This is a genomic window from Bacillus sp. RB3 (assembly GCF_030164735.1).
Classification (GTDB): Bacteria; Bacillota; Bacilli; order Bacillales; family Bacillaceae_G; genus Bacillus_A; species Bacillus_A cereus.
Window position 1 is genome coordinate 230687 of record NZ_JASNGE010000001.1, and the last position, 57671, is coordinate 288357.

Genomic DNA, 57671 nt, shown 5'->3' on the forward strand with positions numbered 1-57671 from the left:
TGCAAACCCAAGTGAAGGGAAAACCACAACGACAGCTAATATGGCAGTTGTGTTTGCCCAACAAGGAAAGAAAGTATTATTAATTGATGCTGATATGCGTAAGCCGGCGATGCATCAAATGTTCCAAGTAGATAATATTTTTGGACTCACGAATGTATTAACACATAGTGAACGTTTAGAAAAATGTGTGCAAACAACATTAGTTGATAATCTACACTTTTTAGCTTGTGGTCCAATTCCACCAAATCCAGCAGAGTTGTTAGGTTCAAAATCAATGAAAGAACTTCTTGGACAAGCATACAGTATGTATGATCTGGTTATTTTTGACATGCCGCCAATTTTAGCTGTTACCGACGCACAAATTATGGCAAATGTATGTGATGCTTCTATTCTTGTTGTTCGTAGTGAATCAACAGAGAAAGAAACAGCAGTAAAAGCAAAAGGATTATTAGAGTCTGCAAAAGGTAAATTGTTAGGTGTCGTTCTAAACGATCGTGAACGTGAACAAGGCTTATATTATTATTACGGTGCAAACTAATTTTAAAGTGAGATATGGTAAAAACATATCTCCTTTTTCCCCTTGAATATGAGATATCTCATATTCAAGGGGAAAAAGATTTTTATATGAGAGAGGGAGGATGAAACAAATGATAGATTTACATTGTCACATTTTACCTGGTATCGATGACGGTGCACAGACAGTAACAGATAGTTTAGCAATGGCACAACAAGCCGTAGCAGAAGGAATACATACAATTGTCGCAACGCCGCACCATCAAAATGGCAAATATGTAAATGAACGTACCTCAATTATCCATCACGTAAAACAACTAAATGATGAACTACAACAAAATAATATTCCACTTATTATTTTGCCGGGACAAGAAGTCAGGTTATATGGTGACTTATTAGAAGACTATGAAACTGGTAAAATCGTTACTTTAAATGAAACAAATAAATATATATTCATTGAATTTCCATCGAATCACGTACCACGTTATGCTGAACAATTATTATACGAATTACGTGTAAAGGGAATGATTCCAATTATTGTTCATCCAGAACGTAATGCCGAGTTAATCGAGCGGCCAGATAAGTTATATAACCTTGTAAATAAAGGGGCATTAACACAAGTGACAGCAGGTAGTTTGCTTGGAAAATTTGGAAAGAAAATCAAAAAATTCTCACTACAGCTTGTAGAACATAATTTAACACATATGGTCGCTTCAGATGCACATAACACGACATCAAGGGGGTTTCATTTAGCGGAAAGCTATGAATTAATTGAGAAAGAATTCGGAATGAATGTTATGAGTGATTTGAAGGAAAATCCGTACTTAATAATTAGCGGGAAGGCAATTTACAAAGAAGATCCAGAACAAATTCGTCGTAAAAAATTGTTCGGTATTTTTTAAATAAAGAATTGGTGATGTCTCCTAACCGTTATCAACGGGGGCACTCGGTCGTGCTGTGGGTAGAAATTTTTATTTCGAACCTACCTTAGACGCTTGTCGTCGGGAGTATGACGTGAGGGTGGGTTAGATGCCCATAATTTATTTCTAATAGAAACTCTACCTATGGAGTTATAAACAAGACTCTATAGGTAGGGTTTTTGTTATTGCTACATATAAATAAAAGGATGCAGGGGGACTAAAATTGAAAAAAGTAAGAAAAGCAATTATTCCAGCAGCTGGTCTTGGGACAAGATTTTTACCAGCAACAAAAGCGATGCCGAAAGAAATGTTACCGATCGTTGACAAGCCGACAATTCAATACATAGTAGAAGAAGCGATAGAATCAGGAATTGAAGATATTATTATTGTTACTGGAAAAGGTAAACGTGCCATTGAAGATCATTTTGATCATTCCTTTGAATTAGAGCAAAGCTTACTTGAAAAAGGGAAACATGAGATGCTAGAAAAAGTACAAGCTTCTTCAAAAATTAATATTCATTACATAAGACAAAAGGAACCAAAAGGGCTGGGACACGCAGTATGGTGTGCACGTAAATTTATTGGGAATGAACCATTTGCTGTATTACTTGGTGATGATATTGTCCAAGCAGAAACACCGTGTTTACGTCAATTAATGGATCAATATGAAGGTACACAGTCATCAGTTATTGGTGTACAAACAGTACCTGAAAACGAAACACATCGTTACGGTATTATCGATCCAATTGAACAAAGCGATCGTCGTTATCAAGTACGTCAATTTGTGGAGAAGCCAGCCCAAGGAACTGCCCCATCAAATTTAGCAATTATGGGTCGTTACGTATTAACGCCAGAAATCTTTATGTTCCTTGAAAATCAACAAACAGGTGCGGGTGGAGAAATCCAATTAACAGATGCAATTCAACGATTAAATGAAGTTCAACGTGTATTTGCTTATGACTTTGAGGGTACGCGTTACGATGTTGGGGAGAAGTTTGGATTTATTAAGACGACGATTGAGATGGCACTGCAAAATGAAGAATTAAATGTAGAGTTAATGAAGTATATGAAGGAACTTGTAAAAAAGGAAGAGGTACATTCATAAGAGAATGTCCTTTTTTATTATGAGTAAGATAAGAATTATATAAAGAAGGGAACAGGTATATTGAGTTATCGAAGACGGCTCTCATTATTAATTTTATTAGATTCATTTATAGTACTCACTGCCGTGTATTTAAGTTATTGGTTTATACATCCAAATGTATTGAATAAGATTCCTATGACAGTAGTTATTAGTTCTATTACATTATTATGTAGTCATCATGTTTTTGCTGCTATTTATAAGCTTTATAATAAGGCATGGGAATATGCAAGTATTGGAGAGCTAAAGCAAATATTTAAGGCAATTACGCTATCAATTTTAGTAACAGCAATTGTTCAACAAATTATTAATCACGATATTTATGTTCGAATTTTAGCAATCGCATGGATGTTACATTTATTATTAATTGGTGGTTCTCGCTTCGTATGGCGTATGTTCCGTGATACATATATTTCGAAGGCAACTAATAAAAAACGAACATTAATTATTGGTGCAGGTTCAGCAGGAACAATGGTGGTTCGTCAATTACAACATAATAAAGAAGCAGATTTGTATCCAATTGCGTTTGTTGATGATGATAGAAATAAGCAAAAATTGGAGATTTATAATGTGCCGGTTATTGGTACAACAAATCATATTCAAGAAATTGTGGAAGATAATGATATAGAACATATCATTATTGCAATCCCTTCATTAAATAGAGGGCAAATAAATGAGATTTTTGAGAAGTGTAGAAAAACGAAGGCGAAAACGCAAATTGTGCCGATGTTAGAAGACTTATTAGATGGAAAAGTGTCTGTAAATGAATTTCGTGATGTGCAAGTGGAAGATTTACTAGGGAGAGAGCCTGTTCAATTAGATGATAAGGGAATAGGTGAGAAGATTAAAGATAAGACGGTTTTAATAACGGGTGCTGGGGGCTCTATTGGATCAGAGATTTGCCGTCAGATTTTAAAATATAAACCAGCAAAAATGGTTCTTTTAGGACATGGAGAGAATAGTATTTATCATATCGAGATGGAATTGAGAACTAAGTATAAAGAGCAAGCAGAATTTGTAACAGAAATTGCTGACATACAAGATCGAAATAAAATATTTGAAATAATGAAAAAACACAAACCTTTTGTTGTATACCATGCAGCTGCACATAAACACGTTCCATTGATGGAAAGAAATCCTGAAGAAGCTGTAAAAAATAATATAATTGGTACCAAAAATGTTGCAGAAGCCGCAGATACATTTGGAATAAATACATTTGTCATGGTTTCAACAGATAAAGCGGTAAACCCAACAAATGTAATGGGAGCAACAAAACGTGTTGCAGAAATGGTTGTTCAACACATGGCTATGATCAGTCAAACAAGATTTGTTGCTGTTAGGTTTGGAAATGTATTAGGTAGTCGCGGAAGTGTAATTCCATTGTTTAAAAAACAAATTCAAAGTGGGGGACCAGTTACAGTTACCCACCCAGATATTACCCGTTACTTTATGACCATTCCAGAGGCATCACGACTTGTAATCCAAGCAGGATCTTTGGCAAGAGGTGGAGAGCTATTTGTATTAGATATGGGAGAACCTGTTAAAATTGCAGATTTGGCAAAGAATTTAATTCAGCTTTCGGGTTATTCTATTGAGGAAATTGGAATTGAATATAGTGGACTAAGACCGGGAGAGAAGATGTACGAAGAGTTGTTAAATGATAATGAAATTCATAAGGAACAAGTATTTCCTAAAATCCATATAGGAAAGGCTGTTTTAAAAGATTTTGAATCCATTCAACAATTTATAAATGAGTTTGAGCAGATGAGTCAAGAGAGTATTAGGAAAACCTTATTAGATTTTGCGAATAATAAAGTTGAAGTGAATAGCTAAATTTAAAATATTGAGTATAACAAGAGGCTTTTGCTGGATGTTTAAGATCAGCTAGCTAGTTTTAAAACGAAAATTAATAAGTAAAGTGAGGAAGCTTAAATGATTAATAATACAATAAGAAATATCCCGTTTTCTCCACCAGACATTACAGAAGTAGAGATAGAAGAAGTAATAAAAGCGATGAAGTCGGGGTGGATTACAACAGGTCCTAGAACAAAGGAACTTGAAAAGAAAATAGCTGAATATGTTGGGACAAATAAAGCGGTTTGCTTAAACTCAGCTACGGCTGCTATGGAGTTAACACTTCGAATTTTAGGTGTAGGACCCGGAGATGAGGTTATTACTTCAGCTTATACTTATACAGCTTCTGCATCAATTATAGAGCACGTAGGGGCAAAAATTGTTTTAGTTGATACAGCTCCTGATTCTTTTGAAATGGATTATGAAAAGCTTGCTGATGCAATTACTGAAAAGACTAAGGTAATTATTCCAGTTGATATTGCGGGTAAAATGTGTGATTACGATACAATATATAGCATAGTAGAAAGTAAAAAAGATTTATTCAAACCTAATAATAAAACTCAAGAGTTATTTGAAAGAATAATTGTAATGACTGATGCAGCGCATGCATTTGGTGCTGAACGAAAAGGAAAGAGATGTGGACAAGTTGCTGATTTTACTTGCTATTCTTTCCATGCTGTGAAGAATTTAACAACGGCAGAAGGTGGGGGCGTTGTATGGCGCAATGATTTAGGTTTAGACGATGAGTGGGTATATCAACAATTTATGTTATACAGCCTTCATGGACAATCTAAGGATGCCTTAGCAAAGACTCAAAAAGGCGCATGGGAGTATGATATTGTTTACCCAGCTTATAAATGTAATATGACAGATATAATGGCAGCAATTGGATTAGTCCAGTTGGATAGATATGAATCTCTTATGGGTAGACGTAGAGAGATTATTGAAATGTATGACAAAGAATTGTTGCCATATGGAATTCAAAGTCTGAAACATTATGGGGATGATTTCTCTTCATCGGGACATCTTTATTTAGCAAGAATACCTGGGATTGAAGAGTCTGAAAGAAATAAAATTATTATTGAGTTAGCCGAGATGGGAATTGCAAGCAATGTACATTATAAACCATTGCCTATGTTTACAGCGTATAAAAACTTAGGATTTGATATAAAGAATTATCCTAATGCATTTAATATGTATAAAAATGAAATCACGTTACCTTTGCATACAAGATTAACAAATGAAGAGGTAAAATATATTACTGATACTTTTAAAGAGATTTTAAACAATAGATAAGGAGAACTATAAATATATGAAAAAAAGAGTTCTAATTCTAGGAGTTGCAGCAGTTCAGATGGATGCAATCTTGGAACTGAAAAAAGTGGGATATGAAACTTATGCTTGTGCAATGGCTAAAGATGGACCAGGAGCAGATGTAGCAGATCACTTTGCCGAAATAAATATTTTAGATTCAGAGGCAATTATTGATTATATCGAGAAAAACCAAATTTCTGTTGTTTACTCTACAGGTTCAGACTTAGCTATGCCGATAGCATCTTTAATCAGTGAAAAATTAGAAATGCCACATTTTGTATCAGAAAAAACAGCACGTATATGTAATAATAAGGACTTAATGAGAAAAACTTTGGGGAACGACTTTGAAGGAAATGTAAAATTTCAGGTTGTAAAAAGTGAAGATGATGAATTAAAAATGGAATTTCCTTTTATCTTAAAACCAGCTGATTCACAAGGGCAAAGAGGGGTGAAATTAGTTCAAAATCGAGGGGAATATGTAGAAAGCTATAAGGCTGCTACAGAATATTCTCGTTCAGGATTAGTAATATTAGAGCAATATATTTCTGGTCCAGAGCTTTCTGTAAATGGTTATCTAGTAAATGGAAAAGTAAAGTATTTAGTTGCGTCCGATAGAGAAACTTGGCCTGAATATACAGGATTAATTCATAAACACATTGTCCCAACTGTAAACCTTACTTCTAATACTACTAGTTTATTAAATGGCATAATAGAAGCTGCATGTGCCAAATTGGAAATAAAAAATGGCCCTGTTTATGCACAAATGAAATTGGAAGAGGGAATGCCATATATTATTGAAATAACCCCTCGTTTAGATGGGTGCCATATGTGGAATTTACTATCTTATTATAATGAAGTTAATTTAATGAAGCTAACATTTGAGCACTTATTAAATGGGGATACTTCTGAATTGGAGAATGTCAAAAAAAATCCAAATGATAAATATATTTTGGAATTTATCTGTCAAAAACCAAATACCGCAGCAGATTATGTGGCATTTGAAAACCAAATAGAAAATTCCTTAGATAGTTTTAATTATTACAAACAAGGAGATAATATCCGTCCAGTAAATGGTAAAAATGATAAAATTGGATATTTTATTTATAAAGATTAAATAAAGCCATTGAATAATTTGAGAGTAGTGCTGGTTAGGATTAAAAACAAATTACGGAGAGAGAGACTAAGATGAAAATAGCTGTTACTGGTGGAACGGGTTTTCTAGGTCAATACGTTGTTGAAAGTATTAAAAATGATGGGAATACTCCTATCATTTTAACAAGAAGTATTGGTAATAAAGCGATAAATGATTACGAATACAGAGTTTCGGATTATACTTTGGAAGACTTGATAAATCAATTAAATGATGTAGATGCAGTGGTGCATCTTGCAGCCACAAGAGGTAGCCAAGGGAAGATATCTGAGTTTCATGATAATGAAATTCTAACACAAAATTTATACGATGCATGCTATGAAAATAATATTAGTAATATTGTGTATGCATCTACAATATCGGCCTACTCTGATGAAACGTCCCTACCGTGGAATGAGAAGGAGTTACCGTTACCTGATTTAATGTACGGTGTTAGTAAGTTGGCTTGTGAGCATATTGGAAATATTTATTCTAGAAAAAAAGGGCTTTGTATTAAAAACTTGAGGTTCGCCCATTTATATGGGTTTAATGAAAAAAATAATTATATGATTAATAGATTTTTCAGACAAGCATTTCATGGTGAACAATTAACTTTACATGCTAATAGTGTTGCAAAAAGAGAGTTTCTATATGCAAAAGATGCAGCAAAATCTGTAATTTATGCATTAAAACAAGAGAAGCTTTCAGGTACTTTTAATATAGGTAGCGGGGATGCTTTAACAAATTATGAAGTTGCAAATACAATTAATAATGCGTTTGGAAACAAAGATAATTTATTAGTGAAAGATCCTAATGCTAATGAAGGAATACATTCTTCTTATATGGATAGTAGGAAAGCAAAGGAATTACTAGATTTTTCAACAGATTATAATTTTGCTACAGCTGTAGAAGAAATACATTTATTAATGCGGGGGTTGGATGATGTACCGTTATGGTATTAAACGCGTTTTTGATATAATAGGTTCTCTATTATTACTTCCTTTTTTACTACTAATCATAATACCGGTAGCTATTATGATTAAATTAGAAGATAAAGGACCAATCTTCTATAATGCGCCTAGATTAGGAAAAGGAATGAGAGAATTTCCTATGTATAAGTTTCGTTCGATGAAAGTAAATGCACCGGATATTCGTAATGAAGATGGTAGTACATTTAATTCTGATAACGATCCAAGGGTAACAAAAATTGGTGATATTTTAAGGAAGACAAGTATAGATGAACTTCCACAACTACTTAATGTACTAAAAGGTGATATGAGTTTTGTAGGTCCAAGACCAAGTCCATTAGGAAATAAGGATATTTATCCAAAAGAATTCTTTAAAAAGTTTGATGTCCGACCTGGTATTACAGGTTATAATCAAGCGGTCTTAAGAAATAATTCTACAATGGAGCAACGTGTGAAAAATGATGTGTATTATGTAGAAAATGTATCGTTTATGTTGGATCTAAAGGTTATATTCTTAACGGCAGCCTCTGTAATAAAATCAAAAAATATAAATAGAAATAACGATGAAAAACAAAAGGTGGGAAATTAGTGAATAATTGTTTGATACTCTTGACCAATTATTACCCTTTTCATAAAGGTGAGGAATATTTGGAATCAGAAATAGAGTACCTATCTAAGAGTTATAAAAAGATTTATATTATTTCCACTATGGTATCTAATGAGATGCAACAGACTAGGACTGTCCCTGAAAATGTTGTAATTTTACCAATAGGAATAAAACATTCCATTGTAGGAAAATCCAAAATGGTATTAAGACAATTCAGTACTATTAATAAAGATAAATTAAAAACAAAAATGATTAAAGCGGATTCTAAAGGGAAACTGTCGCATAAATTATATTGTTATTATTTTGAAAGTCGTGCAATGGATGTATATGATCGAGTGGAGCATCAATTGAATGAGTATGATTTTGAGCAGTATGATTCAGTTACAGTATATAGTTATTGGTTATACATAACTGCAAGAGTTGCTGTAGAATTAAAGCATAAATATTTTAAAGAAAGAAATCCATATACAATTTCGCGCGCACATAGATATGACCTATATGAAGATGCGGCGCCTTTGAAATATTTACCGGAGAGAGACTATTTATTAAAGTCTCTTGATGCAGTATATCCTTGTTCGCAAGATGGAGTAGATACCTTAAATCAAACATATCCCGCATATAAGGATAAGGTAAGTGTAGAAAGATTGGGAACAATCTCAACTAATGTACTTAGTAATACTATGAACGATAAGTTATATATTGTGAGCTGTTCTGTAGTGCGCAAGGTAAAACGAATTGATTTACTAATAGAAGCATTAGTGAAGTTAGAAGAGAAGAATATCCCATATGTCTGGACTCATATTGGTGGAGGCCCAGAGTTTGAACGTATAAAAAAATTAGCAAAAAGTAAGCTTAATATGAAACAAGTTAAATTTACTGGATTCGTTAAAAATCAAGAGGTTTTAGATTGGTATAAAGAAAATCCTGCAACTGTTTTTGTTAATTTATCTGCATCCGAAGGAGTACCTGTAGCAATCATGGAAGCAATATCTATGGGGCTTCCAGTTATCGCTACGGATGTTGGTGGTACAAGAGAAATTGTTGAAAATGGAAAAAATGGATACCTATTAGATAAAGATTGTACAGTTTCACAAATTGTTGAATCGCTTAACGAATTCCACATAATGGATAATGAGTCGTATAAGAAAATGTGCGATAATGCATTAGATATTTGGAAGGAAAGAAGTAATGCTGAGGTTCTTTATTCTGAATTTGTAAATCAGCTAGTTACATGTACAAATGAAGTCTCCTAGTTAATAATTAGGAGACTTTTGTATTGGGAAGAACATTAATCGTAACAGAAAAATGACTTCAAAAAAACATATTATAAAAATAACGTAGACTAATTGGAAAGGAGGAGTAAGATGTTAATTTCTCTTATCATTCCAGTATATAATGCTGAAAAATTTTTACCGAGATGTTTAGATAGTGTTAAAAATCAGACTTATAATGATTTAGAAATTATACTAGTGAATGATGGATCTACAGATTATAGTGGGTTAATTTGTGATGAATATGCCCAAAAAGATAAACGATTTACTGTTATTCATAAGGAAAATGGAGGGGTCTCTTCAGCCAGGAATATTGGATTAGATGTAGCTAGTGGTAAATATATTGGTTTTGTTGATCCGGATGATTGGATTGAAACTAATATGTTTGAAAATTTATATCACTTAATAGAAAAGAATAAGGCAGATATTGTAGCTTGTGGATACATCAGAGAAACTGTGGATGGTATTATCCTAAATAAAAATATTGAATCAGATGTCAAAATATTAAATAAGGAAGAAGCCTTAAATACAATTCTTAATCCAAATGGATTTAGGGGGTTTTTATGGAATAAACTTTTTTCTGTAGATGTATTGAATAAAGACTTTAAAATGTATTTCGATGAAAATATTCATTTTTGTGAAGATTTGTTGTTTTGCTGTCAGGCTGTCTCGAATTCAAGGAACATTGTATATGATTCTACTCCATATTATCATTATATCATTCATAGTAATAATGCATCTCAATCACAATTTAGTCTCAAAAAATTAACTGCTCTAACAGCGTTAATAAATATTATAAATTTATTGAACACTAAAGAAGGGGTAGAGATAGAAGAGTATAAAAATTATTATATGCATATGAATATTAGTTTATTAATGAATGGTATGCAAGAAGAAAGGCTTGAAAAAGAAAATTATAAGGAGTTAAAGGGGAATTTATATAGATTTAAGATTAGTGATTTAACTAATAAATTTGTGAAGTTATCTTGTATAATTACTAGATTGAATATTAATCTATATTATTTTATTTGGAAAAAGACGAAAAAATTAAAATAATAAATAGGTGAAAATCTGTATTGAATATTATGAGATTTAAGCAAGGGATTTCTAAGTATTATTTTTTATAGAAACGCTTTTATCTTTTCTAATATTTATTGTAAATCGTTCTCGTTAAGTCATGATTCAACCTGTTTAATAAAAAATAAAGACTATTTTTTACTATATAACTGGTTGTGAAATTCAATCCTTGTATTAATTAAAAAAGAAATTTGAGATGTTAAAAAATCTCTCTAGAAACAGTGAAGTTATTTAAGGGTACAGGAAAATGAATTGTCAGTTTATATATGTTATTGTATAGAATTAAAGAGGTAGTTAGATGAACAGTACAGTTAAAAAATTTGCTCGTAATTTTTCGTATACATTTATTGCTAATATTTTATCTATAGTTATTTCCACGGTGTTGCTTTTAGTTGTACCTAGATTTATTGGTGTTAGTGATTATGGCTATTGGCAGTTGTATATCTTTTATTCTTCGTATATATCCTATATGTCCTTAGGTTTGACAGATGGTGCTTATTTAAGGTATGGAGGATGGGAATATAATAATTTATATAAACCTGTTTTCGTATCGCAGTATTGGTTTTTAGTTGCTTTTGATGTTGTTGTGAATTTTTTAATTTTCTTATTTTATAGCTCAATCTCTACGGATACAAGTAAAACGATAGTTGTCGCATTAACATGTTTGACAGGTGTATTGGTAGTTCCTCGTTCATTATTAACTTTTATGCTACAAGCAACTAATCGGATTAAAGAGTATGCTATCATTCTAATTCTAGAACGTATAGTTTATTTTATTTTAGTTATAATCTTTTTAATGAATGGTATTAAGCAATTTGAATATCTTATTTTTGCTGATATCGTTGGGAAGATCTGTTCAATAGTGTATTCGTTATTTTCATGTAAAGAATTGGTGTTTGGGAAAATGGATTCTATAAAAATAAGTATTAAAGAAATATGGATTAATATTTCTGTGGGAAGCAAATTATTATTTGCTAATTTTGCAAGTATGCTTATTATTGGTATTGTCCGGTTTGCTATTGAAGGTAATTGGAGTATTGAAACATTCGGAAAGGTATCATTAACATTAAGTATAGCCAATATGCTTATGCTATTTATTAATGCAATAGCAGTAATTTTATTTCCTACTCTACGCCGTACATCGAAGGAGAAACTCCCGGATATTTACAAAACAATGAGGATTTCTATTACAGTACCATTAGTAGGGCTTTTAACTTTTTATTATCCAGCAAAATCAATTCTATCCGTTTGGTTACCTCAGTATGCGGAAAGTTTAACTTACATGGCATTGCTATTTCCAATGTGTCTTTATGAAAGTAAAATGCTTTTACTAATTAATACGTATTTAAAAACTCTACGTAAAGAAAAGTGGATGCTAATAATTAATTTAATCACCGTGGGTTTGAGTTTAGTATTAACATTCATAAGTGTATATCTATTAAATAGTTTAAATTTAGCGATCTTATGCATTATATTTTTGTTGGCATTTAGATGTATTATTGCTGAATTATATTTAGCGAAGGTTTTAAATCTTAGGGTTAAGAAAGATATTTTATTAGAATTATTTATGACAATAGTATTTATTAGTGTATCCTGGTATTTAAGTGCTTTATGGGCAGCTGCTATTTATGTAACAGCTTATATTGGCTATATAGTACTTAAGTGGAATGATATACTTTACATACTAAAAAATATAAAAAGAATTTTTAAGGATAGATAATAACTAGAGTTTAAAAAGAAAAATTAAAAATAGTGAATCTATGTAAGTTATAAAAAAGAAGAATCTATATTTGTAGGGAGTAATTAGATAAGAAATAAAAAAAGTTAAATATGGACATTTGAAATAGTAGATGTTATGTATATTTACATGAAATTGAGAGAATTAAGAATTGATTAGTTTTATACTAACATTTATTAAAAACTTGAGAGGTTGTTTATGAATATCCTAATTAGATATGTTTTGTTAATAGGTGCATTACTATTTTTTTTAATAGGTTTAATATTTCAAGAACCTAATGTGTTATTAATAGCAACATTAACTATTTTTTTTCATAATGTGTTTTATGCACTTAGGAAATTTTATGAAAGAAGTATATTCTTATGCTTTAATCTAACATTTTTCACTTTCTTGATAGGAAGAATGGTCGTCACTGAAATTTTTGGTTACAATGTAAATTTGTTAGGGATTTTTGGACTGGCTTTTGAAGATAAAAGTATTATAAATATTACTTTAATTTGTTTGTTTTTAAGTCTATTTGCTATTTTTATTGGATATGCAGTCATTCAAAAGGCTGATTTGAGTTTTCTAAAGAAGAAGAAGGAACTTAGTGTAGGGTACCTTTACTCGTTTAGATTATTTAGTCTATTGTTTTTTTATTTTTGTATGATATTTCGATTAATTTATGTTTATGAAATGAAGCAGACAGCTGCCACAGAGGGATATTACGAAAGTTTTATGACGTTTACATCTTCACTACCAACTGTTTTGATTACAATTGGAAATATGTATGATGTAGCCTTTTTTGCTTATTTAGCAACTAATCCTTCTAAAAGAAAAAGCTTTTTCCCAGTATTGTTGTATATAGGTGAAGGATTGTTTGCTGCTTTAGCAGGTAGAAGATCAATTTTTATTTTAAATTTATTAATAGTATTTATTTATTATTGTATGAGAAGTGTTCAGAAGACAGGGAAACAACCTGAACAAGAAAAGAAGTGGTTAGGGAAATTTGAATGGACTTTAGGCGGAATTGCAGTCCCAATACTATTAGCTTTTATGACCTTTATAGGTAATTTAAGAGCTGATTTTAGTGCGGGAGGAAAGGCGAAAAATGTCGGTAATTCCATTTTAGAGTTTTTCTATTCTCAGGGAATTAGTGCGAATCTAATTGGATATACAAAGTTGTACGAAGATCAAATACCCAAAGACAAATATTTTACTTTCGGACCTTTAATGGAGTTTATTAATAATAAAATTATACGGCCACTAAATGGGCTACCTGAGTATTTTGGACAAACGGCTGATAGGGCAATTAATGGTAACTTATTCGCTCATACCCTTACTTATATAATTATGCCTAGTGCGTATTTATTAGGATATGGATATGGGTCATCTTTTGTTGCTGAAATGTATAATGATTTTTCCTTTATAGGTGTATTTATAGGAAGTATTATATACGGTATAATACTGTATCTATTCTATTACATGCTGCAAAACTCAAATTTTATAGTGGTGATTTTCACATTAATGATGACTAGATCGATTTTATTTGCCCCTAGAGGAGCTGCGTTATCGTTTATAGTTTCATCATTCTCAATGCCAAAAATATTTGCCGTAGTTTTCATTATCATTGGATCCATACTGCTACATTCTATTTTTGGGAAAAGACATGTGATTAGGCAGTTGAATGGTATCAGTAAATAATTTTTGAACTCTGGGAATAAATTAAGGAAGATAGACTGCTGGATTTGGTGTATCTAGTTGGATCATGTATAAAATGTATTGCATGTGATTCAGAATGACCGTATTGATAACTAAATAAAAAAATGTTACGTGAAAAGGTTACGTTAAAAAGAATGGACAGATAAGTTGAAAGAAGGGTAAATAATGAAAAAGAAAATCCTATTTTGGATATTAGGAATTGTAGGAATATTAATTATAGGTGGAGGAGCTTATGCCTATAGTATATACTCTTCTGTCTCAAAAACATTAGATGAAGTTCATAAGCCATTGAAACGCGATAAAGATTCTAAAGGTACTGAAGAAGTGAAAATTAGCAAATCTGAACCCGTTTCAATTTTATTATTAGGGGTAGATGAGCGAGGGAATGAAAAAGGTAGATCTGATTCTTTAATACTTATTACATTAAACCCTAAAAATAACTCTATGAAGACAGTAAGTATTCCGCGTGATACATATACTGAAATTGTTGGAAAAGGAAAGAGTGATAAAATTAACCATGCCTACGCATTTGGTGGGGTAGACATGTCTGTAGCGACAGTAGAAAAATTCTTGAATGTTCCTATTAATTATTATATTGAAGTGAATATGGCAGGATTTAAGGATATTGTGGATGCAGTTGGTGGGGTAGATGTTAATAATGATTTAGAATTTAAACAAGACAAGCATCATTTTGCTAAAGGAAATATTCATTTAACAGGTGATGAGGCACTATCATTCACACGTATGCGCTATGAAGACCCACGCGGTGACTTCGGACGTCAAATGCGTCAGCGTCAAGTGATGCAAGCTGTTATTAAGAAAGGCGCTACTTTCTCTTCTTTAACAAGTTATGGTGATGTGTTAACAGCAATTCAAAAAAATGTGAAGACAAACTTAACGCAAGATCAAATGTTTGATATGCAAAAGAATTATAAAAATTGTCTGGAAAACAGTGAAGATATTCAAATCCCAGGTGACGGTCACAAAGCCGCTGATGGTATTTGGTACTACTATGTCCCAGAGGCAGCAAAACAAGATTTAACGAATAAGTTAAGAGCGCATCTTGAAGTGACCAAGTAGTATGTAATAACCCAACTCCTTTGGAAGGAGTTGGGTTTATTTTTGCATGGATTTATATTAGTATTATATATTGTGAGATTAATAGATGAGGTGAATCGATGAATAAGAAAGCAGTACTTGTCCTTGTTATTTTTGTATTGTTTGTTGCTTCGATTGTGAGCGGTAAATTGTACTGGAATAAGAAGATTGCGAATGCAACAGGACAAACGAGTGAAGTAACGAAAACAAAGGATGAAGTGAAAGATAGCGGAGTGAAGAAAGAAGAGAAAAAGGAAGAGAAAAAACAAGATACAAAGTCATCTTTTAATGAAGCATATGCGAAGAACTTGCCAGATGCAGTGAAAGAGAAGTTAAAGAAAGCTGCTGAGGATAAAAAGGCAGTAAATCTTGTTATCGTTGGTGATGAAGCTTCTTCAGCTGAAAAGGGTGCTTGGGCAGCTAAGTTAACGGCTAATTTAGAAACTGCTTACGGTAAAGGTTTATGGAATGTGACTGTAAAGGAATATAAGGGTGAAAGCACAGAAGAGTTAATTAAGAATAAACGTGATAAAGAGATTGCAAAAGAGAATCCAGATGTGATTTTATTTGAACCACCATTTATTACTGATAACGGTAAAACTGGTAATGGAAACTCTGTCGCGAATACACAGAAGTTCGTTCAAGCACTTTCTACTAGTGCAAAGGGTGCTACGATTATGATTCAACCATCAAATCCAGTGTATGGTGCGAAAAATTATCCGAAATCGATTGAAGCATTAAAACAATTTGCGATGCAAAATAATTATACATATATTGATCATTGGGGAGCATGGCCGGATGCTTCAACGAAAGGTATTTTACCATACCTACAAGAAGAATTTGGTTTCCCAAGTGCAAAAGGACATGACGTTTGGGCGAAATATGTAACTGATTATTTTGTAGCTAAGTAATGAAGGAGAGATAAAAGGTGTACGAGTTCTCGTATACCTTTTCCTTTTATAATTAAGAGATTTGAAAATAGTAGGAGGAAAACAATGAACTCAATCCTAATCTGTGGCGGAGCTGGCTACATCGGTTCTCACGCTGTGAAAAAATTAGTAGACGAAGGTTTATCTGTAGTAGTAGTAGATAACTTACAAACTGGTCATGAAGATGCAATTACGGAAGGCGCGAAGTTTTATAATGGCGACCTTCGTGATAAATCCTTTTTAAGGGATGTTTTTAAACAAGAAAATATTGAGGCGGTTATGCACTTTGCAGCTGATTCTTTAGTTGGAGTTAGTATGGAAAAGCCCCTTCAATATTATAATAACAATGTGTATGGTGCACTTTGTTTATTAGAGGTAATGGATGAGTTTAAGGTAGATAAGTTCATTTTCTCTTCTACTGCGGCAACGTATGGTGAGGTAGATGTTGATCTTATTACTGAAGAAACGATGACGAATCCAACGAATACGTATGGAGAAACGAAGTTAGCAATCGAGAAGATGCTTCATTGGTATAGCCAAGCTTCAAATTTACGTTATAAGATCTTTAGATACTTTAACGTGGCTGGTGCAACTCCAAATGGTATTATTGGGGAAGATCATCGTCCAGAGACTCATTTAATTCCTCTTGTGCTGCAAGTGGCTTTAGGTCAACGTGAGAAGATTATGATGTTTGGTGATGATTATAATACGCCAGACGGTACTTGTATCCGTGATTATATTCATGTTGAGGATTTAGTAGCGGCTCATTTCTTAGGGCTTAAAGACTTGCAGAATGGCGGAGAGAGTGATTTCTATAACTTAGGAAATGGTAATGGTTTCAGTGTAAAAGAAATCGTTGATGCAGTTCGTGAGGTTACAAATCATGAAATTCCTGCTGAGGTAGCACCGCGCCGTGCGGGCGATCCAGCACGTTTAGTTGCTTCTTCTAAGAAAGCGAAAGAGAAGTTAGGATGGGATCCTAATTATGTAAATGTGAAAACAATTATTGAGCATGCTTGGAATTGGCATCAAAAGCAACCGAATGGATATGCTAAATAAATATAATAAGTGAAAGAGAGGGTATCGTCGACAAAATATGTTCGACAATACCCTCTCTTTTTTTATAGGATTTTTGCTATACTAAACTGTACTATAATACATGATGGAAGGAGGAGAATGATGAAAATACTTGTGGTTGATGATGAATCGAGTATTCGTAATTTGATTCGGATGCAGTTGGAGATGGAAGGTTATGAAGTATTGGCAGCGGCTGATGGGAGAGAAGCTTTGGAGCGATGGAATGAAGGGCCGGATGTATTGATTTTGGATGTTATGCTTCCGGATACGGATGGGTATGAGTTGCTTCGTTTGTTCCGTGAGAGGGATAGGGATATTCCCGTGCTTATGTTAACGGCAAAGAGTCAGATGAATGATAAGTTGCTTGGCTTGCAGCTTGGTGCTGATGATTATGTGACGAAGCCGTTTAATTATGCGGAGCTTATTCTTCGGGTTAAGAATATGGCGCGGCGTGTAAAGAAGGCGGAGGCTGCTGTAAGTCATGAAGTAATTGAGGCTGGAGAGATAGTGATTTGTCCTAAGGAAAGAAAGGTACATGTGAGTGGACAAGAGATTCAGTTAACGTACCGAGAGTTTAATTTATGTCAGTTATTTGTTTCAAATCCACAGCGTGTGTTTATGAGGGATGAGTTGCTTGAGAAAGTATGGGGATTTGAGTATATCGGAAATACGAGAGCAGTTGATATTATGGTGCAGAGACTTCGAAAGAAGCTTGGGACGAGCGGAGAATATATTAAGACAATTTATGGCGTTGGCTATAAACTGGATTGTTAAGTGGTGATGGTATGTCTTTAAAGCGAAATATGGTGTTCGGAATAGTTGGGCTGTTAATTCCGATTTTTGTTCTTTTATATGCAGTTGTTTATATTACGTTAGAAAAGAATATGTATCATAACGCAGCAGATTCTTTAGAAAAGTTAAGTGTAGAAGCACAAATTTATACGATGAATTATTTAGAGAAGGAAGCAGAAGTGGATACGCTTGGTCCGAATTCACTTTTAATTGCGTCGTATTTAGCGAAGCGTATGGATGTCCGTGTGCAGATGATTGGGAAGAATGGCGATGTTGTTGCAGATACACAGAAAGGAGCATTGCTTCACCGTAATATCGACATTGAGAGTTCTTTGAAGGGAAAGAAGTCTTATGTTTTTGAGGAGTCGGATCCAGCTCCCATTCTTTTGTTTTCAAGCCCAGTATATTATGGAAACGATGTCATTGGAAGTATTCGTTTTATAAATGAGTTAACGGGTGAGAAGGAAGTTTTAACAAATGTGAGCTGGACTTTCTTAATGACATCTCTTTGTTTAGTAGCTACGGGTATTTTCTTTGCGATTCGTTTGGCGAAGTCTCTTCATAAACCAATTGATCAGTTGAGACAAATGGCACAGAGGCTCGCGAATGGTGATTATAAGAGTAAGATTGAGTTAAATGAGTACGTGGAAATCGCTCAGCTTTCAGCATCTTTTAATGCGATGGCCGATGGAATTGAGCTGCATATTAAGCAATTGCAGGAGGAGAAAGAGAAGCAGAAAGATTTCCTAGACCGCATTACGCATGAGCTAAAAACACCGCTAACGGCAATTATCGGTTATGTTGATTTAATTCCGAAGTTACAATCGAAAGAAGATGTACAGGAAAGTCTTCGTTATGTGGCGGTGGAAAGTGAGCGTTTATTATCACTTGTAGAGGAACTGCTTAAGTCTTCGAAATATGGGACGAGTACGTTTGAAGTGTCTCCTACAGTTGTGAATATAAAGGAATTGGCAGAAGAAGCAGTTTCAATTGTGAAACCTCGTCTAAATCAGTTTGAAATTGAAGTGGTAAATGAGTTAACGGATGTACATGTTGTTGCGGATTTTGATAAGACGAAGCAAATTTTCTTAAATGTGCTTGATAATGCAATTAAGTATAGTGATGCTTCGCACATTCGTATGAATGTAATTGTAAATGAGCATGAGGCGAAGGTTTTTGTTCATGATGATGGGATCGGTATAGATGAAGTGGTGCTTGCAGAGTGGAATGAGTCTCCGAAAGGAAAGGCACTTCCTTCTAGTTACGGGAATGGTTATGGTTTGTATATTTGTCAGGAGATTATGAATAAGCAGGGCGGAAGCATGCGGATTGAGAGTAGTGAAGAAATAGGTACTACAATATTCATTACATTTTTGCTTCCGAGAAGGATGGAAGACATAAAAAACTTGAAAGCGGTTAAATGATACATTTATGAAACAATTATGCGGTATTTTCGAAACAACGTTTTTTATCTTGGAGGTAGGCAGAAATGAAAAGGCTATCATTTCAAATTCTTATGTTTGTCATTTGTATGATTGTTTCTCTTGTTTTGTTTTATGTTATGGAGAAGCAAATCTATAATCGAATCAACATTGTAAATGATAAACAAGCCGTTTTACAAAGGGTGAATGAATCTCTTCCAATTGAAGTGAAAGTAAGACATGAAAAGTGGGGAGAAATCGTTGTAACGGATGAAGTTCGTTTGCATACGATTGTTTCATTCTTTGACCGAATTCGAATAGAGCCGGGGGACGTTAAGAGCCAAGAACAAGTATTTACTGGAGAAGTAACGTACTTGAATGGACATAAGCGTACTTTTGCAGTAGGTGACTTGTTCCAGTATGGGGAAAATGTATACGGAAAGAATGGCATGGATCCGATGATTTCAGCACTTCAAACGTATTTATTAAGCCTGTATTACACGCCAGAGCGTATTAGTGATTTCTTTGCTGCAGCAAAGGATGTCGTAGTACGTCAAGGTGATGTGGTACGTACTATCAATCTTACGCACATACTTGATTCTATTCGATACGCAAAGCAAATTACAGATTACGGAGAAATTCAGAAGTTATTACAATCGCAGAATGAACCGATTGCTTATATTACAGCTTATAAAACAGGTAAGCGTGTAAAGAATGATCGTGGAGATATTCTTACGATTTCTGTGTATCCATCGTACTTTGTTGTGCAATATCTCGGTGATAATAACGGAAATGTCATGTATATGAAAGGCTCTCTAGCAGAGTTATTCGTAAAGGAGAATGCGTCATGAGAAAGATAGCCTTTTTCTTCTTTTTGCTAGTAATTGGAGGAGCGATGTCTAGTTGCTCTCGAGATACAACCTCTATTAAATATAGTAAAAATGGTCTCCCTATTTTGGATGATCGTCATATTGTTGCGTATGTAGCGGCTCGTGAGGAAGTTGGTGAAGCGTTACTTTCATCATTTTGTAAGCCGCGCGGATGTACGTATGAATTTATTCGTCTTTCAACAGAAGAACTTCTTCGTAGAGTGGAAGAAGAAGCTGGAAATCCGAAGGCGGATATTATTATTGGCGGTACAGTAGATGCGCATCAAATGATGAAGCAAAAAAATCTTTCTATTCCTGTGATAAGCCAACATGCAAATCGTATTTCAAAAACTGTTAAAGATAAAGATGGTTATTGGTACGGTTATGAAGTGGAGAAGCTGGCAATTGCGATTAATAAAGAGCGGTGGAACGAGGAAATAGCGCCGCTCGGTCTCTCGTATCCGTTAAGATGGAAAGATTTATTGAATCCAGTATATAAAGGAAAGATTGTCATGCCCGATCCAAATGTTTCAGGTACAGCATATACGTTTTTCCAATCACTGATTGATACGTTAGGTGAAGAGGAAGCGAAGGAATATGTGAAGAATCTGGCAGAACAAGTTGGAGAAGTAACAGTGAATGGTTACATCCCAGCAGAACTTGTTGCGAGCGGTGAATATATGATAGGCATCAACTTTATGGGAGATCAGAGAATGCTTCAAAAACAAGGCTTTCCGATTTTAAGTAACGAACCTGAGCAAACAGGGTTATCCGTTAATGCGATTTCCAAACTAAAACGTGCACCGAGTGGTATTATTGCGGATTTATTTATTGATTATTGTTTATCAGAAGAAGCGGGTCATATTTTAGAAAAAGTGTCGTTTGGCGTACCAACGATGTTTGCGAAGAATGAGAAAGAAATAGAAGGACAGCCGGTTAGAAGGACGAACCAAAATATATCAAATAGCGGAATAATCGAGATATGGAATAGACAGCGTCTCTCTCTGAAGTGAGAAAAGGAGACGGAAATATATGTTTAAATGGCTCAAGCCAGCACCTGCAATTGAAAGATTGCCAGCGGATATGATCGATCGTGTATATCGATTACTACGTATTCGTGTGTTAATCGGGATTTCAGTTGGATAAGCTGCTTATTATTTAGTTCGTAGTAACTTTAATTTATCTACTACGTATTTAGTAGACGAGTTCGGATTTAGCACTACACAAATCGGATTATTAGGTGCAGTAATGGCTGTTGTTTACGGACTTAGTAAATTCTTTATGGGTAATTTATCGGATAAGGCATTTGCTCAACGATTTATTGCAGTAGGTTTATTTTTATCTGGGCTTGTTAATATTTGTTTCGGTTATGCATCTTCCTTTGGGATGATTTTAACATTACTTGTTCTAAACGGTATTGTACAAGGTATGGGAGCACCACCTTGTAGTATTGTTATGACGAAATGGTTTTCAAAGAAAGAGCGTGGTACGAAGACAGGTCTTTGGAATATTTCACATAACGTTGGTGCACTACTTGTTCCACCATTCATTGGGATTGGGGTAGGTATTTTCGGTGAAAGCCATTGGCAAGGCGGCGTATTTATTTTTCCAGCGATAATCGCTATGGTAATTTCAGTTCTAGTATGGATTAATGCGAAGGATACACCAGAATCTGAGGGTCTTCCACCAATTGATGAATATCGTAATGACTATGAAGAACTTGAAAAAGTAGATAATGCTAACAAAATGTCACCAAAAGAAATTTTAATGAAATATGTAGTGAAAAATAAATTTGTTTGGTTCTTATGTATCGCAAATGCATTTGTTTACTTAATTCGCTTCGGTGTTATTAACTGGGTACCAATTTACTTAACAACAGTGAAAGGTTTTACAAAAACAGAAGCGCATTTTGCGTATTCAATATTTGAAACGGCAGCGATTCCAAGTTCTTTAATTGTCGGCCTTTTAAGCGATAAATTATTCAAAGGAAAACGTATGCCATTATGTGTTATGAGTATGGCTGGGGTTGTTGTTGGAACAATCGTCTATTGGCAAGCAACTAATATTATTGTTGTGAGTGTTGCAGTTTCTATTATCGGTTGTTTAATTTATGTACCACAGTTCTTAATCGGTTTAAGTGCAATGGAATTAGTACCGAAATTTGCAGTAGGTACGACAGTTGGTATGTGTGGTCTGTTCGGTTATGTTGGAGGTAGTTTCATAGCAAACGCAGCAATTGGTATCATTGTTGACCGTTCTGGCTGGGATGGTTGCTTCATGTTACTGTTAGCAGGCGGCATATTAGCAACGATATTCTTACTGATTGTTCAAATGGGACATGAGAGAAAAGCTTCTAAGGTAGCATAATATTTTATTTGAAAAAGCTATCCAATTGTTATATTGGATAGCTTTTATATTTTTATTTAGAAAAAACAAACTGTATGTAAAATTGGAGTTTAATGTGTAAAAGATTTTTGTTACTTAATATAATTTTTTTAGATTCCATAAACCAAATAGATACATGGTTGTACCGAAAAATCCACCAGCGCAGCCCCAAAGCATAACATCAAATAAAGAAATAGAGATTTCTTCTGAACCTACATAGGGAAGGATATAATTCATAAAAACAAACATTTGAAAGCCCCAAAGCACATCTGCTTTTAAGCCAGCTTTTCTTAACTTTTTCTTGTGTTGTAAATATTCTTCTTTTGTTGCACATTCAGTCTCATTTAAACCTTTTTTCTTAAATTTAAAGGTTAAATAGTTAGAATAAATCATATTAGATAGAAAAATAAATATAGTTCCTATAGATATTGTATGGTTCATAGTATCAACAAGTAACATAATAAGCATTACCAACATATTTAACCACCACAAACCAATTCCAGCTACAGATAACTCTTTATTGATTTCTTGTTTTTGATATTCATCTCTCTCACTCAATGTTCCAACAAAACTATTATAAACTCTTTCTTTCCATTCAATTTTCATCATTTAATCTCCCTCCCAAAATAGACTGTTTAAATCTGTTTTTAGTGCTTTTGCTAATTCGATACATAAGGCTAAAGAGGGATTATATTTATTGTTTTCAATTAAGTTTATTGTCTGTCTCGCTACGTTAACTTTTTTAGCTAATTCTAGCTGCGATAGACCTTCAGATTTTCGATATTGTTTAACGTTATTCAAATATAAACCTCCCATTAATAGTTGTAGACCTCATGTACAAAAATGTCAAATATATATGACAAAAATGACAATAGTACAATTAGGAAAATGATTTTAATAATTTATCTTGGTAAGAAGTTTATTAATAAAAGATGGCTTACATTCATATAGAGAGTACTTGAAAATTCAATTTAAATTATCCTTTTTTCTTTTCCTTAAATCTATCTTAAAAGATATAATGTCATATTTCTAATCATTGGAATTTTTGTTACAATATAAATGGATGTGTAAAACTTTGTAAAAACAATGTGATAATATGTAATATATTTTCAGAAAGTTTTATACAATTTTTATATTAAACTATTAAGTTATAAAAAGGAGAGAGAATATGTTACCAAATACGGTTCGTACTCCAAACAAGAAGAAGAAATGGATTATTATTGGGGTTATTGCACTAATTGTTATTGTAGCGGCAATTAATATTTTTGTTATGCAAGGTAAGAAGAAGGGTGCATCAACAAATGCTGATGCTGTAAGTTTTGAGAAAGTGACAGAGCGTAAGCTGAATAATACGAAGTTAATTTCTGGTCAGGTGAAGCCTGGTAATATTGAAAGCTTCTATGCAGATCCGGCCAAAGGGAAAGTGAAAGATATTGAGGTAAAAGAAGGGCAAGAGGTAGAAAAAGGTACGAAGTTATTCTCTTATGATAATGAAGAGATTAATCTTCAAATGAAGCAAGCTGAGCTTGATCAGAAGATGGCAGATATGCGTTATGATCAAGGGAAAAAGAAGATTGATTCGTTGAAGAAAGAAATTAAGAAGGCGAAAGATAGCGGAGCTGGGAAAGAAGTAACAGATCCGATGGACGAGCAAGTAAATGAGTTAGAGATAGGGCAAAAAACAATTGACCTTGAGAAAGAAAAAGGAAAGTTGCAGAAAGAAGAGTTAAGTAAAAAGCAGAAAGAGCTTACGATTTATAGTAATTTCGCTGGTGTTGTTCAAAAGTTAGATAAAGATGCGGCACAAAGTTCATCTCAAGCGTTAGGTGGTCAAGGAAAAGCGTTTTTACAAGTAGCTTCTAAAGATCCATTCCAAGTTCAAGGTACGTTAACTGAGCTTCAAAAGTCACAAATCCAAAAAGATCAAACATTCACTGTAACGGCAAAAGCAAATAATAAGAAGAAGTGGACAGGTAAGATTACAGAGGTAAGTGAGTTCCCAACGAGCGCAGAGATGGCGCAAGCTGGCGGCATGGGTGAAGCAACTCAAAATATGTCTCAATATACATATAAAGCAAGTCTTGATAGCCAAGATGGTTTATCTCCAGGTTACCACGTTTCTCTGCAAGTAAACTTAGAGAATAAGAAGATGCTTGCTGTCCCAAGTAAGAGCATTGTAGAAAAAGGCGATGATGCATTTGTTTATGTTGAGGATAAAGGGAAGCTTCGTAAACAAAATGTGAAAAAAGGTTCTACTGATGGGGACTGGACAGAGGTTGTAGAAGGCGTAACAGTGGGGCAAAAGGTGGTTAAAAATCCTTCCGACGATGTGTATGACGGAATGGAAGTGAAAGAGAAATGATTACGTTAAATCATATTGCTAAAACGTATTATCAAGGAAAATTGGCGGTGCCGATTTTGCATGGTATTAGTTTAACGATTCAGAGTGGTGAGTTCGTTTCGATTATGGGACCGTCTGGTTCTGGTAAGTCGACTCTTATGAATATTATTGGTTGCTTAGATCGTCCAACAGAAGGTGAATATATGCTGAATGACGTGAATATCTTAACAGCAGACGAGTCAAAGCTTGCTTTAATTCGTAATGAATATATTGGCTTTGTATTTCAGCATTTTAATTTACTACCTCGTCTTTCCGCAGTGGAAAATGTTGAGCTTCCGCTCGTATATGGTGGCGTGAAGAAAGCGGAGCGTCGCAAGCGTGCTTTGGAGGCGTTAGGTAAAGTTGGATTGGCAGATCGCGTGCATCATTTACCAAATGAGTTATCAGGTGGACAGAAGCAGCGTGTAGCGATTGCAAGAGCGATTGCGAATAACCCAACGTTCATTATGGCCGATGAACCGACTGGTGCACTTGATACGAAGTCTGGTGAGCAAGTTATGAATATTTTCACGAAGCTTAATGCAGAAGGTACGACGATTGTTATGGTTACGCATGAAGAGGAAGTAGCAGCGTATTCTTCCCGCCGCATTGTACTGCGAGACGGGAAAGTTACAGAAGATAGAAGGTGTGCGGTATGAGTTTACTAGATAGTATAAAAATTGCCCTGTCTTCTATTTTAGCTCATAAACTGCGTTCTGCTCTTACGATGCTCGGTATTATTATCGGGGTAGGTTCGATTATTACTGTCGTTGCAATTGGGCAAGGCGGGGAAGCAATGCTGAAGTCGAAAATCGCTGGTTCTGGTAATAATCTTATGCCAATTCAATTTAAACCGGATATTAATGATGAGTTCAGTATGGGGGGGCATCAAGTACCGAAATTAACAGAAGAAGATATTATGGAAGTAAAGCAAGTTAAAGATGTTTCTCATGTTATTACGACGAATAATACGATGGAAACAATGGATATTAATGATAAAAAATCAATGATTAATGTTATTGGACTTGATAGTGAATATTTTGAAGTAAATAAAGTGAAAGTGGTTAAAGGTCGTTCATTAAATGAATCTGATATTTCACAAGGAAATAACGTTGTTATGATTAGTACGAAATCAGAAGAGACGTTATTTAAAGATGAAAATCCAGTAGGGAAAATTATTGAAATGAAAGGACAACCGATGCAAATTATTGGTGTCTATAAATCAGATAATGAATTTATGGGGTTCGAGGCTGAGGAAATGTTAATTCCTCTTACTTTATGGCCTGTTTTATACGGAACGGATGAAATTCAAAGTATCGCCATTCAATCTAAAAACGTAGATAATTTAGAAACGGCAGGGAAAAAAGCTGTTGATGTATTAAATAGTCGTAAACCAAGCGATATTCCAGGTAAATATGAATTGGTGAATTTAAAAGAATTCCAAGAAGGTGTTTCTAAAGTTACTAACATTATGACGATGATCATTGGTGGTATCGCGGGTATTTCATTAGTCGTTGGTGGTATTGGTGTTATGAATATTATGCTTGTATCTGTAACGGAGCGTACACGAGAAATTGGGATACGTAAAGCACTTGGAGCAACACGTAGTAAAATTTTATTACAGTTTTTAATTGAAGCTGTTATGTTAACACTTCTAGGTGGTTTAATCGGAATTGGTCTTGGGTATGGCGGAGCATATATCGTTTCTACATTCGCAAAATGGCCGCCACTCGTTTCATGGGAAGTTGTCGTTGGAGGCGTACTGTTCTCGATGACACTCGGTATTATTTTTGGATTAATTCCAGCAAATAAAGCTGCGAAATTAGATCCAATTGAAGCATTGCGTTATGAGTAATTAATAGTGTAGTAGAACTACACATTACCGTTCTAGTGGGCGGTTCGTAGCCTCTATATGAGGAAGTGAACCGCCCGTTAGAACGGGTTATATAAATAGAAGGAGGCGTTATAATGGAAGCAAATATTAATACGCAAGATGTAGGTGCGAAGAAGCCATCATTATTAGGAATGATTACTTCTCCAGGTGAGCAGTTTGAGAGAATGAAGACGAAAAGTCCGGTTTGGGGGACATTTGTCTTATTTGTTATATTAGGAACGATTATAGCAACAGCAGTGTCTTACTTAACATTAATTAGTACTCCAGAATTGGCAAAAGAATTAAATGGTGAAGCAGGGGCAATGGTAAAAGGATTTACCCTTGGTGGAGGCGCGCTTGTTGGTCTATTAGGAACACCTATAGGTCTCTTTATTGCGGCAGGTTTTTATAAAATTATTATGATGTTTATGAGCAATGATACACCATACATGAAAATATTATCGATTTACTTATATGCTAATCTTGTTTATTATATCGGCGGATTGTTAAATGCAGGATTAGGCTTTATTTTTGATGGAAATGGCACTGATGTTTATACAAGTTTAGCTCCTTTATTTGAACAAGGGACAGTAGCACATGGAATTGCCTCTTCAATTGAAATTTTTAATATTTGGAGCCTTATTCTAACAGGACTAGGCTTACACATTGTAGCTGGTTTAAGTAAGAAACAAGCTACGATTTTAATTGTAATCTTCTTTATCCTAACAATTGCATTCGGCGTTGTAAGAGGTTTAGTAAGCGGCTTTGGTGCATAACATATTATTTTAAAAAGGTGACTCTTTAAAGGAGTCACCTTTTTTATTTTTACCCCTATTTCAAATACCACCAACAAAATTTCAAATACTAGCTGGTGTAATTTCAAATTCCGTCGGTAGTATTTGAAATTACTCACGGTGAAATCTTTTCTTTATTTTTATATTGTGAAGGTACCGCGGAATACTAGAAAGGTATACCTTTTAGAAACGGGTACTGTGTGAAGCCAGCGACTTTTAAAGAAGCAGTTGTTTTGTACGAAGGGATGATTGTAAATCAGATAAAGAAATTAGGTATTCGTAAAGATTATGAAGAGTATTATTAATGTGGTTTAATCGGTCTTTGGCATGCGTATGAAAGATTTGATGAAAAGAAGGGATGTTTCCCTGCATATGCAGTTGTAACGGTGCGAGGTTATATATTAGAGAGATTGAAGAAAGAGTTCGCAGTGCAGGAGAGATGTGTATGTGTAGGAGAGTATGAGGATATCTTTCATTTTGAGGATGTTGAAATAAGAGTGAAGGATTTTATGAGTGTGTTAGATAAGAAGGAGAAGTATATTATTTTTGAACGTTTTTTTGTAGGGAAGACGATGGGAGAAATCGCTTTAGAGACGGAAATGACATATTATCAAGTAAGATGGATGTATCGGCAAGCACTCGAGAAAATGCGAGATAGTGTAAAAGGATAAAAATAGAAAATAGAATGGAAGGTAAGGAAATACTACCTTCCATTCTATTTGTTATTAAGGTGATGAATCTTGCATGTTCATTTGGGATAATACATATCCAGCTTTCCATAATTGCTGGCTTAACTTATGGGAACTAATTTGTATCGTTACGGTAGCTCCGTTTGAAAAATGAATTTTAGCTCGTTTAGCTTTTTTGAAAAACTCTATTGTATGAACATGTTTGAAGAAAAGCCAAATACAATTTGGAGAAGCAGGAGATTCTGTTGAGAAAGCACAAATATATTCTCTATGATTGATCGGAATTGGAACGTTTTGTTTAAATTTAAATTTTGTTTTTACAGCATTACGTCTCCCTTGATAAGTAGAATGAATATTTGTTAGACAAGATTTCTGTATAAGTTGGAGAGCAGTTTGACAGGAGTAAAGATGGTTTCCGCTACTGTCGATAATTTTTGTGCGGTAATAAGGGTGTTTACATGGTTCAAGCATCATTGTAGAACTAGAAATAAAAATGTTGTTTTCATTATCCATAATTCTATATCCCCCCCTTATAATTTTCATTCCGAATATAATTATATATAAATTAAGTAAATTTACTGTTAATATTCTATTTCATATTGTAAATTTTGGCTATTCGTTTACAATCAATAGGTGATAGTCTTTCTAATTTGCATCGCTTGTACATATATATGAAAATAGAAAAGAGTAGGCGGTGATATAGTATGAAGAAAAAGTATATTATTATGGCTTTAGTTGTCGTTCTCCTAGTATATTTAGCAAACAGTAATCCGAGTAAGGGAGAATATACAGAATGGGCAGCGAAGCAGTTTATGAAGCGTAATGATGTGAGTAAGAAGCTAGATGAAGTTCAAAAAGAGAATGAAGAGGGTCTCCTTGGCGACTTGGCATCGGCCGGTAAAAAGTTAGCGAAAAAGTATGTTGAGCCACAAGTTGGGTTATTAATTGATCATTATACGAAGCGAAATGATTATATATTCTTCTCAACATATACGACTGAGTTTGATATAGGTGAAGAACATTATAAGTACGTATGCGTCGGTTTTTCAAAGATTTTTATTCCGATTGAAATGCCGAAGAAAAAAGACGAATCTGCAAAATGATGCAGATTCGTCTTTTTCATTTTATAGAGTAATGGGAACTTCAGATACATTTTTTTCTACAAGGCGAGCTCCCTTTTTTCTTGTATTTTCATCAATGGATGAAAATACAGATGAGGCAAGGATTGTATCCATTACTTGATTTACGACTTGTGCATCGATTGGTGTGATGGGCGTATCGATAGAAAAAACGACTGTTTTTCCATCTTCCTTCGCGAAAATCAACTCTAGTACTTGCATGTGTTATTCCCTCCTTTGTATTTACCCCGCTATTTACGGGATTTGGGTCTGCCGGTTAAATTGTGGGCTAATAATCAGCGGGGATGAATAAAATCCCCACTGATCCGAGTTTTACTTTATAGTTTAGAAAGATCTGATGTGCTTACAAGTTGTACAGCGTGAAGTGGTGATGCTTGTAAGGAAGCTAGAGCATGAGCTACATTGTGTACTTGATCTAAGCTCGCATTTGTTTTAACACGTTTAAATTGTTTGCTCTTGAAAACTGTTTTGCCGTTCTTATCTAATCCGTTGTTTAAGACAAGACGTAAAGTTAAATCCATTACGATTGTTTCAATTGCCATGTGTATCACCTCCTTTCACTTTATAAATAGGATGCAAATGTCATGTTTTGGCGTGAAATTTTTTCTTTTTTTTGGTACCCTTAAAAGATTAAGAGAGGAGAATTCTGGATAATGAATCGTAAATGGTTATTTTGGATTCCTGTATTACTATGGATGGGGCTGATTTTCTATTCTTCGGCACAACCATATAAAAAGCAGGATATGCGTTCAGATATTGAACAATATGTAAATGTTGAATTTGTGAAAGAGCATTTTTCATGGGTATCTATCGATTATGGTGGAGGAACCCCTGTTAGTATTGCGAATAAAGGTGTAGGCGGATTTATTGAGTTTTTCCTTCGTAAAGGTGCTCATTTTATGGTGTTCTTTATGCTAGGTTCATTAATTTATTACGCTTTTCATCGATCAGGTTATTCGAGGAAAAGATGTTTTATATATGCCCTTCTTTTCGTTGCGGGTTATGCAACATTTGATGAAATTCACCAATGGTATACGGGAGACCGTACACCAATGTGGCAAGATTCATTGCTTGATACGTGCGGCGGGTTAACGGGGATTATAATAAGTAATTGGTTTTGGAATAGAAAAAAGCGCTAATCTCATTTCGAGATTAGCGCTTTTTTTGCGGGTAGTAAAACTCTACGTAATTGGCCTAATTAAAGTTTCACTTTATACACCAAGTAATTCTTTTAGTTCGTCTGTTGATAGTTCAGTCATCCAACTATCGCTTGTGATGACTGCATTGTTTAGAGATTGTTTTCTTTCTAGCATTTCATCAATTTTTTCTTCTAATGTTCCTGTTGTAATGAGTTTGTGAACATGAACAAATCGTTTTTGACCAATGCGATATGCGCGGTCTGTTGCTTGATTTTCCACAGCTGGATTCCACCAACGATCGTAGTGAATGACATGGTTGGCAGCGGTTAAGTTTAATCCTGTTCCGCCAGCTTTTAAGGATAAGATGAAAATGTCATACGTTCCGTTTTGGAACTCCTCAATCATCTTGTCGCGATCTTTTTTCGGTACACTACCGTTTAAGAAGAGGACACGCTGGCCGAATTTTTCTTCTAGCACACGTTTTAGCATGTTCCCCATGCCGATATATTGAGTGAAGATGAGGCAACTTTCATTTTGATCTTTTATATTTTCTATGAGCTCCATCAACGTTTTTGTTTTCATAGAGCGTTCAACGACATTTTGTGGCTCTTCTTCTTTTAAATAAAGAGCTGGATGATTACAAATTTGTTTTAGCTTGTTCAGCATAAGTAATATAAAGCCGCGTCTTTCAATTCCACTTAATCCTTCGACATTTTGCAGTGTATCTTGAACAAGTTGTTCATATAAGGAAGCTTGTTCACCAGTAAGAGGACAGTAAGCTTTTTGTTCTTGTTTATCTGGTAAATTTAATGCGACTGTTTGATCTTTCTTCGTTCGGCGCAGTAAAAATGGTGAGATAAACCGTTGAACTTGCTGGATTTTTCCTTCATCACGATCTTTTTCAATCGGTGTGACGAAGCGGCGCTGGAATTGCCCTAAGCTTCCGAGATATCCATGATTAATAAAGTCGAAAATGGACCAAAGTTCAGCGAGGCGATTTTCCATCGGTGTACCAGTTAAAGCGATTTTGTGATTTGCTTGCAAGTTTCGTACTGCTTTCGACTGTTTCGTATGTGGGTTCTTAATATTTTGTGCTTCATCCACAATAACAGCATCCCAGCATAATGAAGTTAGTTCTTCCTCATCGAGTTGAGCCAATGCATAAGATGTTAATACAACATCTGCCGATTGAAGGAAATCTTCAAAAGAATTGCCCTTATCTCTATTACTTCCATAATGTAATTGAACACGTAAATTCGGTGCGAAACGCTCAAATTCTTTTTGCCAATTTCCAAGAACAGATGTCGGCGCTACGATTAATGCAGGGCCTGTTTTGAGATTGTTTTCTTTTATATATAGTAAGTAAGAGATTGTTTGAATACTTTTCCCGAGTCCCATATCGTCAGCTAGCAATGCTCCAAATCCAAGCTTTCGTAAATATAATAACCATTCAATGCCGTGTTGTTGATACGGACGAAGTGTTGCGTTTAGTGAAGTAGGGACATCTACTTTTGGAATATCTCCAATATGAAGCAGCTTTTGGAATAGTTCCTCATAATATCCATCTAGTTCGATTTCAATATCAGTAAACGGACTATCATCTTCTACAATTTCTGTTTCAGCCGTATTTGATAAATGTTGCTGCAGGACATCTTTCATCTCTAGTCCGTATTTATCGGCACGGTTCATGAGTTTCCTTACTTCTTCGATAAAGGCTGGATCTAGTCGCATCCATTGACCGTTTATATTGAATAGACGTTTATTTTGTTCAACGAGTTCGAAAAATTCGCTTTCTGATAAATCAATGCCGTTCGTCGAAATGCGCCAATCAAAATTAACGAGCGTATTCATACCGAAGAACGATTGTGTTTGTGCTGTATTTTGCTTCAGCTGGACACGTAATTTCGGTTTTGTTGCTTTTAAATTTTGCCACCATGATGGTAGTAAAATTGTAATGCCGGCTGCAAGTAATTCATTGCTTGCTTCTGTTAAGAAGTTCCAAGCTTCTGTTTCAAAGAGCTCATTTCGGAATGTATCTCCTTCTTTTAACCACGGTATGAGCTTACTAAAACCTTCTTGTGTTTCTGTAATCCGTTCTTCGTAATCGTGCCATCTTTTCGGTAAGGAATCGATGTTTTCATATACATATATGCGATGCGCCCCGCGCTTTGGTGTCACAATTGTTTCAAGCTTCCACATTTCAAATTCTTCTTGTGGTTCTTGTAGTCTTAGTCCGATTGTAAACGGAAGATCATCTTCAATATAACCAATTTTCCGAAGCCAATCTTCTTCATGTAGTGCTGTTTCCAGTTGTCTTTTCGTAAAGTCATAATGTTCATATAGTCTTTTAGCATCTTCCCAGCCGTCATTTGAGCGGTTGTCTTGTAATATGCTTTCATTAACTGCTGCTGAGAAAAGAGATGCTAATGTGTCATCTTCAATTGGTGTATTTTGAACTTTCCAAGATGGTTGTTTAGGCCAATGATTCATATCTGGTACGAAACTACCACTCGTAAAGGCATCCCATAGTTCATTTGCATCTTTCGTAAGTGCTGTAATCGTGCCGTTTATTTGAATATGTGCAAAGGAATTCATCGGTTTGTTTGCAATGTATTCAAAGGCTTGTGCATTTGTTAGCAGCACACCTTGTTTTCCTTCGAAGGTTGCTTCTTTTAGAAACGTACCGTAGAAAGAAGTGGAGTGCCATGTGAATGCATTTCGTTTCCAACTTGTTACGGATAATGGAGTACCGCTGTCATCTTCTCCCCAAAGGAACCAACCTTGACTAACATGCTGGAGCCTAATTGTTACTTCAGTTTGATTGATCATCGATTAATTTTCCTTTCCGTAATTCCTCTTGTAGTGCACGCAGACGTGAATGGAGATTGGCGATGTGAATAATGAAAGCATCCCATTCATCGGTGCGTTTTAATCGTTTATATAATGTCCGTAATTTCTTTAAGTAACGAACTGCACGTTTATATGATTTACGATTTCGTTCTTCAATCGCCTCTACAGCAGCAAGATGGTAAAGAGGAAGTGCCACTTCTGGCGCTTCTTTTTCAATATCTTTCAGTGGCTCTTTCAACAGTTCAATTGCCTCAAATCCATATAAGAGATGAAGCTCTGCCCATGTGCGATACTGTTTTTTCGCGAGTACGTACTGTTCGTAGTTTGTGAAACTATACGGCAATAGCTCTTGTAAAATCATTTCAAAACCAGCTTGTTCATTTGTATGTGTTGCGTATGTTTCATACATGATTACAAATAGCCGAACGATATCTTTTATGAAAATCGTATTTTCGTGATCTTGGATCGTTTTCTTTACTTGTTTATACGTAAAGGAAAGCCAGTTTTTTGCACGATCCCATTGCATGGCACTTAATAGTTCTTCTAACCAATAGAAGTATAGACTCACAACAGAAGCAGGCTGTTTTTTTAGTAAGTCCATCGCTAGTAAATCTTCATCATTTAAAAAGAGAAGATGGGAAGACGCTAACGCTTTGGATAGTGGATTGATTTTCGTATCGATTCGTTTTTCTTCTTCTTGTATTTTCTCTTTATTGTTTAAAAGTTCACTCCATATGTGACGATAAATGAAAAATCGCTCTTGCGTATAAGTGTCGGTAGAGAAGAATACTTCATGAACGAGACGAGCTGTTTCTTGTAAAATTATTTCAGACTCTGAAGGAATCGCTTCTGATTGTAAGTCCCGAACGATGGATTCCACTTTGTCTACAAATAGGCGAATGACATTAACAGGTTGGTGATAAGAATACGTTTTGTTTGCTTCGAATGCCTGAATTTCTTCTAATAATTTTTGAAAGCAGTAAATTGCTGCATGTAACCTGAATAATTCATGTATGGCGATGACGCGCGGAGCTTTCCGCTCAAGCTTCGTATAGAAATCTGTAAAGATACTCATAAGAAAATACATTTGTTTATAAGTAAGGCGAGCTTGTTCTTTTTTAAATGATTCATATTCTTTTTCAAAATATGATTCCCAACTTTTATAATCCGTTTCTTCAAAAGCTGATGATTGCAATACTTGTCTTGCAGTTCGAATAGGAGGAAGGGAAGGTCTCGTATTATTTTTAAATAAAGTTAATACATCTCCTACTTGCCCGAAACTAGACGCTGCAGATAGTAATACAGCGAGCATATGCTCACATTGTGTTGGTGCGAAGCAATCACAATAACTTTCAGCGACATTACGAATCGGAATATGAACGCTATATACGTTGCCTTCCGCATCTACAGTTCCTGATAGTGTATAACCATCAAAGTCAACGTTGTAGACAACACCACTACGATATAGGTGCCGAGCTGTAGCGACATGTTCCTGATCAGCTGTTTGCTGTGGATCTAGTCCTTGAACGAACTCATTCGCAATCATCATAATTTCATCTTTCGTAATTGAGTGTTGCAGCATAATATTCCTCCGTACACATATTTCTTTCCTTTACCATTATAAACAAAAAATGCTCAAAACAGAAAAAATGAAATTTGGATTACATAACTTGAAAATCATGGTAATATATAAAATGTTAATTTCATATATGAATATATACGTATAGGAGGAGAAATAATTTGTCAGATTTACAGACGAAGTTAGGTAGTGGGATGAATAAGTTACAAGAAGGAATAGAACAAGGGAAAATGAAGTTGCAAGTTGCACAAGAAATTGCTCAATTGAAAAAGGGAATGCAAGTGCAAATGCAGAAAAAAGCAGAGGTTCTATTAGAGGTTGGGCAGCAAGTGTATGTTCAATTAAGAGGAAGTGGAGTAAATGAAGCGAGCTTAAAAGAAATGATTGCTCCAGTTCAAGAATTTGATGTAGCTATTTATCAAGCAAGAAAGCGCATTGTTGAATTGCAAAAACAACAAGGTGAAAAAGCTACATGTGAATGTGGTGGACCTTTATCAATAAATGATAAGTTTTGTGGTTCGTGTGGAAAACCTAACCCGATGTTAGCAGTAGAAAATGAAGGTGAAACGGTAAATTGTATTTCATGTAATGAGCATATCGATAAAAACTCTACTTACTGTCCAGTTTGTGGAATTAAGCAAAGTGGGGAGTGAATTAAATGTATTGTCGCACATGTGGAAAACAACATGGTGAAGAAGTAAATTATTGCCCAAATGAAGGTAGTATGGAGATTGCAGGAGCTATAGATGCAGTAACATTAGAAAAAGATACTGCAAAATACTGCAAAGGTTGTGGCAGTGAAAATGCTCAAAAAAATTTATATTGTCAAAAGTGTGGGTATTCTTTATCTGTTGTGAAGAAAAAAGAACAATCTGTAAAATTGCCTACAATGGATGGTACTCCTAAAGTTGAATTTAAAGCAGATAAAGCCGTTTTACAAAAAGGTTTTATTGGTGGGGCTGTTGCAAGTATTCTCATGTTAATTGCTGGTTGGATTGGTAGTTTATTATTTGCTTCTATGTTAAGTGAGATGTTTAGCAAATTTGCAAAAGAATTAGAAATGTTGCCAAGTTTTTATTCGAGTGCAACTTCTACGATGTTAAGTTACCATTTACTTGGTTTTACAGCTAACGATGATAGTGGATTGATATTTTCTTTATCTTGGCATACTCCTTTTACATTATTATTAATCATTCCATTTATTATTTTCGCTGGTACAGGAATTTGGTTAGGGAAACAGCATGTTGCGAAAACGATTAAAGATCAAATCTTTATGGCAGCAACAGTTGGTATTATTTATGGCGTCTTTTTATTCATTATAAGTTTTATAGCGTCACAATCTTTTGCAATTCCATTCTCAGAAGCAGGTAAGATTACGGTTGGCTATTCAGCGATTAAGAGTTTATTGAGTGGTTTTGTATGTGGGACATTATTTACCTTATTAGGATTTATTGCTCATACAAGCAAAAACAATATGGCAGCAGCATTTCAAGAGTTAATGCCATATGGAGCGTCTGTTTATTACGGTGTTTCAGCTATGATAAAAGGACTTTTAGTAACAGCGGTAGCGGTTTGTATTATGGCGTTAGTAAGTAAGGAAGACGGTATTGAACCATTAAAAGAAATAACAACTTTAAAATCTGAAAGTACATTATTAGCATTAGAGTTAACACCTCAATTATGGAGTATGGCTCATTTTGCGCCGTTAGAAGTATCAAGTCCAGCACTTAGTAAGGAATTTACTAGAATTGGTAAGAAATCAAATGCGTATGAGAGCACACTATCGTTTTCATTTATATCAGGCGTCTCTGTAAATGGCGTAGAGCTTAGAGAGATATTGATTTCAAAAGGAGCAAATGAGGAAAGCCTTGCAGAATTTGATAAAGTGAATAACGTATTCCATTATGGTTTATTACTGCTTATTATTCCATTGTTCTTTATGTTTAGAGCGGGAAGAAAGTTAGCTAAATTACCGACTGCCAATATATATATTACATTAGCGGTATGTAGTGGTTCTTACACAATTATGATGATTGTAATGAATATGATTTCTAAGTTCCAAATTAATGTTTCAGGAACGGTAACAGGTTTATTTGGAACAAGTGGAACGGTATTATCTATGCAAAATTCATTTATATATTTAACTTTGTTTAGCTTGATTGTGACATATGTAGCGGCATTTGCTGGAATGAAATTAGCTAAAAAATAGGAGGAGAGCACGTTGAAGTTTTGTGGAACATGTAAAAAGAACGTTGCAGACCATTTGAACTTTTGTCCGGAGTGTGGGAGTAAAGTAGAAGTAATCGTTGATAACACTGCTGCTTCATATACAGAATTACAAAGCGAGACAAAATCAGTGAAAAGTAAGAAAAATTTATTTTTGATCATTGGTTTTGCTGTTATTGCTGCATTATTATTTGGGGCATATAAATTTGGAGCATATAAGTTTTCAAAAGAAAAGCAAGTAAATGTAATGATTGAAGCATTCCAAAAGAAAGATATTAATGCAATTGATGAGTTTGTAAAAGCGAATGATTCAAGCTTAAAGATTAAGACAGAGGATATTAAAGCGTACATGCGTTATTTAAAAGAGAATCCTTCTTACAACAAACAATTACTGTCTTATTTACAGAAAGAGACAGTAGATCAAAAGTTAACTAAAGATAAATCTTCATTTAAGGACGGGGAAATAGTAGAAGAGGGAAAAGAGTGGTTCTTATATCCAAAGTATAAGTTCAGCATGAAATCTTATTATATGAGCATTAGTACAACTGCAAAAAATGCAGAAATACATGTGAATGACAAAAAAGAAACAGAGCTTTCTAGTGATAAAACTTCGAAAGAGTTGGGGCCATACTTCCCAGGTACATATGTTGTAAAGGCAACGGCGAAGACAGAACTGACTGAATTAGAAACAGAGAAAGAAGTAGATTTAGCGGATGAACAGAGCGAGAAGGTGAAAGTGGATTTATCGCTTGAAGGTAAGTATGTAAGCATTTCTTCTGATGAAAGTGATGCAACTGTATTTGTGAATGGGAAAAAACGTGGAAAATTAAATTATGGAAGTTATAAGCTTGGCCCTGTATCCACAGATGAAACAGTAGAAGTACATTTAGAGAAAACTACTGATTTTGGTGTGATGAAATCTGAAAGTGTTAAAATTGGAGACCAAAGCACGTATTACTTAAAATTCCCGAAAGAAACATCAAGTTCAGCAGTGGGCGAATTTGTAAGAAATCATATTTATGATAACGTACGTGCAATTTCATTAAATGATTTTAGTTTAATTGAAAAGAATTATGATAAGAGCGGGAAATCGTATAAGGAAGACCGTGATTATATACAGTATTTACACAAAAAAGGAATTACAGAAGACTTATTAACGATGGAAGTTCGTAATGTAGAGCGTCAAAGTGATACGAAATATAAAGTAACGACATATGAAGAGTATCATATTCGTTACGGTGATGGATCTGTGAAGTTCAAAAGTTTTAATAACGAACATATTGTAACTGTGAATGGAAATGGAAAGATGTTGTATCATTCTCTTGGTGCAAATAATACTTTGAAATCAGAAGATGTATCTGGTCCAACTCGTTAATATGAGAGAAGCTGTTCAATATTTGAACAGCTTCTTTTTTGTAGCTAAATCGATATTTCGTGTCGAACCGTTGATATATCGTAAGTTATGATAGATATAATTGAAAAATCGTTGATATATTTTTTTACAATTATGAGTGTGTTTCCTTTAATATTTCTTGTACATATGGATCATGTAATATCTGCTCTATAATTGGTAACATGTTTTGTTCAAATGGAATATCGATAGGAAATGGCTTTTGAGAGCCTGGTTTTACTCCATATTGCACAATTTTGTAATGTGTATTGTTTTCAGACTTGAGCACAATTAACTTATAGCGGTTATCATCGCCAGCGAGTGAGAAATCAATAGAAGTAGCGTTATATGTTACTTCATCTTTATATATGTACGGTTTTGGCGTACCAATCCAGTCTACTTTTGCTTGTACATTCATGGGCATAGCCTCCTTATATGTATTATAAATAAATAAAAGCCAGCTCTCAATAAAGAGAACCGGCTTGTAATTTAGCAGTCATTGGTTATTTTAAAATTTTCACTTTAACAGTTTTGCGTCCCCATTTTTGAGCAGCGCTATCTGATCCAAGTAAGATATCAATACGGTTACCTTTAATTGCACCACCAGTATCTCCAGCGATAGCTTCTCCGTAACCTTCTACCCATACTTTAGATCCTAATGGGATTACTTTCGGGTCAACAGCGATCATTTTCATGTTTGGATTCGCAGTTAAATCATGACCCATTGCAGTTAATACACGGCCGCCATATGTGCCACCGTTTTCGCTCGGGTGAGCTGTATATGCTGTAGCTACAACTGTTAACTCACGACCACCAGAAGGTGTGTTAGTTTCAGCAGCTTTTACAGCAGGCTTAGCAGCTGGTTTTGCTTGTGCTACAGGTGTTTGAGCCTTAGCTGGTGCTTCAGCTTTAGCAGGAGCCGTTGTTTCTTGTTTCTCAATTACAGGTGCTGTACCTGTTAAGAAAGGAACATGAACATAAGCTGTTTTCCCGTTATATTCAAATTGTAACCACTCATTTTGTACTTGGTTCGTTGTTTCGATTACATCGTCTTTCTTCAACTTTCCAAGAACCTCTGAGTTTGTGTTCGCTTCAGCACGTACGTTTAATACGTTAGCTGTTACGTAGTAGATGCTTTTTGTGAACTCTGCACTTACGAATGCGTCTTTACCGTCTAAAGTAACTTTTGACCATCCGTTCTCTGTATTTTGTACATCTATTTTATTACCGTTTAGTAATTTACCGACAACTTTTGATTCCGTAGTAGGGTTTTCGCGTACGTTTAGTACATCTGTTGTTACAACAGTTTCTGCATTAGCAGATGATGTGAAAATCCCAAGACCAAAAACTGCTGCTGTTGCTATACCAATTAATTTTTTCATGATAGCCTCCATTGCGTTTGTTTTCGTGTCCTCATTATAGCAACAGATTTTTTCGGATTTGGGGAAAACACACAATTACAAACCATTCGTAATAAGTCGTTAATATCCTGTAATATAACAAAAAATATAGGAAAGCGTTTTTCATTCTATATGACTCATAGGTTTCTAGTTATATTCAAAATATTTAATACAACATGTTTTTTTCGACGTAAATAAAAATATTACAGGAATGTTACATGATGTTTACTAAACGATTACATTCCTTGAGTATTTTACCGTTTTATGGGTAATATAGTTATATAAACATAAACATTTTGTTTGTGAAGCTATAAACACGTGCTATATACTAGCAAAAAAACCGCATAATTGTTACAAAACGAAAGGGTTGCAAGGAAGAAATTTGCCCTTTTTTACATATGTAACACATCCTTTTTTAGGAAAATACATTCCTATCCGCGTTTTTCTCACACAATTTGACAGCAGTATTTCTAACTTGTAGCTCTTGCAGAGTGAAAAGGTTATACGAAAGGTAAGGCTGTCCATAAGAATTCGAATTGGTGAAGGTGAAAATAAGAAAATCACTGCAAAATTATAGTTTTCTATCCGATTTTACATATCGGAATTTATGTTATTTACAAAAGCGAAACCTACGAAGGGGGATTTGATGAGGAAACTGACAAAAACATTCATCGTTTCATTAACATTATGTATTGCATTTACAATTTGGGGGATTATTCCCGAATCTATTATTGGAAAAGGTAGCTTAGGAAATGTAACAACCGCAATTCAAACTGCATTAGTTAGTAAGTTCGGCTGGTTTTATATTATTTCCGTTTCTATTATTTTAGGTGTGTCTATCTTTTTAATTGTTTCGAAATACGGTTCTATTCGTCTAGGTAAAGATGATGACGAACCTGATTATAGTTATATGACATGGTTTGCTATGCTATTTAGTGCTGGTATGGGTATCGGCTTAGTTTTTTGGGGCGTTGCTGAACCATTAAACCATTTATACGCACCTCCGTTTGGAGAAGGTGCAACTGAGGAAAGTGCGCGTCTTGCACTGCGTTTTTCATTTTTCCATTGGGGATTACATCCTTGGGGACTATATGCGTTTGTAGCGTTATGTATTGCTTACTTTACCTTTAGAAAAGGAAAAGCAAGTACGATTAGTGCGACAGTAGGTCCGTTATTTAAGGGCGGGGAACACGGGCGTATTGCTCATTCATTTGATGTGTTAGCTGTTTTTGCAACTGTGTTTGGTGTTGCAACGTCATTAGGTCTCGGTGCAAAACAAATTGCGGGTGGTGTTAGTTATTTAACATCTATCCCAAACTCATTAACGACACAGTTAGTTATTATTGCAATCGTAACAGTATTATTTATGTTATCTGCACAAACAGGTCTTGATAAGGGAATTAAATATTTAAGTAATACGAATATTATTTTTGCGTTTGCACTTATGATCATTGTATTATTTGCGGGTCCAACAAACTTTATTATGAATTACTTCACTTCAACAATCGGTTCTTATATTCAGGAATTACCAAGCATGAGCTTCCGTTTAAGTCCATTAGACGAAGGTGGAAACCAATGGATTCAATCGTGGACAATTTTCTATTGGGCATGGTGGATTGCGTGGTCACCATTCGTAGGTACGTTTATTGCTCGTGTTTCACGAGGCCGTACAATTCGTGAGTTTGTTATCGGTGTGTTACTCGTACCGACCGTAATTGGTGCACTGTGGTTCTCCGTTTTCGGCGGAACAGGTATTCATATGGAGCTGTTTGGTGATGCACATATCTTCGAAAAAGTGAAAGAGATGGGAACAGAAGTAGGATTATTCGCTATGTTCGATCAGATGGGCAGCTTTGGATCAGCTTTATCAGTTTTAGGTATTTTACTTATTGCAACATTCTTTATTACATCTGCAGACTCTGCAACATTTGTTTTAGGAATGTTAACGACACATGGTAGTTTAAACCCACCAAATCGTATTAAAATGATTTGGGGTATCGTTCTAGCCGCGATAGCTTCTACGCTATTATATATTGGCGGATTAGAAGCATTACAAACGGCAGCTATTATTGCAGCATTCCCGTTCGTCTTTGTTATTTTCTTTATGATGGCAGCATTATTTAAAGAGTTACAAAAAGAAGGACGTATGAAGCGTCATTAATAATAGAAGGAAAAGAGCTGATTTCATATCAGCTCTTTTTTTATCCCTCTATTTGCTGAGCAGTAAGAACCCCACCTCAAAATTCAGCAAAAGCAAATAAATCGAGCTGCTTGTAAAAGCCCTATTGGTGATGGCTAATGAAAGTTTCACTTTATATAGAAGGAATTTGAAATGCGGGTAGGGGAAATAAAATACTTTACCATATAAGTAGTATGCCTTTTATACGAAGAAAAAACGATAGGTTTCGACAATATTCGATCCCTTACGAATTCTATTCATATTTTTGACAAAAAATTGTCGGAAATGTGTTGTCACGTTTATATATATGTGCTATATTATTTCCTGTAAGCGATTTCAAATAGTTTTAAAGCGCATTCAAGGGGGACATCTAGAATAATGAAACGTTACGAAAGAAAGTGGAAGCATATTTGTTTGAAACGTGTGGCACATCGTAGTGTCCAAGAAAGCACGGAACCTAAGACTGAAACGCGCAAAGAACAGCAAGAGAAGCAATTGGTTCTACAAAAATAGCAATCACTTTTTCGTATATAAATGAAGGTCGATCGTTCGTTGGGGGATGGACGTGAAATTACTTTCAGCTAAGGGGTATTGTCTGATATATAATTTATACGGCAATAAATAAGCACAGAGCATACGGCGCTCTGTGCTTATTTTTATTATTTATCTTTTTTAAATCGAACTGTTTTATCCCAGCCAATGACTTGTTTCTTGCTCTTTGCACGTAAGTATAAGATTAAGCTACGAATAAATAAGTACGTAAAGAGCTGTGCGTACGTAAAGTACATAATAACGCTAATAAAAATATTAGTCGGTGTAAAGGTTCGTTCGACACTCTGGGCACTAAATAATTGAGAAACATATGTAATATATGCAACATACCACATAAATAGTAGCGGAATGCTATATTGAATTTGGAATATCCCGAGCAGCCCAATTACAAACCAAACGTTCGAAATGATTAGGAATAGCCAAAATACAACATACACCAGAACTTGTTGTAAGGAATGAACAAGCAGCTTTCCTTTAAAGAAACTTAATGATGAGAACATTTTTTCTAAAATATATAAATTTCCTTGGAGCCAACGTGTACGTTGTTTAATAAGAATTTTTAAATGTTCTGGTTCTTGTTCCCAAGTAACTGATTCTGGGACGATTGGTAAGAGATAACCTTTTTGTGTAATTCGTAATGTTAATTCAGCATCTTCTGCAATTGCGTAAGGGTCATAGCCACCAAGCTCTTCTAGTGCGGAGCGACGAAGAAGCATGTTTGTTCCTGTCAGCGAGCCTGTTTGGAATAGTAACCAGCGTCCAGATTGCATAAGGAGCTGGAAGATTTGGAATTCTAGCGAAATCATTCGCGTCAACCAGTTTCTTTTTTCGTTTACTGTACGAACGTGTCCAACAGCTCCAACAGCATCTTCAGTTGTTTCAGCGTGCTCTACAAGCATTCGCAGTGCGTGTGGTTCAGGTTGGTTATCTGCATCGTAAACACAGAAGTACTCACCATCTGAAATACTAAGCCCATAGTTTAGTACACGTGATTTACCCTTCGGTTCACCGGGAGGAACACGAATATGGCGAATATGAGCATAAGCTTTGTCGAAATCATCTCCGATTTCAGGTGTTTCATCTTGAGAGTTATCATTTAATAAATAAATAGTTAGCTTTCCTGGATATTCAATCTTTGCCATCGCCTCTAAAGTATCTTTAATAACGACGCCTTCATTATGGGCAGGTATGAAAATATCGACGCTCGGATAATGTTCTAGCGTACGATCTTTTCGTTTACTATTTCGGTGAATTAAGCCCGCGATTGTTAAGAAAGAGTAGTAAACGAGTAAGCCAGAGAATAGAAAGGCCGTAAAAATAAGTACATATTTAATTGAAAATGTGATACTAATCCAAAAAACGAGTACGCAAAACAGAAGGAATAAAAGAAGTATAACGAGAGTCATCATAACAGTGTCTGTCCTTTGTTTCCAATTTGCTCGCTTGAAATTTTTATATCTTTGATTGCTTCAGCAGCAAGCCATTGCTCCATTTTTGGTTTTAGGCGGTTCATTACAATGTCAGCACCAGCTTCATTTGTGTTTTGTAATAAAATAACTAGCGTATTATTATCATATTCAGCAGCAAGGTCAAAATCATTCCTTACCGTTTCAACTAATAAAGAAGCTACACGGTCCATAACACTTTCCTTTGTATATTTACTAAAGGAAGTGAAATCAAAGTAAACAATAATGCCTGTTTCATTACGACGATTCATTGCAGTCGTTAATAACGCTTGGCGTCTCTCGAATTCTTGTCTTGTTAGTAATTTGGATTCTCCAATATATTGTTCCAATGTTCTCACACGCTCAGTTAAAGCTTTATTTTCATGAATCACTTTTTTTAATAGGTGAGTTGTTATATATACAATGAAGAAGTTAGCTGCCATCAGGAAGTGGGTAATCATATATTGCCATTGATCTGATGTACTCCATAAGTGAAGCCATGCTTGATAGAACAAATAAAATACGGAAATAATGGTTCCTAGTATGAAGAAAACAAATGCTATTTTGTCAGCTAAAAATAAGAATAGTACATTTACGATTACGTATATTATTGTAAAAATGAGAGCATGCTCATATTTCGTCACATGTACAGTAGTAAAATAAAATACAATTTGTAAAATCCACATAGAGAGGATTTTATAGAACTTATCTTTCACAAAACTTTCCTCCTTAAAGCTATTTCATCAATAGATACTTGTAGTATGCGCAATTATTAAGAAATTGACCATGTCGTTAAACTCTTTTGAAGGGTAACAACAAGTAGTATCTCTATTTTCATAAGAAAAATAAAAAGACTTAAACATTATTGTATCATAATGTGCCTATATTAAGGATAAATTGATTAATAGATACATAAAAGACGTTTGGATTGTATGAAAAAAGTCTCCTCTTGTAGAAAGAGAAGACTCTATATAAGTTTATAGGAACATCATACCTGCAACTGCTGCGTTTAAGAAGTTCGCTAATGTACCAGCGATAACTGCTTTAATCCCTAATTGTGCAATTTGTTTACGGCGAGTAGGAGCTAACGTTCCTGTTACACCTAATTGAATTGCGATAGAAGAGAAGTTTGCAAATCCACAGATTGCAAATGTTAAAATTAGATTTGTTTTGTCAGAGAACTCTGCCATGTGTGGTCCTAAGTTTGCGTATGCAACGAATTCGTTGATTGCAAGTTTTTGACCGATAAAGCTTGCTGCTTGTATCGCTTCACCAGGAGAAACCCCGATTAAGATTGCGAATGGTGATAATAAGTAACCAAAGATTAAATCAAGGCTAAGTTTAATATCGAACAGAGAACCAATCCATCCTAATAATCCATTTAATAAAGCGATTAATGCGATGAAAGCCATTAACATTGCTGCTACGTTAATAACAAGTTGCATACCTTCAGATGCGCCGCGTGCAGCTGCATCAATAACATTTGCGTCTTCACGTTCTGTAGAAAGTTCAACGTTATTATCTACTTTTTCTGTCTCTGGCATGATTAGTTTCGCAATTAATAAGCTCGATGGAGCCGCCATAATTGCAGCTGCTAATAAGTGCTCTAACGGAATACCCATTGCTGCATAACCGACAAGAACGGATCCAGCAACAGCTGTCATACCGCTTACCATAATAGTGAAGAATTCACTATTTGTTAAGCGTGCTAAGTAAGGTTTAATTAAAATTGGAGCTTCAGTTTGTCCTAAAAATACAGTCGTTACTGAGTTTAGGCTTTCTGCTTTAGAAGTTCCAAGAAGTTTACTTAATGCACCACCAACGATGCTAACAAATTTCTGCATAATACCGAAATAATATAAGATTGCTACTAATGAACTAATAAATACGATTGGAAGTAGTGCTTGAATAAAGAATACAAATCCCCAAGGTCCCTTTGCGTTGACTAAATCCCCAGTAACGAACTTAATTCCCTCGTAAGAAAAATTAATTAATCCTTGAACACCGTCAGCAGCGTGTTTTAAACCTGCTTTACCAGCGTCCCATCGTAATACGATAAATGAAAATGACATTTGTAATGCTAGCGCAATTAAAATTGTGCGCCAATTAATAGCTTTGCGGTTGGAAGATAGTAAGAAAGCAATTGCTAATACTCCAATCACGCCGCCAATTCCCCATAAAAGATTCATGCAGTGTATGCTCCTTCCTCATAGTAAAAACAGTGTATAAACCAGTTGTCTATACGTTTGCGAATATAACATCTTTAGTAACTTATCATAATGGACATCGGAGGTCAAACGTCTAATGAAAAGTTTAAATAAAAAGAAAATTCTTCAAAAAAACACATATAAAATAAATAGACATGAAATAGGTTATGTTTTTTATGAAAATATATACATTATGATAACGTTATGCATTGTTTTTGTAGAATAAAGTGTATGAAATGGAAGAATGGATACATTATTCTTGTAGAGAGAAGGTAGGAGAAAGGGAGTAATATGTTGAACTCATAGCAAAAAAGCCTTCTAGTAAACTAGAAGGCTTTGAAACTATTAATTAAGGTGCTTTCGTGTATCCTAAGAAGTGGCTCTTCCAATAAGAGTTACTTAATGAAGCGATTGCTACACCTTTATCTCCAGCTTGGATAAATGATCCGCCCCCAAGGTAAATACCCATGTGAGAAGGACCAGATTTATAAGTGTTTTGGAAATAAATTAAGTCACCAGGTTGTGGACTTGAAGTTTGTGGTAGGCTACTCCAATATCCTGCAACACTTTGGCGGCTAATGTTATGACCAAATTTCTTAAATACGTGGTAGATGTAGCCACTGCAGTCTACGCCGTTAGCAGAAGTTCCGCCCCAAACGTACGGTACACCTTGCATTGATTTTGCATATGCAAGTACGGAAGAACTGTCGCCGCTATTGTTGCCTGTATTATTATTGTTGCTATTGTTTTGATTGTTATTTTGGTTATTGTTAGGCTTATTATCTACTGCGCCTCCAACTGGTGTTTTAGATAGGTAACGTGTTCCGATATAACCAGTTTGACCGTTGTAGTTAATTTTGCTCCATCCAGAGTTTTCAGAGATTACTTGAACCTTCTGTCCTTGTGGAAGTGCGCCTATGATTCTATAATTTGTACCTTCGCCGCTACGTACATTTAGTGCAGAAGCATTAATGTAGTAGTCGCCAATTGCACCTTGGTTAGGTTTTTCAGGTTGTTTTGGTTGCTCAGGAGTAGTAGTACCACCTTTAACGAATTTTACAAATTCGCTACTAACAAAGCCTGTTTTTCCTTGGTAATTTACTTTAAACCAACCGTTTTCAGATCCAACTACGTTTAATGTTGTACCATTTAAAACGCCACCAATTACACTATGGTAAGCGGCAGGGCCTGTACGAACACGTAAAGATGTAGCGTTAACTACGTAAGAACCGCCAGTTTGAATAGTTCCATTATTATTGTTTTGCTCTTGTTTGTTGCCTTCTGTAACGTTTTCGTTAGAACCGCCTTTTGTTACATAGTCTTTGCTTACATAAGCAGTTTGTCCTGCGTAATTGATTTTGAACCAATCTTGAACTTCTCCAACAACTTGTACTACTTGTCCTTTTGTCACAGAACCTACAGTTGTGTGAGAAGTGCTAGGACCTGTACGAACGCGAAGGGAAGATACATTTACTGTATAGTTTCCGCTTGCTGGTTTTACTTCTTGGTTGTTATTATTCGTATTGTTGTTTGAAGAACCTGCATTAGAAGAAACGCCAGATACGAATTCGCCACTTACATAACCTACTTGTCCATTATGGTTAATTTTCACCCAACCATTTTCTTGTCCAATTACGTTTAATGTTTGTCCTTCATATACACGCCCAGAAACAGAACTAGATGTGTTAGGAGCTGTACGTACACGTAATACATCAGCGGTAACTTTATTGTTGCCACCTGTACTTACATTGTTGTTTGCTGCGCCACTTTTTGATACAAATTCGCCACTAACAAAGCCTGTTTGTCCATTAATGTTAATTTTGAACCAACCGTTTTCTTCGCCAATCACGTTTAGTGATTGACCGTTATAAACGCGTGAGATGATGTCGTGAGAAGTGCTTGATCCCGCACGAACATGTAATACGCTCGCGTTTACCTTATAAGATGAGCTGTTTGATGCAGAAGCTTGGACAGTTGTAGCAGCTTTTTGTGTATTTTGTTCAGGTGCAGCTTGAACACTATCAAGTGTAGGTGCTGCTCCTCCTGCTACAGACACTGCCGCAAGACCGGCAAGATACTTTTTCATAATTTGTCGATTCCTTTCTGTCTGTAATGTAGTGAAGAAATATTTACCAACTGTTAAAAATTCTAAAGAGCATGTCGATTACTGTCAAGACTTATATAGGAATCTGAATATGACAAAAAGATTACAAGAAAAAAATCAAGGCATAAAATTACACCTTGATTTCCATTTAAATGCATATATTGAATATGAAAGGACAGAAATTATTCGTGTTTAAGAAGATGCCATATTGGATTGTAATAAGATTTGATTAAAAGATTTTTGCAGTTTTTTGGTGATAGGCCCAACTTGCCCATCTTGAATCGCGGTCCCATCAAGGTGGGTCATTGGCAAAATTTCAATCGTTGTGCCTGTAAAAAAGCATTCATCTGCTTGATAAACGTCACGAACGCTGAAAAGTTCTTCCTGCACAGGAATGTGAAGAGTATTCGCTAAAGAAAGGACATATTGACGAATAATGCCATTTAAAATAAGGTGATTGGCTGGATGTGTGTAAAGCGTTCCGTTTTTAATTAAAAAGAAGTTGGAATGGCTTCCTTCCGTTACAATACCGTTCCTTACGAGAAGTGCCTCTTTACAGCCTTTCCGTTCAGCTTTCGTAGCAGCTAGTACGTTTGGTAATAAAGTTAATGATTTAATGTCACAGCGTAGCCATCGAGTATCGGGTTCTGATATAGCGCGTATACCATATTCAATCCATAAAGCTGGTCGTTCTTTTTTTGTAATATAGGCATAAATTGTCGGAGGGTTGTCATATGAAAATACATGTGTGCGAGCTTGTACACCACGAGATACTTGCAAATAAATGGTGCCATCTTCGTGGAAATGGTTTCGTTCAATTAATTTGTAAAGTAAAGTGATGAGCTCAGCTTTTGAGAAAGGGAGCGATAATTCTACTTCTTCCATGGATCGATATAATCTCGTTATGTGCGGATCTAATAAATGAAAGTTCCCTTTATATAGGCGAATAACCTCATAGACACCATCTCCGAACTGCGAACCTCTCTCTTCAAGTTCTATGTACGTTTGTTGTTTTGTTGTATCAATAACTTCATCATTCCAAAGTACAAATTTTTCGTATGCCAATTTCCGTCCCATCCTTTCGTAAGTACGTAAGTAACGTGAAACTTTCATTCATGCGAGATAAAAATCACTATAGTAATTTTTATGTGAGCAATTCTCTACATATGACCATATATGTATTTGTAAATCATAGAGAAATAAGGATGATCTACCCCGCATTAACGGCAGTAAAGCCCCTACTTACAAATTCGGGTAGAGCAAAGAAGTGAAGTGGGCGAATCACTGCCCGTAAATGCCCGATTGATGAGGGATGATTAAAGTTTCACTTTACAGCATTTTGTATATACAAATTCGAAAATAAGAAATGAGAATCCTGCTTTTAAATAAAAAAAAGCAACATTCTTATGGAATGCTGCACAAGGAGGGTAGCTATCTTTCATAGGGACATTGTCTCGGTGAATGCTTTGTGTATGGAAACAAAACAAGTTGAAAGACAATTATAAGAAAGTAGAAACAAAAGATTTACACATTTCTTTAAGGGATCTTACGAAAGATGAGAGATAAGAAATATGTAGAACCTCGTTTATATATTTTATTATAGAGATTCTTCATTAACACTGTGTGAATATTTGGTAAAGGTTATGTAATTTTAAAGTTAATGAATATAAGTAGTTGTATGGAAGAAAATAAAAAAGAGGCTGAGATTACTCAGCGCTCTTCTTTTCTTCTTTAATAACTGTTTTTACTTCACCAGTTTTGATCTTATTACTTTCAGAGAAGCGAAGTAAGTCACCTTCAATGATTTTATCAGACATGTTCAATTCATTTTGGGCACGATCAATTAGTGGCTGGGATTCTTCTTTCGGTAATTGTACAACTTCGCCAGTAGCACGGTCATAGAATGTACTGTTTGTGTACATGTATTTATCTGTAACGAAGCTACCGTCACGAAGAACAACGAATCCTTTATTATCAGGTGAGAATACATCATGACCGAATCGAACGTCATTTGTAGAATCTACACCAAGTAAGTTTAGAATAGTTGGTTTAATGTCAATTTCACCAGTTGGTTTCGAAATTGTTTTACCTTCTTTTTGACCCGGAACGTGAATAAACATCGGTGTTTTTTGTAAGTTCATATGGTCAAATGCAGTGATTTCTTCTTTTCCTAAGAACTGTGCCATTGCACGGTTATGGTTTTCAGAAATACCGTAGTGGTCACCGTAGAATACGATTACTGAGTTGTCGTAAATACCTTCTGCTTTTAGACGCTCAATAAAGTGTTTCATTGCTTCGTCTAAGTAACGAGCAGTTACCATGTAACGGTCAAATACTCCATCACCAGAATTATATTCGTCGATTAATTTTGTACTGTCATCGTAAGTGAATGGGTAATGATTCGTTAAAGTAAGGAAGCGAGTATAGAATGGTTGCTTCACTTGTTTTAACATATCAATAGATTGATCGAAGTATTCGATATCTTTTAATCCCCAATTTAATTTTGTTTCTGGCGTAATCTTGTAATCAAGCTCGTTGTAGTAACGATCATAACCAAGTGCTGGATACATAATGTTACGGTTCCAGAATGTTGCGTTGTTTGCGTGGAATACCGACGTGTGATACCCTTGCTGACGTAAAATTTCTGGAGTTGCTGTATATTCATTGTTACCGTGTGTGAAGAATACAGCACCGCGGTCTAGTGGATATAACGAAGTATCTACTAGGAATTCAGCATCAGATGTTTTACCTTGACCAGTTTGATGGAAGAAGTTATCAAAGTAATAACTTTCTTTCGTAAATTGGTTTAAGAATGGTGTAACTTCTTGTCCATTAACTGTTGCACCAATTAAGAATGTTTGTAATGACTCAAGAGAGACAACAATTACGTTTTTCCCTTTTGCAGTACCGAACATATTTGGATCTGGTTTACTTTGTGTTGTTTTTACGTAGTTTTCTGTTTCTTGTAATTTACTACCGTCAGCGAACGCTTTTTGTGAACTTGATTTTGCTTGTAAGCCAAGATCGTATACTTGATGTACATATAATCCTAAGTTTTTAACAAGCATAACGCGGTCGAATGAACGTGTTAATAGTTCTGGGCGTTCAGCTTCTGCAAGTCCTAAGTTTGCGAAGAAAATAGCAACTGTTGATACGAAGTATAGAGAACGCATCGGGCGTGCTACACGCTCTGTAGGTGCAAAGTTTTTCATTTTCTTCAACAGAACGAAGAATATGATAATGTCTGCAAAGGCAAGGATAATTTTGTAGTTAAATAATTCTTTCACACTAGAACCTAAACTTCCGAAGTTAGATGTTTGTCCTAGCACCGGTAATGTAACGAAGTCATTGTAGAATCCGTAGAACATTACGTTACCAACAAGAACAATTGTTAAGACAAAATTAATTCCAAGTGCTATATAGTTACGTTTTTTCCCTTTTGCAAATAATGCAAGACCAACAAGCAGTAATGATGCTGCTAATGGGCTAAGGAATAAAATGAATTCTTGCATGAAAGATTCAAGTTTTAAATCAAAGCTTGTGCGTGTAATAAGGTAAGTTTTCAGCCATAAGGCTAAAGCTACGAATACAGTGAAACGCACATTTTGAAATTGTGATTTCAAGGTTTCTTTCATTCATTTCCACCCTTTCTCTATCAGGCTTGGTCGATTTTGGAGCGAAAAATGCTAAAATAAAAAATACATAGTTTTCTTGGCCATAATTAAAGGTTCTATATTCACCCATATACGACTATAACTATGCATACCCTTTTGGTTTCTTTTGTTGCTCATAAGCATAACGTCATTTCTGTATTATACAACAAAATTCATTTCTGAGAAACACTATAACATTTTACATTTTTTGTATAAGATTTGTCACTACCAGAGAAAACTTTAACATTCGTTTATATGTCCGTCAACTAGAAAATATAACAAAGGTAGAGCAGAATGTTAAGTGGAAGTGAAAATTTTCTTTGTTGAGAAATAAGAAATGAAGATGGGTAAGGGTTATCTAGGAATCTATTATATGAAGGAAATAGTGTGAAAATTAACGAACACTTGTTCTTTTTTGGTTTGTTTGTTACAATAAAAGTTCATTGATAGGTTTTGTGTAATTTCCATGAACTTTTACTGATAACATATTGTAGCTTATTTCTTTTTAAAAATAGGGAGGCTTTTTACATGAAACAAAAATTTTCAGTTGAAGCGTTTTGGAAGAAAGTAAAACATGTTGCAAAGCAAGCAGGGCAATCGGTCATTTATGCAAGTTTATTACTGTTTTACGTTTTGCAAAGACCCGATGTTCCAAAACGAGTGAAAATTATTGTAATTGGAGCACTTGCTTATTTTATTGCACCGATTGATGTGATTCCAGATTTCATTGCTGGAATTGGCTATACGGATGATTTGGGGGCGTTAACGGCCGCACTAATACAGGTGTCGTTATACGTCAATGAAGATGTGAAAGATAAGGCACGAGTGAAGTTGGCAGAATGGTTTGGTTCGGATATAGACACAACATTTATCGATCAGAAATTAGGTCAATAGGTGAAACCTGTCATAAGGTGACAGGACGAACGTAAGCGAGGAAGTGCATTATGCCATCAGGAAGAACGCATACGAAAATAAACTTAATATCCCTTCCGGTTGTTTTGTTTTTGCTCTTTTCGTATGGATTAACAAATTTTGATTTTTTATTAACTTTTGCGATTGGTTTTTTAGTAGGTACTTCATTTTTAACACCAGATTTAGATACGTACAGTAATGCTTATAACAAATGGGGTTTCTTACGTATATTTTGGTATCCTTATAAGAAAGTAATGCCGCATCGATCTTTCTTTACACATACGATTATACTTGGTGATGTAATTCGTATTGCGTACATGTTAATCGTCTTTTCTCCATTTTTGTTACTATTAAATGTAATCGCACTGGATGGTAATTTAATAGAAATTGCGAAGAAGCATGAGGTTGAAATTGTAACGTTCTTAATGGGAATTGTTGTGGCAAGTACGCTCCACATTATAGCGGATAAAGTGAATACGCGCCGAAAGAAAATGATGAGAAAAAAGAAGAAACGCAGAAGATAAAGTGAACGAATTAGGAAAAAGGGCCCCTTGCAAATTGCAAGGGGCCCTTTTTAAACAAACATTTGTTTAAAATTAAGCTTTCAGCACTTTAATTCCTTTTACAATGTTCCAGATGAAGTAGTATAAGCTGATGATTCCGCAAATAGCTAAGACAATCATTGATCCAATTCCAAGTGTTACATCTGGTTGATCAGATCCAAGGCCCATAATTCCTAGAATAGTTACGCCAATGAATGTAGCGATACTTGGAATGATGTGTGTCCATAGAGCACGTTTTGCATGTGGTTTTGTTTCAGCGTCTCCCACAATCCAAACGATAATAGGGAATAAGATAGGGGCAAATAGTACACTAAAGTATGATAACGCAGCTAATATTTTATTTCCGTTCATATATATCACCTCATGAATAATTTCTGTTGTTATACTATTATTATGCAATAATTTTGGCAAACTTCCTATCGATGAACATTACAAGAACGTGACGATTTTGTAAGATTTTCTGTTAAATAATAAAATTTTCAAAAAAATCTTTTTTAATAGAAATTGTTATGGTACAGTATAAATGAAAGTTGTTGAAAACGTTTTCTTAAACGTTTTTTTATTTTAGGCTTAAAGGTATGATGACCTGATAGTCTATTGATGAGGTTATTCTATTTAAAAGGGGATTCTTTAGGGGGAGAGAACAATGAACACATGGACACAAGTTTATGATCCATTCGGAAACATTTGGATTTCGGCAGCGGTCGCACTTATTCCGATTATCTTTTTTTTCTTAGCTTTAGCAGTTTTCCGCATGAAGGGGTATGTGGCAGGATTTATTACAGTTGTACTTACAGTTTTAGTAGCGTTATTCGCTTATAAAATGCCGTTCACGATGGCAATGGCAGCAACCGGGTACGGTTTTTTGTATGGGTTATGGCCAATTGCTTGGATTATCATTATGTCCGTATTTTTATATAAAATTTCTGTGAAAACAGGTCAATTTGATGTGATTCGTGCATCGGTATTATCGATTACGAACGATCATCGTCTACTCGTTATTTTAATTGGATTTTCATTTGGAGCATTTTTAGAAGGAGCGGCAGGATTTGGGGCACCAGTAGCGATTACAGCAGCGCTTCTTGCGGGTCTTGGGTTAAATCCTTTATACGCAGCAGGTCTTTGTTTGATTGCAAATACTGCACCAGTGGCGTTCGGAGCGATGGGAATTCCGATTACAGTTGCTGGACAAGTAACAGGTATTGATCCACATAAAATTGGACAAATGGCTGGGCATCAATTACCGTTCCTATCATTATTTGTTCCATTCTTTATCGTATTTTTAATGGATGGATTTAAAGGTATAAGACAAACGTGGCCTGCGTTACTTGTAGCCGGTAGTTCATTTGCGATTACGCAGTTCATTACAGCGACATTTTTAGGACCGGAACTTCCGGATATTACATCGGCACTTGTAAGTTTAATTAGTTTAGCGCTGTTCTTAAAAGTTTGGCAGCCGAAAGAAATTTATCAATCCGGGCAAGCAAATAGTGAAGTAGCAGTAACAACGACAGCGGCATCGATGCCGAAATTAACGTTTGGAAAAGTAGTGAAAGCATGGTCTCCATTTATCGTATTAACGGTTATGGTAGTCATTTGGAGCCAAAGTTTCTTTAAGGCATTATTCGCTCCAGGAGGGGCTTTAGAAAGTCTTGTATTTAAGTTTGAAATTCCAGGTCTGCATAATTTAGTAATGAAAGCAGAGCCAATTGTAAATAAACCAACGCCTTACGAGGCAATTTTGAAGTTTGATGTATTATCGGCAACTGGAACAGCGATTTTAATTGCTTGTATCATTTCCATGTTTATTTTGAAAATGAATGTAAAAGATGCAGTAGTGACATTTAAAGAAACGTTAAGCGAATTAAAAGTGCCAATTCTATCTATCGGATTCGTACTAGGGTTTGCATTTATCGCAAACTATTCTGGTCTATCTTCTACGTTAGCGTTAGCATTAGCCGGAACTGGCGGACTATTCCCGTTCTTCTCACCATTCTTAGGCTGGATTGGCGTATTCCTAACAGGGTCTGATACGTCTGCGAATGCACTGTTCTCAAATTTACAAGCCATTACAGCGCAGCAAGTCGGCGTATCTGAAGTGCTTCTTGTTGCAGCAAATACAACAGGCGGTGTAACAGGGAAAATGATTTCCCCGCAGTCGATTGCGATCGCTTGTGCGGCGGTTGGTCTTGCTGGAAAAGAATCGGATTTGTTCCGTTTTACAGTGAAGCATAGCTTATTCTTCGTAATTATTGTTGGTATTATGACGTATGTGCAAGCGTATTATTTAACGTGGATGATTCCGTAAAGAGCAAAAGAAATAAACTTTTCATTTTTCAGATTATCGTGTATGATGGGAAAGTATTGAAAATTAAATCAGTGATAAACTAGGGGTGCCTAACGTATGCGTAGGCTGAGAGAGAAGCGCGTGAACTTCTTAACCCTTTGGACCTGATCTGGCTCGTACCAGCGTAGGGAAGTTAACGGCTTTACATAATGATGTCTTTATGAGCCAGGTCCTTATTTTTTTATGGACCTGGCTCTTTTTATTTTGGCATGCGCTGGCCATATCTTGTCCTTGTCACGAACAGGGGGGCAACAAAATTTATGAAACAATCTGTTTCAGCTGAGCAAATTGAATTGAAGTCGAGTTTACCAGGGAGTAAGAAAGTATATGTGGATGGACCACGAGAAGGTATGAAAGTGCCGATGCGTGAGATTGAACAAAGCGAAACGAATGGCGTTCCAAATCCACCAATCCGTGTGTATGATACGAGCGGTCCTTATACAGATCCTGCGTATAAGGTCGAGTTGGAAAAAGGAATTCCAACGCCGCGCCACTCTTGGATTATGGGGCGTGGTGATGTAGAAGCATACGAAGGGCGTGAAGTGAAACCAGAGGATGACGGTGTGAAAGTAGCTTCGAAGCATACACCTGTTTTCCCGCAAATGGATCGCCAGCCACTTAGAGCAAAGCAAGGTGCAAATGTTACGCAAATGCACTATGCACGTAATGGCATTATTACGTCTGAGATGGAATATGTTGCGATTCGTGAAGGGGTAGAGCCGGAGTTTGTTCGTAAGGAAATCGCAGAAGGCCGCGCTATTTTACCAGCGAATATTAATCATCCAGAAGCTGAACCGATGATCATCGGGCGTAATTTTCATGTGAAGGTAAACGCGAATATCGGAAACTCAGCTGTATCTTCTTCGATTGCAGAAGAAGTAGAGAAGATGACATGGGCAACGCGCTGGGGTGCGGATACGATTATGGATTTATCTACAGGTAAAAATATTCATACGACGCGTGAGTGGATTATTCGTAACGCGCCTGTACCAGTTGGAACTGTACCGATCTATCAAGCGCTGGAAAAAGTAAACGGAATTGCAGAAGATTTAACGTGGGAAGTATATCGTGATACGTTAATTGAGCAGGCGGAGCAAGGCGTTGATTACTTTACGATTCACGCTGGTGTATTGCTTCGTTATATTCCAATCACGGCAAAGCGTACGACAGGTATCGTTTCGCGCGGTGGTTCGATTATGGCACAGTGGTGTTTATTCCATCATAAAGAAAACTTCCTATATACTCACTTTGAAGAGATTTGTGAAATTATGAAGCAGTATGATGTTTCGTTCTCTCTTGGAGATGGATTACGTCCAGGGTCTATTGCAGATGCAAATGACGAAGCACAGTTTTCTGAGCTTGAAACACTTGGTGAATTAACAAAAATTGCTTGGAAACATGATGTGCAAGTTATGATTGAAGGACCTGGACACGTACCGATGCACT

49 protein-coding genes, 2 pseudogenes and 1 riboswitch (2 of these 52 running past the window's edge) are annotated in these 57671 nt (G+C 35.3%); of the genes and pseudogenes, 35 read left to right on the forward strand and 16 right to left on the reverse strand.

Annotation, left to right across the window (positions count from 1 at the left end):
- The 20 genes and pseudogenes from QO049_RS01105 to pgtP all read left to right on the forward strand — a co-directional run.
- A protein-coding gene (locus tag QO049_RS01105; RefSeq protein ID WP_001207192.1) for a CpsD/CapB family tyrosine-protein kinase crosses the window boundary here: on the forward strand, positions 1 to 538 show its 3' portion. Its footprint begins 164 nt before the window's first position; the window shows 538 of its 702 coding nt (coding positions 165-702); its start codon lies off the left edge, out of view; it ends in the stop codon at positions 536 to 538.
- Between the two features lie 109 nt (positions 539 to 647).
- The gene (locus tag QO049_RS01110) at positions 648 to 1415 is read left to right on the forward strand and encodes a tyrosine-protein phosphatase (RefSeq protein WP_098581231.1); all 768 of its coding nucleotides are present in this window, start codon (positions 648 to 650) and stop codon (positions 1413 to 1415) included.
- 241 nt (positions 1416 to 1656) lie between these two features.
- A complete protein-coding gene (bpsC, locus tag QO049_RS01115) occupies positions 1657 to 2538 on the forward strand; it encodes a UTP--glucose-1-phosphate uridylyltransferase BpsC (RefSeq protein WP_000757806.1) in 882 nt (293 codons plus the stop codon).
- 60 nt (positions 2539 to 2598) lie between these two features.
- Complete coding sequence (locus QO049_RS01120) at positions 2599 to 4407, forward strand: polysaccharide biosynthesis protein (RefSeq protein WP_000122182.1); 1809 nt, start codon at positions 2599 to 2601, stop codon at positions 4405 to 4407.
- A 99-nt stretch (positions 4408 to 4506) separates the two neighbouring features.
- Positions 4507 to 5724, forward strand: a complete 1218-nt coding sequence (locus QO049_RS01125) for a DegT/DnrJ/EryC1/StrS family aminotransferase (RefSeq protein WP_000609545.1) — start codon at positions 4507 to 4509, stop codon at positions 5722 to 5724.
- A gap of 16 nt (positions 5725 to 5740) precedes the next feature.
- Complete coding sequence (locus QO049_RS01130; protein ID WP_284489093.1) at positions 5741 to 6856, forward strand: ATP-grasp domain-containing protein; 1116 nt, start codon at positions 5741 to 5743, stop codon at positions 6854 to 6856.
- 71 nt (positions 6857 to 6927) lie between these two features.
- Positions 6928 to 7833 (forward strand): NAD-dependent epimerase/dehydratase family protein, encoded by a 906-nt coding sequence (locus tag QO049_RS01135; protein WP_000686357.1) that lies wholly within the window; start codon positions 6928 to 6930, stop codon positions 7831 to 7833.
- Positions 7814 to 8428 (forward strand): sugar transferase, encoded by a 615-nt coding sequence (locus tag QO049_RS01140; protein ID WP_000286453.1) that lies wholly within the window; start codon positions 7814 to 7816, stop codon positions 8426 to 8428. The genes QO049_RS01135 and QO049_RS01140 overlap by 20 nt, the downstream gene beginning before the upstream one ends.
- On the forward strand, positions 8428 to 9699 hold the full coding sequence (locus tag QO049_RS01145) for a glycosyltransferase (RefSeq protein WP_002101572.1): 1272 nt from the start codon (positions 8428 to 8430) through the stop codon (positions 9697 to 9699). Before QO049_RS01140 ends, QO049_RS01145 begins: the two co-directional genes overlap by 1 nt.
- Positions 9700 to 9810: 111 nt before the next feature.
- A complete protein-coding gene (locus QO049_RS01150; RefSeq protein ID WP_000908872.1) occupies positions 9811 to 10773 on the forward strand; it encodes a glycosyltransferase in 963 nt (320 codons plus the stop codon).
- 319 nt (positions 10774 to 11092) lie between these two features.
- The gene (locus QO049_RS01155; RefSeq protein ID WP_001089482.1) at positions 11093 to 12514 is read left to right on the forward strand and encodes a lipopolysaccharide biosynthesis protein; all 1422 of its coding nucleotides are present in this window, start codon (positions 11093 to 11095) and stop codon (positions 12512 to 12514) included.
- A gap of 216 nt (positions 12515 to 12730) precedes the next feature.
- Positions 12731 to 14215: an O-antigen polysaccharide polymerase Wzy family protein gene (locus tag QO049_RS01160; protein WP_284489094.1), complete on the forward strand. Its 1485-nt coding sequence runs from the start codon at positions 12731 to 12733 to the stop codon at positions 14213 to 14215.
- A gap of 183 nt (positions 14216 to 14398) precedes the next feature.
- Positions 14399 to 15313 (forward strand): polyisoprenyl-teichoic acid--peptidoglycan teichoic acid transferase TagU, encoded by a 915-nt coding sequence (gene tagU, locus QO049_RS01165; RefSeq protein ID WP_000727074.1) that lies wholly within the window; start codon positions 14399 to 14401, stop codon positions 15311 to 15313.
- Between the two features lie 98 nt (positions 15314 to 15411).
- The gene (locus QO049_RS01170) at positions 15412 to 16242 is read left to right on the forward strand and encodes an SGNH/GDSL hydrolase family protein (RefSeq protein ID WP_098581233.1); all 831 of its coding nucleotides are present in this window, start codon (positions 15412 to 15414) and stop codon (positions 16240 to 16242) included.
- 84 nt (positions 16243 to 16326) lie between these two features.
- Positions 16327 to 17319, forward strand: a complete 993-nt coding sequence (galE, locus tag QO049_RS01175) for a UDP-glucose 4-epimerase GalE (RefSeq protein ID WP_098581234.1) — start codon at positions 16327 to 16329, stop codon at positions 17317 to 17319.
- 120 nt (positions 17320 to 17439) lie between these two features.
- Positions 17440 to 18111 (forward strand): response regulator transcription factor, encoded by a 672-nt coding sequence (locus QO049_RS01180; RefSeq protein WP_098581235.1) that lies wholly within the window; start codon positions 17440 to 17442, stop codon positions 18109 to 18111.
- An 11-nt stretch (positions 18112 to 18122) separates the two neighbouring features.
- Positions 18123 to 19553, forward strand: a complete 1431-nt coding sequence (locus QO049_RS01185) for a sensor histidine kinase (protein WP_284489095.1) — start codon at positions 18123 to 18125, stop codon at positions 19551 to 19553.
- Between the two features lie 65 nt (positions 19554 to 19618).
- The gene (locus tag QO049_RS01190) at positions 19619 to 20401 is read left to right on the forward strand and encodes a DUF3919 family protein (RefSeq protein WP_097814117.1); all 783 of its coding nucleotides are present in this window, start codon (positions 19619 to 19621) and stop codon (positions 20399 to 20401) included.
- Positions 20398 to 21432: an ABC transporter substrate-binding protein gene (locus QO049_RS01195; RefSeq protein ID WP_001225641.1), complete on the forward strand. Its 1035-nt coding sequence runs from the start codon at positions 20398 to 20400 to the stop codon at positions 21430 to 21432. The genes QO049_RS01190 and QO049_RS01195 overlap by 4 nt, the downstream gene beginning before the upstream one ends.
- 19 nt (positions 21433 to 21451) lie before the next feature.
- Positions 21452 to 22786: pseudogene (pgtP, locus tag QO049_RS01200) on the forward strand (phosphoglycerate transporter protein PgtP).
- Between the two features lie 114 nt (positions 22787 to 22900).
- Here the strand turns inward: pgtP and QO049_RS01205 are convergent.
- Both QO049_RS01205 and QO049_RS01210 read right to left on the reverse strand, forming a co-directional pair.
- On the reverse strand, positions 22901 to 23413 hold the full coding sequence (locus QO049_RS01205) for a DUF3278 domain-containing protein (protein WP_098607235.1): 513 nt from the start codon (positions 23411 to 23413) through the stop codon (positions 22901 to 22903).
- The gene (locus QO049_RS01210) at positions 23414 to 23605 is read right to left on the reverse strand and encodes a helix-turn-helix transcriptional regulator (protein ID WP_001067016.1); all 192 of its coding nucleotides are present in this window, start codon (positions 23603 to 23605) and stop codon (positions 23414 to 23416) included. It lies immediately after the preceding gene.
- A 367-nt stretch (positions 23606 to 23972) separates the two neighbouring features.
- Between QO049_RS01210 and QO049_RS01215 the strand changes: the two genes are divergently transcribed.
- The 5 genes and pseudogenes from QO049_RS01215 (at position 23973) to QO049_RS01235 (ending at position 28522) form a co-directional block, all read left to right on the forward strand.
- Entirely contained in the window at positions 23973 to 25166 is a 1194-nt protein-coding gene (locus QO049_RS01215; RefSeq protein WP_070184482.1) for an efflux RND transporter periplasmic adaptor subunit, read from the forward strand.
- A complete protein-coding gene (locus QO049_RS01220; RefSeq protein WP_000631604.1) occupies positions 25163 to 25843 on the forward strand; it encodes an ABC transporter ATP-binding protein in 681 nt (226 codons plus the stop codon). The genes QO049_RS01215 and QO049_RS01220 overlap by 4 nt, the downstream gene beginning before the upstream one ends.
- On the forward strand, positions 25840 to 27039 hold the full coding sequence (locus QO049_RS01225; RefSeq protein WP_000054380.1) for an ABC transporter permease: 1200 nt from the start codon (positions 25840 to 25842) through the stop codon (positions 27037 to 27039). Before QO049_RS01220 ends, QO049_RS01225 begins: the two co-directional genes overlap by 4 nt.
- A 113-nt stretch (positions 27040 to 27152) precedes the next feature.
- Positions 27153 to 27833, forward strand: a complete 681-nt coding sequence (yknW, locus tag QO049_RS01230; protein WP_070184481.1) for a YknW family membrane protein — start codon at positions 27153 to 27155, stop codon at positions 27831 to 27833.
- Between the two features lie 218 nt (positions 27834 to 28051).
- Positions 28052 to 28522, forward strand: a pseudogene (locus QO049_RS01235) (sigma-70 family RNA polymerase sigma factor).
- 54 nt (positions 28523 to 28576) lie between these two features.
- Here the strand turns inward: QO049_RS01235 and QO049_RS01240 are convergent.
- A complete protein-coding gene (locus QO049_RS01240; RefSeq protein WP_098279871.1) occupies positions 28577 to 29053 on the reverse strand; it encodes a competence protein ComK in 477 nt (158 codons plus the stop codon).
- A 191-nt stretch (positions 29054 to 29244) separates the two neighbouring features.
- On the opposite strand from QO049_RS01240, the gene QO049_RS01245 reads away from it, so the two are divergent.
- On the forward strand, positions 29245 to 29643 hold the full coding sequence (locus tag QO049_RS01245) for a DUF4359 domain-containing protein (protein ID WP_000731405.1): 399 nt from the start codon (positions 29245 to 29247) through the stop codon (positions 29641 to 29643).
- A 21-nt stretch (positions 29644 to 29664) separates the two neighbouring features.
- On the opposite strand, the gene QO049_RS01250 is transcribed toward QO049_RS01245, so the two are convergent.
- Both QO049_RS01250 and QO049_RS01255 read right to left on the reverse strand, forming a co-directional pair.
- Entirely contained in the window at positions 29665 to 29880 is a 216-nt protein-coding gene (locus QO049_RS01250; RefSeq protein WP_001197593.1) for a DUF2922 domain-containing protein, read from the reverse strand.
- Between the two features lie 116 nt (positions 29881 to 29996).
- Positions 29997 to 30221 (reverse strand): DUF1659 domain-containing protein, encoded by a 225-nt coding sequence (locus QO049_RS01255; RefSeq protein ID WP_000963861.1) that lies wholly within the window; start codon positions 30219 to 30221, stop codon positions 29997 to 29999.
- Between the two features lie 111 nt (positions 30222 to 30332).
- Here QO049_RS01255 and QO049_RS01260 point away from each other — a divergent pair, with 111 nt between their 5' ends.
- Positions 30333 to 30818 (forward strand): VanZ family protein, encoded by a 486-nt coding sequence (locus tag QO049_RS01260; RefSeq protein ID WP_001080709.1) that lies wholly within the window; start codon positions 30333 to 30335, stop codon positions 30816 to 30818.
- A 72-nt stretch (positions 30819 to 30890) separates the two neighbouring features.
- Here the strand turns inward: QO049_RS01260 and QO049_RS01265 are convergent, their stop codons facing one another.
- On the reverse strand, positions 30891 to 33647 hold the full coding sequence (locus tag QO049_RS01265) for a DEAD/DEAH box helicase (protein ID WP_284489096.1): 2757 nt from the start codon (positions 33645 to 33647) through the stop codon (positions 30891 to 30893).
- Entirely contained in the window at positions 33631 to 35250 is a 1620-nt protein-coding gene (locus tag QO049_RS01270; RefSeq protein WP_098607232.1) for an SWIM zinc finger family protein, read from the reverse strand. The genes QO049_RS01265 and QO049_RS01270 overlap by 17 nt, the downstream gene beginning before the upstream one ends.
- 158 nt (positions 35251 to 35408) lie before the next feature.
- On the opposite strand from QO049_RS01270, the gene QO049_RS01275 reads away from it, so the two are divergent.
- The 3 genes from QO049_RS01275 to QO049_RS01285 are packed head-to-tail and all read left to right on the forward strand — an operon-like array spanning position 35409 to position 38848.
- Positions 35409 to 35900, forward strand: coding sequence for a zinc ribbon domain-containing protein (locus QO049_RS01275; RefSeq protein ID WP_001281753.1), 492 nt, complete (start codon positions 35409 to 35411; stop codon positions 35898 to 35900).
- A gap of 5 nt (positions 35901 to 35905) precedes the next feature.
- A complete protein-coding gene (locus tag QO049_RS01280; protein WP_284489097.1) occupies positions 35906 to 37456 on the forward strand; it encodes a zinc ribbon domain-containing protein in 1551 nt (516 codons plus the stop codon).
- A gap of 12 nt (positions 37457 to 37468) precedes the next feature.
- Positions 37469 to 38848: a zinc ribbon domain-containing protein gene (locus tag QO049_RS01285; RefSeq protein WP_000666896.1), complete on the forward strand. Its 1380-nt coding sequence runs from the start codon at positions 37469 to 37471 to the stop codon at positions 38846 to 38848.
- Positions 38849 to 38978: 130 nt separating this feature from the next.
- Here the strand turns inward: QO049_RS01285 and QO049_RS01290 are convergent, their stop codons facing one another.
- Positions 38979 to 39281, reverse strand: coding sequence for a DUF3910 family protein (locus tag QO049_RS01290; RefSeq protein ID WP_001102542.1), 303 nt, complete (start codon positions 39279 to 39281; stop codon positions 38979 to 38981).
- Between the two features lie 85 nt (positions 39282 to 39366).
- Positions 39367 to 40245, reverse strand: coding sequence for a cell wall-binding protein EntA (locus tag QO049_RS01295; protein ID WP_098607230.1), 879 nt, complete (start codon positions 40243 to 40245; stop codon positions 39367 to 39369).
- Positions 40246 to 40909: 664 nt separating this feature from the next.
- Here QO049_RS01295 and opuD point away from each other — a divergent pair.
- The gene (gene opuD, locus QO049_RS01300) at positions 40910 to 42424 is read left to right on the forward strand and encodes a glycine betaine transporter OpuD (protein ID WP_001230117.1); all 1515 of its coding nucleotides are present in this window, start codon (positions 40910 to 40912) and stop codon (positions 42422 to 42424) included.
- Between the two features lie 677 nt (positions 42425 to 43101).
- On the opposite strand, the gene QO049_RS01305 is transcribed toward opuD, so the two are convergent.
- From QO049_RS01305 to QO049_RS01330, 6 genes are all read right to left on the reverse strand, one after another.
- The gene (locus tag QO049_RS01305) at positions 43102 to 44403 is read right to left on the reverse strand and encodes a glycosyltransferase family 2 protein (protein WP_000988751.1); all 1302 of its coding nucleotides are present in this window, start codon (positions 44401 to 44403) and stop codon (positions 43102 to 43104) included.
- Positions 44400 to 45155: a nucleotidyl cyclase domain-containing protein gene (locus tag QO049_RS01310; protein ID WP_098595750.1), complete on the reverse strand. Its 756-nt coding sequence runs from the start codon at positions 45153 to 45155 to the stop codon at positions 44400 to 44402. Before QO049_RS01310 ends, QO049_RS01305 begins: the two co-directional genes overlap by 4 nt.
- A 261-nt stretch (positions 45156 to 45416) precedes the next feature.
- Positions 45417 to 46628 carry a NupC/NupG family nucleoside CNT transporter gene (locus tag QO049_RS01315; RefSeq protein WP_098607229.1) on the reverse strand — a complete coding sequence of 404 codons (1212 nt, stop codon included), beginning with the start codon at positions 46626 to 46628 and terminating at the stop codon, positions 45417 to 45419.
- A gap of 367 nt (positions 46629 to 46995) precedes the next feature.
- A complete protein-coding gene (locus tag QO049_RS01320; RefSeq protein ID WP_048655536.1) occupies positions 46996 to 48732 on the reverse strand; it encodes a C40 family peptidase in 1737 nt (578 codons plus the stop codon).
- 210 nt (positions 48733 to 48942) lie between these two features.
- The gene (locus QO049_RS01325; protein ID WP_284489098.1) at positions 48943 to 49827 is read right to left on the reverse strand and encodes a D-amino-acid transaminase; all 885 of its coding nucleotides are present in this window, start codon (positions 49825 to 49827) and stop codon (positions 48943 to 48945) included.
- 629 nt (positions 49828 to 50456) lie between these two features.
- Positions 50457 to 52385 carry an LTA synthase family protein gene (locus tag QO049_RS01330; protein WP_000665350.1) on the reverse strand — a complete coding sequence of 643 codons (1929 nt, stop codon included), beginning with the start codon at positions 52383 to 52385 and terminating at the stop codon, positions 50457 to 50459.
- Positions 52386 to 52931: 546 nt separating this feature from the next.
- Between QO049_RS01330 and QO049_RS01335 the strand changes: the two genes are divergently transcribed.
- Both QO049_RS01335 and QO049_RS01340 read left to right on the forward strand, forming a co-directional pair.
- Complete coding sequence (locus QO049_RS01335) at positions 52932 to 53297, forward strand: YkvA family protein (protein ID WP_088053902.1); 366 nt, start codon at positions 52932 to 52934, stop codon at positions 53295 to 53297.
- A gap of 50 nt (positions 53298 to 53347) precedes the next feature.
- Entirely contained in the window at positions 53348 to 53839 is a 492-nt protein-coding gene (locus QO049_RS01340; protein WP_001139060.1) for a metal-binding protein, read from the forward strand.
- A gap of 72 nt (positions 53840 to 53911) precedes the next feature.
- On the opposite strand, the gene QO049_RS01345 is transcribed toward QO049_RS01340, so the two are convergent.
- Positions 53912 to 54229: a magnetosome magnetite crystal formation protein family gene (locus tag QO049_RS01345; RefSeq protein WP_001014099.1), complete on the reverse strand. Its 318-nt coding sequence runs from the start codon at positions 54227 to 54229 to the stop codon at positions 53912 to 53914.
- Positions 54230 to 54524: 295 nt separating this feature from the next.
- On the opposite strand from QO049_RS01345, the gene lldP reads away from it, so the two are divergent.
- Both lldP and thiC read left to right on the forward strand, forming a co-directional pair.
- Complete coding sequence (lldP, locus tag QO049_RS01350) at positions 54525 to 56186, forward strand: L-lactate permease (protein ID WP_098279865.1); 1662 nt, start codon at positions 54525 to 54527, stop codon at positions 56184 to 56186.
- 71 nt (positions 56187 to 56257) lie between these two features.
- Positions 56258 to 56373, forward strand: a riboswitch (TPP riboswitch).
- A 112-nt stretch (positions 56374 to 56485) separates the two neighbouring features.
- On the forward strand, positions 56486 to 57671 hold the 5' portion of the coding sequence (gene thiC / locus QO049_RS01355; protein WP_000814479.1) for a phosphomethylpyrimidine synthase ThiC. It continues 575 nt past the right edge of the window; only the first 1186 of its 1761 coding nucleotides appear in the window; the start codon lies at positions 56486 to 56488; the stop codon falls past the right edge of the window.

What these genes read in the sequence shown, in the direction of transcription:
- QO049_RS01110 (WP_098581231.1), top strand. Translation starts at nt 648, where the DNA reads ATGATAGATTTACATTGTCACATTTTACCTGGTATCGATGACGGTGCA.
- galE (WP_098581234.1), top strand. Translation starts at nt 16,327, where the DNA reads ATGAACTCAATCCTAATCTGTGGCGGAGCTGGCTACATCGGTTCTCAC.
- QO049_RS01245 (WP_000731405.1), top strand. Translation starts at nt 29,245, where the DNA reads ATGAAGAAAAAGTATATTATTATGGCTTTAGTTGTCGTTCTCCTAGTA.
- QO049_RS01265 (WP_284489096.1), bottom strand. Translation starts at nt 33,647, where the DNA reads ATGATCAATCAAACTGAAGTAACAATTAGGCTCCAGCATGTTAGTCAA.
- QO049_RS01185 (WP_284489095.1), top strand. Translation starts at nt 18,123, where the DNA reads ATGTCTTTAAAGCGAAATATGGTGTTCGGAATAGTTGGGCTGTTAATT.
- QO049_RS01315 (WP_098607229.1), bottom strand. Translation starts at nt 46,628, where the DNA reads ATGAATCTTTTATGGGGAATTGGCGGCGTGATTGGAGTATTAGCAATT.
- QO049_RS01270 (WP_098607232.1), bottom strand. Translation starts at nt 35,250, where the DNA reads ATGCTGCAACACTCAATTACGAAAGATGAAATTATGATGATTGCGAAT.
- yknW (WP_070184481.1), top strand. Translation starts at nt 27,153, where the DNA reads ATGGAAGCAAATATTAATACGCAAGATGTAGGTGCGAAGAAGCCATCA.
- lldP (WP_098279865.1), top strand. Translation starts at nt 54,525, where the DNA reads ATGAACACATGGACACAAGTTTATGATCCATTCGGAAACATTTGGATT.
- QO049_RS01260 (WP_001080709.1), top strand. Translation starts at nt 30,333, where the DNA reads ATGAATCGTAAATGGTTATTTTGGATTCCTGTATTACTATGGATGGGG.
- QO049_RS01180 (WP_098581235.1), top strand. Translation starts at nt 17,440, where the DNA reads ATGAAAATACTTGTGGTTGATGATGAATCGAGTATTCGTAATTTGATT.
- QO049_RS01155 (WP_001089482.1), top strand. Translation starts at nt 11,093, where the DNA reads ATGAACAGTACAGTTAAAAAATTTGCTCGTAATTTTTCGTATACATTT.
- QO049_RS01330 (WP_000665350.1), bottom strand. Translation starts at nt 52,385, where the DNA reads ATGAAAGAAACCTTGAAATCACAATTTCAAAATGTGCGTTTCACTGTA.
- QO049_RS01290 (WP_001102542.1), bottom strand. Translation starts at nt 39,281, where the DNA reads ATGAATGTACAAGCAAAAGTAGACTGGATTGGTACGCCAAAACCGTAC.
- QO049_RS01345 (WP_001014099.1), bottom strand. Translation starts at nt 54,229, where the DNA reads ATGAACGGAAATAAAATATTAGCTGCGTTATCATACTTTAGTGTACTA.
- QO049_RS01170 (WP_098581233.1), top strand. Translation starts at nt 15,412, where the DNA reads ATGAATAAGAAAGCAGTACTTGTCCTTGTTATTTTTGTATTGTTTGTT.
- QO049_RS01140 (WP_000286453.1), top strand. Translation starts at nt 7,814, where the DNA reads ATGTACCGTTATGGTATTAAACGCGTTTTTGATATAATAGGTTCTCTA.
- QO049_RS01255 (WP_000963861.1), bottom strand. Translation starts at nt 30,221, where the DNA reads ATGGCAATTGAAACAATCGTAATGGATTTAACTTTACGTCTTGTCTTA.
- QO049_RS01205 (WP_098607235.1), bottom strand. Translation starts at nt 23,413, where the DNA reads ATGATGAAAATTGAATGGAAAGAAAGAGTTTATAATAGTTTTGTTGGA.
- QO049_RS01215 (WP_070184482.1), top strand. Translation starts at nt 23,973, where the DNA reads ATGTTACCAAATACGGTTCGTACTCCAAACAAGAAGAAGAAATGGATT.
- QO049_RS01305 (WP_000988751.1), bottom strand. Translation starts at nt 44,403, where the DNA reads ATGATGACTCTCGTTATACTTCTTTTATTCCTTCTGTTTTGCGTACTC.
- QO049_RS01325 (WP_284489098.1), bottom strand. Translation starts at nt 49,827, where the DNA reads ATGGGACGGAAATTGGCATACGAAAAATTTGTACTTTGGAATGATGAA.
- QO049_RS01225 (WP_000054380.1), top strand. Translation starts at nt 25,840, where the DNA reads ATGAGTTTACTAGATAGTATAAAAATTGCCCTGTCTTCTATTTTAGCT.
- QO049_RS01160 (WP_284489094.1), top strand. Translation starts at nt 12,731, where the DNA reads ATGAATATCCTAATTAGATATGTTTTGTTAATAGGTGCATTACTATTT.
- QO049_RS01280 (WP_284489097.1), top strand. Translation starts at nt 35,906, where the DNA reads ATGTATTGTCGCACATGTGGAAAACAACATGGTGAAGAAGTAAATTAT.
- QO049_RS01195 (WP_001225641.1), top strand. Translation starts at nt 20,398, where the DNA reads ATGAGAAAGATAGCCTTTTTCTTCTTTTTGCTAGTAATTGGAGGAGCG.
- QO049_RS01220 (WP_000631604.1), top strand. Translation starts at nt 25,163, where the DNA reads ATGATTACGTTAAATCATATTGCTAAAACGTATTATCAAGGAAAATTG.
- QO049_RS01340 (WP_001139060.1), top strand. Translation starts at nt 53,348, where the DNA reads ATGCCATCAGGAAGAACGCATACGAAAATAAACTTAATATCCCTTCCG.
- opuD (WP_001230117.1), top strand. Translation starts at nt 40,910, where the DNA reads ATGAGGAAACTGACAAAAACATTCATCGTTTCATTAACATTATGTATT.
- QO049_RS01135 (WP_000686357.1), top strand. Translation starts at nt 6,928, where the DNA reads ATGAAAATAGCTGTTACTGGTGGAACGGGTTTTCTAGGTCAATACGTT.
- QO049_RS01250 (WP_001197593.1), bottom strand. Translation starts at nt 29,880, where the DNA reads ATGCAAGTACTAGAGTTGATTTTCGCGAAGGAAGATGGAAAAACAGTC.
- QO049_RS01320 (WP_048655536.1), bottom strand. Translation starts at nt 48,732, where the DNA reads ATGAAAAAGTATCTTGCCGGTCTTGCGGCAGTGTCTGTAGCAGGAGGA.
- QO049_RS01335 (WP_088053902.1), top strand. Translation starts at nt 52,932, where the DNA reads ATGAAACAAAAATTTTCAGTTGAAGCGTTTTGGAAGAAAGTAAAACAT.
- tagU (WP_000727074.1), top strand. Translation starts at nt 14,399, where the DNA reads ATGAAAAAGAAAATCCTATTTTGGATATTAGGAATTGTAGGAATATTA.
- QO049_RS01295 (WP_098607230.1), bottom strand. Translation starts at nt 40,245, where the DNA reads ATGAAAAAATTAATTGGTATAGCAACAGCAGCAGTTTTTGGTCTTGGG.
- QO049_RS01190 (WP_097814117.1), top strand. Translation starts at nt 19,619, where the DNA reads ATGAAAAGGCTATCATTTCAAATTCTTATGTTTGTCATTTGTATGATT.
- QO049_RS01125 (WP_000609545.1), top strand. Translation starts at nt 4,507, where the DNA reads ATGATTAATAATACAATAAGAAATATCCCGTTTTCTCCACCAGACATT.
- QO049_RS01150 (WP_000908872.1), top strand. Translation starts at nt 9,811, where the DNA reads ATGTTAATTTCTCTTATCATTCCAGTATATAATGCTGAAAAATTTTTA.
- QO049_RS01130 (WP_284489093.1), top strand. Translation starts at nt 5,741, where the DNA reads ATGAAAAAAAGAGTTCTAATTCTAGGAGTTGCAGCAGTTCAGATGGAT.
- QO049_RS01240 (WP_098279871.1), bottom strand. Translation starts at nt 29,053, where the DNA reads ATGGATAATGAAAACAACATTTTTATTTCTAGTTCTACAATGATGCTT.